This window comes from Mesorhizobium sp. WSM4819 (assembly GCF_055811215.1).
The window spans coordinates 1-56,347 of record NZ_JBVVQO010000036.1 but is presented as its reverse complement, the minus strand read 5'-3'; the positions used below and the strand labels follow the sequence as shown (position 1 = coordinate 56,347).

Here is a 56,347-nt window from a genome sequence, read left to right as displayed (position 1 = left end):
GACCACTGCTTGCGCACATTGTTCCACAGATGGGATTGCGCCGAGAGGATCGTCGTTTCGGCCGATGGCACGCCTGACAGCCGCCAGGCCCAATATTGAGGCAAGCCCAGATACCAACGAGCTTGAGCGACGCGCTCCAAATCAACCTGCTGCATCCAGTACAGCTGGCGCGCCTGGTGGGCAGCCTTCAGCATGATCGCGCTGCCGCGATCGAAGAAATCGCCCGAAAGCGGTGCGTAGCCTTCGCGAATTGCAGGCGGCAAATCCTGCTCGTAGTCAATCATCGGCAGGGCACAAGTCTCGTCGGGATCTGCGTTCACCAAGACCCCTGCGGAGCCATGTCCGGTGCCGACCAGCTTTTCCAGCGGATGGTGTCGGCACAAAGTGGCGAGCGAGCCGAACAGCCAGTCGCTAATGCCGTTGAGATCGTGCTGCCGCCAAGGTGGACCGGGCCGCACTTCGTTGTGGACAGAGAGGCTCTCCACGAGAACGCCGTCGAGCGTCATTGCGGAGAGCTTTATGTTGGTCTTGCCGACATCGAAGACGGCGATCCTTGCGCCGTCCGCCTTCTGCCCGTCACCCATCGTCTCAGATCAGACCGTATTGGCGAGCCTTGTTGCGCAGGAACGGCAAGCCATTGCCCATCACTTCGGCCTCGTCCTTGGCAACCGGCCGCCAGACCGAGAGGCCGTAGGAGACTTCCGGCGGCATGTTGATGAAGCTTTCCATGGCCAGTCCGCCCTTGAAGCCGATCGCCGCCAGCGTCGCGTAGATCTCGTCCCAGGGGCAGTTGCCGGTGCCTGGTGTGCCGCGATCACTCTCAGACAAGTGGATGTACTTCAGGTGGTCGCGGGCAGCCAGAATGCCGTTGGCGGCCCCCTTCTCCTCGATGTTCATATGGTAGGTGTCGAGATGAACAAAAATGTTGTCGGCCCCGACTTTCTCGACCATCCAGACGGCCTGCGCGCCGGTGTTGATCAAATGGTTCTCGTAGCGGTTCACCGCCTCGATTCCGAGCTCGATGCCGCGCTTCTTGGCGTGCTTGGCGGCGACGGTCAGCACGTGGGCGATATTGTCGTATTCCTTTTCGGTCGGTGGCAGGCCGGTGCGTTCGCCGATACCGCCAAAAATCACGCCGGAAAGCGCCAACGCGCCCATTTCCGCAGTCTTGTCGATCGCCACTTCGAGATGTTCGATGGCGGCATCCGGCCGCACCGAGGCCCAGGCGCGCTCCGGCAGGCCAAGCGAGCAAACGGCAGGAAGATTGTGCTTTTCGAGCAAGGCGCGTGTGTGCGCGGCATCGACCGCCGGCGCGTTCAGAAGCGCGATCTCGATAAAGTCCATCCCGTATTTGACGGAAGCCGCGATCGCCTTCTCCGCGCCGGCCCGGTCCCAGTTCATCGTCCACATCGAGGTGTGGACCCCAAAACCATGCATCTGACTCACCCTCTGTTTGTGTTCAGGAATTTGAGGCGCCCGGCAAGCCAGCGCAGGATCATCACCGTGATCATCAGGATGCCCCAGACTGCCGTCGCAAGATGCTGGCTTGCGCCCATCAGATTGAGTCCCGAGGACAGAAGCTGGAGCACGACGAGCGCAACGAAGACCGGGATCACCCGACCGAAGCCGCCGAACGGATTGACCCCGCCAAGGAAGCAGGCAAGCACGGTGATCAGCAGGTAAGACTCGCCGTGGCCGACACGCACCGAATTGAAGCGCGCCAGCATGATGATGCCGGCGACCGCGCACATCGCGCCGGACAATGTGTAGACGAGAACCTGCACCTTGCGCGTATTGATACCGGAATAGCGTGTGGCCTCGATATTGGAGCCGATCATGTAGGTGTTGAAGCCTAGCTTCATGCGCGTCAGCAAGACGTGCCAGATCAGCACGCAAGCGATGAAGATGAGCAACGGCACCGGGATGCCAATAATCGAACCGTAGCCGATCGGCGCCAGGAAGCCGGGAATGCCGGACACGTCGCCGCCGCGCGTCAGGAATTCGCCGAGACCGCGCAGGAAGATCATCATCGACAGCGAGACCAGGATCGGGTGAGCCTTGGTGTAGGCGATGACGAGCCCCATGATCAGCCCGCTCAGTGCGCCGACCGCAATGGCAAGGACCGAGCCAAGCACAAAGGCGCCGACGCCCGCGTCGACGCCTCCCTGGCTTTGCAGTACCCAAGCCAGCGTCAAGCCGGCCATGTTGGCGGTGAAGGTGATGGCCAGGTTCAGGCCGCCGGTCAGGATCGGCAGCAGCATGGCGAGTGTGAGGAGGCCGAGTTCCGGCAGCTGGAAGGCGACGGATCCAAAGGTAGCGCGGGAAAGAAAGTTCGGCGCGGCAAAACCGAACACGATCATGACAGCTACGAACGCGGCAAACGGACCTGCAAGTTCGGGGCCGAGCGCGTTGCGGACGCGTTCAATCAAAACCGTCATGAATGCACCCGTCGGCTTTTCAGGAACGGCAGCAGGCGTTCGATGCGGGTATTCGAAAGCGTGATTGCGGCAAGAATGATGGCGCCGACGATCATCTTGAACGCGAAAGGCGACACGCCCATCAAATTGAGTCCGTTCTGGGTAATCGAGACCAACAGAACGCCCAGAATGCAGCCGAGCACGCTGCCCTTGCCGCCGCCGAGCCGCGCACCGCCAAGGACCACCGCTGCCAGGACGTCGAGTTCGCGCCCATAAAGGGCATTCGGCACAACCTCCTGCGCGTAATGCGCCTGGACGAGACCGGCGATACCCGCCATCAGGCCAAGCCAGCCGAAGGCGATAAATTGCATGGCACCGATATTGATGCCGAAGCGGCGCGCGCCCTCCGGGTTGTCGCCAAATGCGTAGAGTTGGCGGCCAGTGGTGGTGCGCGTGATCAACGCCCAGGTAGCGAACACGCATATGGCCATAATGAGCACAGGCAGGGTGATCTCCGCCCAGGTCCCGTCAGCCATCTCTCGCTCGAACAGCACGACGCGGGTGGTGAGCCAGTCCGGCAGGTTGTAGATCGACACGCCGCCTGTGAAAAACATCAGCAAGCCGAAGAAAATGTTGAAAGTCGAAATCGTGGCGACGATCGAGATGATCCTGAACCCGTGGATCAGGAAGGCGTTGATACAGCCCAGCGCGACGCCCAATGCGCCAGCGATGATGAAGCCGACAATCCAATTCCCGCCGCCGATCCAGCCGAGGACGGTCGCGGTCATATATTGCACAACGGAGGCAGCAACCGCGAAGGAAATGTCAATGCCGCCGGCGATCAGCACGACCAGCAGGCCGACGGCGAAGATGATGTTGACCGAGCTGGTGTTCAGAAGGTCAAATGCGTTGCCGAGGGTGAAGAACCGGTCTGTCGCGAACGAAAGGAAGACGCAGATGACTGCGATGACGGCGAGCAAAGCCAGTTCCGTTGCGTGGGAGCGGACAAACCTACGCATAGACCGCCTCCTCCATCGCCTGGAGGGTCGTAGCGCCCGGCGTAAATTCGCCGACGATGCGCCCCTGAGCCATGTGCAGCACACGGTCCGCGTTGAAATAGACTTCAGGCACCTCGTCCGAGATCAGGATAATGGCCAGGCCGCTGTCCGCCAGCTTGGAAACGATGTCGAAAATGCCGGCGCGCGCGCCGACATCGACGCCGACCGTCGGTGCGTCGAGGATAAGCAGCTTCGGGTCGGTCGCCAGCCATTTTGCAATGGCGACACGTTGCTGATTTCCCCCTGACAGGGTCGATATCGCGTCGTCCGGCTTTCCGATCCTGACGCCGAGGTCCCTTATCCAGCGATTGACCAGAGATCGCTTGCGATCGCTCGAAATGAAACCGCCTGAAAGGATCTTGTCCAGCGAGGCGATGACCATGTTGTCGGCGATTGCCTGGGGCTGAATGAGACCGAGCGACAGCCGGTCTTCCGAAAGATAGGCGACGCCGGCGGCGATCGCGTCACGGTTGGAACCGAAGCGAACGGGTTTGCCATCCAGGGCGACAGAGCCCGATTTCGGCTTGCGCGTGCCAAACAATGTCAGCGCCAATTCGGTGCGCCCTGCCCCGAGCAACCCGGTGATGCCGAGCGTCTCGCCGCGCCGGACTGTCAAGGACACGTCGTCGAATTCGCCGGGCCGCGACAGTCCCTTGACCTCAAGCATGACCGGGCTCCTGCTCAAATCCCGATGCAGGACGGAATAGTCGAAGGTCTTGCCCGTCATCAACTCGGTGATGCGCGACTGGGTCAGGCCTTTGGTTGGATAGACGCCAACCAGGGCGCCGTCGCGCAGCACGGTGACGCGGCTGGAGATTTCAAGAACCTCCGCCAGGCGATGACTGACGAACACAACGGCGACACCCGACGCCGACAGATTGCGCACAACGTCCAGCAGATAGTCGGTTTCGGATTGGGTGAGCGACGCCGTCGGCTCGTCCATGAAGACGAGCTTTGCCTCACCGACGAGGGCGCGGGCGATTGCTACGATCTGCCGCTGTGCGATGGGAAAGTGGTGGAGTGCCAGATCGACATCGAAGGTAACACCAAGACGTTGCAAGGCGTTGATCGCGACCCGACGCATCTCGGCATAGTTCACCAGCCGCGGCCAGCGGCCGATGACGGTCTGGAACGCGATATTCTCGGCGACAGTCATCTCGGGAAACAGGGCGAGATCCTGCCAGATGACCTGAATTCCGCTGGCCTGCGCCGTAACCGGCGACATATGGGAGTAGCTCTGGCCATCATAATCGATTTCGGCGCCCGCCTCGGGCTTGTACACGCCTGTAATGACCTTGATCAGCGTGCTCTTGCCGGAGCCGTTCTCGCCGGCAAGACAATGCACCTCGCCCGGCAACACCTCAAAGCTGACATTCTTCAGCGCCTTCACGCCGCCGAACGTCATGTTGACGTTGCGGAGCGACAGCAGCGGCCGTGGTGCGGCGCCATCGAGTGCCTGATCAGCCATCGAGTCGAAACCTGGATCCAATCGCGTTTGCAATCCTGCAGCCGGGCCGGTTCGAGGCCGGGCCCGACTGCCATTAGCCCTGGGAGGCTTTACAGGCCCATCGCCGCGAGATCGTCGACAGTATCCTTGTTGATGGGGACGAGTTGATCGACGATGATGTTACGGTTTTCGAAGTCCGGCTTGACTGTCCCAAGCCCTTCGATCGTATCGCCATCCTTGATCTCTTTGCCCTTCATGAGATGGTCGGCCAGCGTGACGAAAACCTCGCCCGCCTGCTTCGGATTCCACATGAAGCCGCCGGAGATCGCGTCGCTTTTGATGAGCTTCCGGCCCTGGCCTGGCGAGAATGGTCCGAGCACGAAAATTTCGCCCACCTTCCGGCGCTCTTCGATTGCGCGGCCAGCGCCGATCGGGCCTTGGCTGCCGAAGGCGAGGAAGCCCTTCAGGCCGGGATTTGCGGAAATCAGGTCAAGCGCAGTGCTGCGGCTCTTGTCTACATCCTCGGCGACGCCATAACGTTCGCCGACGAGTTTCATGTCGGGATTATTCTTCTTCAGATACTCGATTGCCGCATCGGCCCAGGCATTGTGCAGCGGCACCGTCAACGAGCCGACGAACACCGCATACTCACCCTTGCCGCCCATCTTCTCCGCCAGGAGCTTGGCGTGAGCCTCGCCGAAGCCGGTGGCGGACGCGAGTTCGAAATCCCAGTCGGCGCCCTTCTGGCCAGGCGATTCATGTGTGATGACGATGATGCCGGCGTCCTTGGCCTTCTGCAGGACCGGTTCAAGCACTTTCGCATCATTTGGCACGACGCCGATGACCTTGACGCCCTGTGCGATCAGATCCTCGATGGCGCGAACTTGCAGTGCTGGATCAGCGCTGGTCGGGCCGACCATGAATGCGTCGATCCCGAGCTTCTCGCCGCGCTCCTTGATACCCGCCTCCATTGCGTTGAACCACGGAATGCCGCCGATCTTGACGACGACGCCGACCTTGCCGGCCTGCTGTGCCATCGCAGCGAATGATCCGCCAATCATAAGGGTCGCGGCAAGCGCCGCGATCAAGAGCTTTTTCATCTGTACTCCTCCCATAACGTTCCTAGTGGGAACACACTCGAGCCGTCGAACGACGGCGGCCGTTAGAAACCTCCCCGAAAGAGACGGGGCACTTCCCCATCGATCATCCACCGGTTTTCGCTTGCACAATCGATGGTGCAAAAACTATTGTGCATCGAGAAGCTCTCGTCAAGCGGGATATTGCTCTAAAATAGACGCGCCGGAGGCGCCAGATGGATCAGCGGGTCAAGAAGAAGGCGACGATCTATGACCTGTCCGTGCTGTCGGGCAGTTCGCCGTCGACCGTGAGTGCCGTCCTGAACGGCACTTGGCGCAAGCGCCGCATCAAGGAAAGTACGGCGCAAACAATTCTCGGCCTCGCCGAACTCCACCAATACACCACCAATCTGCAAGCGCGAGGCTTGCGACGCTCGCGATCGGGCCTGGTCGGCCTGATGCTGCCCGTCCACGACAATCGCTACTTCTCCTCCATGGCGCAGACGTTTGAGGGGCATGTGCGCAGCCGCGGCCAATGCCCGGTCGTGGTTAGTGCCAGCCGCGACCCCGAAGAGGAACGGCGGACCGCGGAGACGCTGATCTCCTATTCAATCGACCAGCTCTTCATCGTCGGCGCCACCGATCCCGATGGCGTGCACGAGGTCTGCGAACTGGCGGGGCTGAGGCATATCAACATCGACCTGCCGGGAGCGAAGGCGCATTCGGTGATCAGCGACAATTATCAGGGCGCGCGGATGCTGACGGAAGCAATCATCCGCCACTTCGACAACGACGATCCTCTGCGGCCGGACGAGCTGTTTCTGTTTGGCGGCCGCAACGACCACGCCAGCCGCGAACGCATCGCCGCTTTCCATGCGACCAAGAAGGCGCTGCTGGGCGCCGACCCTCACGATGGTGTGCAGTCCTCCGGGTATTCGCCTGATATAACTTTGCGTGCCTTCGAGGCGTTTTACCAATGCCGTGGCAAGCTGCCGCGCGCGCTGTTCATCAATTCGTCGATCAATATGGAAGGTCTGCTGCGTTTCATGGCCGGCCGGCCGGCGGAAATGTTCAGCGAACTCGTCGTCGGTTGCTACGACTATGACCCCTTCGGCTCCTTCCTGCCCTTCCCCGTAATCATGGTGCGGCAGAATGTTGAGGCGATGATCACGAAGGCGTTCGAGCTGATCGATGAACCGCCGACGGCACCGCAGACCTTCCTGATCGCGCCAGAGCTGATCCAGCCCAGGTCTGCATTGAAAGGGCCGTTGGATACGCTGAAGGATATAGCCTGAGGGTGACCCGGCGCTAGAGGGCGACACGGCCTTGAGATTTTCAGTGGTTCATCGTGCCGACCCTCACGGGAGTGTCGCCGTCCTCAGCGCGAGCCAACTGGGTGGGTGCGTAGGCGCCTGTAAAAAGGTCTACAGCAGCGAGCGTCAGAAGCGATAACGGATTGCAAGAGCGTTCGCATTGGAACCCTCTGTCATATCTCCAAACGTGCCATCGGCGCCGGATCTATGGTGGAGTTGGTAGACGAGTTCGACGTTGGGGGCTTGCCTCACTCTGAAAGAAAGCTCCGCGCCGACGAAGCCGAGGAATGACGCATCGCCATCGTGGCGGATTTCGCGTTCGCGCTCGATCTCAGTAGGGCCGGTAACGGCACTGAATCCAGCTGTCAGTGCGGGCGCAATCGCCAAATCACCAATGACGAGGCCGTGGTGGCGCAGTCGCGCTCCGGCCCAAAGTTCGCCAGTCGTATCGTCGTCCTCGCCAAATCTTATGGCCGCGCCGGCGACGCCACCAAGAACGAAGCCAGCGCCGATATCGACGAAATCGCGACCGTATGCAGCTCCGACTATATAGTTGTCGGTGTAGTCGGCACCGAAAACATTGATCGCGTCGCTGAAGGCCCCGCGCGTAAAGACGCCACCAAAGACAAAGACTTCGTTCTTGGTCGGCAAACCGTCTGCGAAAGGGTCCTGGGTCGCAAAATAGATAAAGGGAGAATCGTCATCGGCGAGACCAGAACTGACTGAAATGCCCAAGATCACCGCAGCCAGGGCCACTTGCAGTCCACGCATAGACAAGCTCCGAATCAATCCCTTTCCATGGTTGGCAATTGCAATGGGGAAAACAAGGTATGAATTGTTTTATCGCCAAAATACTGGATGCGGGTGGCTCGAACCATTCTTCAGGCTTTGCCGGGCGCGCGCAGGTGACCTTCGCCACAGGCCGTAACGGCGCAGTCTTCGGCCGCCGGCCTAACAGTAATGGCATCAGCCTATACCAATTCACGTCCGTTGCTGCGTTCGACTGACGCGATCATCTGCTGGAGTTCCATCATTGATGGGTAGGATTCCCTGTGGAAACCACGATTGAAGACCTTAGATCTCGGAACGTTTTCGTGCCGGCGCGGGTTGTCATGGAGATGCATCGAAAGCATGGGACGCGAGAAAAATGGCCATTCTTTCGGGAGAACCGGGAAGCTGTTGGGTGGCGGCAGCCACCGCTACGAACTTTCCTCCGCTCGAGGGCTCGATCCATGCCGATGCCGTTGTGGTGGGCGCCGGGATCGTCGGGCTCACGACGGCGCTTCGCCTTTGCGAGGCCGGTCGATCGGTGATCGTCGTCGAGGGCCTGCGGACAGGCGGCCAGGTGACCGGCCGCTCGACGGCCAAGATCACGACGCAGCACGCGCTGATCTATCGCCATCTCATCGACACCTTTGGGCGGGACCTGGCGCAGACCTATGCCGAAGCAAATTCCGCCGGTGCCGTGCAGATCCGGGAATGGGTTCACGACTATGCCATCGCCTGCGATCTCGAGGCCAAGGACGCCTATACCTACAGCTGCGATGCAAACCGGCGCGCGGAGATCGTGGCTGAGGCGGAGGCCGCGCGCCAGGTTGGGCTGGACGCCGATGTCCTGGAGCGCGCGCCGCTGCCTTTCGAAACGGCCGCCGCTCTGCGTTTTTCCGACCAGGCGCAGTTCAATCCGGCGATGTATCTGGTTGGCCTGGCTCAAGCGGTGACGGCCCGTGGCGGACGGATTTTCGAAAACAGCCGCGCGATCTCTATCGGCGAGGCAAGCCGCTGGCGCGTCGTTACCGACAGCGGCACCGTTCACGCCGAGCATGTGGTCGTCGCCACCAACATGACAGTGAAGAGCCCCGTCGGCATGGCGAACCGCACCCAGCCGCGCTGCCACACTGCCATGGCGTTTCGGATCGATGACCCTCTTGCTGTCGACGGCATGTTCATCGGCATCGACCATCCGACGCATTCCATCCGCACCGGCCGCGACGCCGAAGGCCCGCTGCTTGTCGCACTCGGCCCCAAGTTCGACACGGGCCAGGACGGCGATGTGGCGAAACGGTTCGTCGAGCTGGAACAATGGGCAAGGAGGAGCCTTCCCGTTGGGGACGTTGCCTGGCGCTGGTGTAACGAGGACTATGATACGGCCGATAGGGTTCCATATGCCGGCGAACCCGATCCGGACAAAGCCTCCGGTTTTCATATCGCCACGGGATTCAACGCCTGGGGCATCACCAATGGAACGGCCGCAGGCATGATGATCGCGGATTTGATCTGCGCGCGGCCGAGTCCATGGCAAAGGCTCTATGATCCGGCGCGGTCTTATCCCGAGGACTTTCACAGGAATGGCCGCAGCCAATCGATTGTCTCAAGCTTCGACGACATCGCGCCCGGCATGGGCGGTGTGATCGTCAGGGGTGACGAAAAGATCGCGGCGTGGCGAGACGCTGAAGGGGTGCTCCACCCGGTTTCGGCGACATGCACCCACAAGGGCTGCACCGTGACCTGGAACAATGCGGAAAACACCTGGGATTGTCCTTGCCATGGCTCGATTTTCGCCGCCGACGGCTCGGTCATCCACGGCCCGGCTCGAAAGCCGCTTGATCCGGCTGCGCTGTAAACGGCGGCCACCGGCACGGGCCGGTGTTACCGTGCGTAGGTTCCGACCAACTCGGTCTGCTCCAGCGCATGCTTCTGGGCTTCCTTCCAGACGAGCTGCACGCCCGCCTGTCCCGGCACACTGAGGCTCGGCACGTCGAGCGCGGCCAGCCGGAAATGATAATGATGGACGCCATGTCCCACCGGTGGCTGAGGGCCATCGTAATAGGCATTGCCGAAATCGTTGGTGCCTTGCCTGAGTGCCGACGGGCCTGGCTTGCCGTCTTGCGCCTCGGCAAGCTCGCCGGCATCAGGCGGGATATTGAACACCGCCCAGTGCCCGAAAACCCCGCTCGGCGCGTCGGGATCCTGCACGACGAGAACAAGGCTCTTGGTACCGTCCGGAATACCGGACCATTTTAGCGGTGGTGAGACGTTCTGGCCGTCGCGGGTATGCCTTTCAGGGATTTTCCCGCCCGCCGGGAACGCAGGACTGACAAGGGTGAGTGGCATTTCCATCTCCCCAAGAAACGAGACCAACTGTATCTGGCGCTATTTCACGCCGCTTGCTGAGCTGCCGCGACGCGCCTGATTACTGCCGGCAAGGATTCCCAAACCTTGATCATCTGCCCCTCTCCCACGTGGTGAGCGAGCACCTTGGATACGACCCTGAATGCATCCTTGGAATCGACCGGCCGGGTGAATTCCAACTCCGCCTTCATTTTGGCCAGGAACTCGTCGAGCGACCGCAACTTCTCGGGAGTCGTGGAGGGCTGATATTGGTCGTAATAGGCGCCGCGCACGAGGATCGGCAGCTGCGAGCCGAGGTGGTCGGCAAGATCCGGCTGCATGCGGTCTCGCAAGGCGTGGAGCACCGCTCCAAGCACATGCCATGCGACCTGCCGATCCGGTCCGATCTCGGTCATGATCTCGTCGAGCCAGATGTTTGTTGTCTGCAGCGTCTTGTCGAATACGTCGAGTCCGGTGGCGCTCATCGGAAGCCTCCTTTCAACAGGTTGAATGACTCTTGGACGAAACAGCCTTGGTCGGCTGTTGTTCCCGTCCCTAAAGGCCGCCTCTCGCGAAAGCGTGTGATCTATTCGGCCAATTTTACGCTCGCCAAGCTTAACGCGTTTCCATCGAGAGTTGGCCCGTCAAGATTTGGCCCGTCAAGATTTGGCCGTGGCCACGGCAACGAAAAGAGATTGCCCTTGCCTGCTGATGCGGAACAACATCGGCTTGTTCAGCTGGCGGGATTTCGCCCACTCCTCTTGGATGTCCGACGGCTGTGTCACATCCCGGTTGTTGGCCGAGACGATCACATCGCCAGGCTGAACGCCGTTTTCGGCGGCGAGGCTGTTTGGAGCCACTTCCTGGACGAACACGCCCGTAGTATCCGGCTGGAGTGCGAGCTGCTGGCGCGCCTCATCCGGGATTGGGCTGAGCGACAATCCAAGACGCGTGTCGGCCGTTTCCGACTTTGGAACGGCGCTGGTCTGTTGCTGCTCATCGTTGCGCTGTCCGATGGTCAGAGCTATTTCCTGTTGGCTGCCTCCGCGGTTCCGTGTCAGCGTCGTTTTTGTTCCCGGCTTTTGGCTCGCAGCCGCGAGCGTCAGATCATGGACGCTCTGGATGTCCTTGCCGTTAAAGCGTGTGATCACGTCTCCCGCCTGTATGCCTGCCTGCTCTGCCGGACTGCCGGATTCGACCGAGGCGACCAGCGCTCCCTTGCTGCCGGGTATTCCAAGCGCCTCGGCAATCGACGGGGTGATCTCCTGGAGACGCACCCCGATGAAACCGCGCTCGATCCGGCCAGTGCGGATCAACTGGTCGACGACGTTCCGGGCGGTGCGGGATGGTACCGCAAAGCCAATCCCTATGCTGCCACCTGTGGGAGATACGATGGCCGTATTGACCCCGATCACTTCGCCGCGAGCATTGAACAGCGGGCCGCCGGAATTGCCGCGATTGATTGAGGCGTCGGTCTGGAGAAAATCGTCGTAAGGACCGGCATTGATGTCGCGCGAACGGGCCGAAAGCACGCCGACGGTAACGGTCCCGCCGAGCCCGAACGGACTGCCGATAGCGATCGTCCATGCGCCGGGTTGTACTGCATCGGAGTCACCCCAGGCGGTCGTTGTCATGTTGGACCGCGGGTCGATCTTCAGCACCGCGAGGTCGGTTGCCGGATCGCGGCCGACGAGTTGCGCAGGCAACGTCTCCTTGTCGGAGAATACGACATGAATTTCGCTTGCATCGGCAACGACATGGTTGTTGGTGACGATGTACCCCTCGGGGCTGATCACAAAGCCGGAACCAAGGGCCTCTCGCACCTGCGGTTGCGCCGGTCCGAGGCCGGGACTGCCGAAAGGACTAAGAAAGTCGCCCAGCGTCGCCTGGTCCTGGATGATCTGTTTGGTCGTTATTGCGACCACGGCTGGAATTTTCTCGCGCACGATTGTCGTGAAGTCGTTCGGGATTTCCTGGGCTGCGGCCGGAGCAGAGCCGCCGGCCGAGAGCATCAGAGTTCCGGCGATCAGGCCGGCGCAAAGTCTTTGGTTCAATTCCGGAAACATGGTCTGCGACTCTCCATCGTTCAGTGATCAAGCATTGCGACCGCTCCGGCATGAGCCAGCGGATCACCAGCGGATTACGACAACCCTGTCGTTCCCGTTGGCGAGTTCGACAGCTTCGGTGCCGTCCGGTTTCCGGCTTTCGATCCGGGCACCTTCTACTGTTTCTATGCCGGCAATGTTGGCCGCAAAGGCCTCGTCAATCTCAGCGGCACAGACGAGGGTATCCGGGGGCAGATCCTTCACTTGGTTCATCAACTCGCGAAGCTTCATGGCGAACCTCCTTGGCACAGGCCCGGAATCTTTCAGCCGCACATTCCAACCATGTGCCTCCAGAAAAGTTCCCAGACGCGATTGCGGGCATGTCACAGGGACGAGATTCCGCCAATGATGCATCGGTGGTGGCATGGATCAGGGGCGCGGGCCGTGTTCACATGAATCGAGAGCTTCCTGCCTCCGACAAGGGACCCGGCCATGAGCGTTCGTCCGGCCGCCCTGAATGCAAGGCGTCGGCTCGATCAACACTGCGGCGCCGGCGATGCCACCAGCCTTTTGCCGGCCACCCGCTAACGAGAACGATCAAGACTTCTCGTCACCGTTCTGGGCTGGCCTCAATGCACAAACCTTGCCCTCAGCCAGGCCAGAAGTCTGTTCCCGGTAATCGTCCGGCGGACTCTGGCGGCAGCCCATCGCGCTTGCATCGTAGCACCCACGTGGCAGTGACAGACGATGTTGTGCAACTGCCAGTCACTTAGCTCGAAGAAGCGCTTTGCCTCACCGTAGGTATCATCTTTCAGACCCATGGCGCGCAGCACCGGATCCTCATAGGCAACGGTGATCGGCGACCCCGCGCCACGCGCTACGTCACGAGCTTCAGGACTGAGATATTCGGTGCCTGAAAGGGCTCCGAGGCAACGCCGTGGATTTTGTTCGAGAAGCTCTGCCCAACGCTCGATCCGCTGCGCCCGAGTCATGGTCGGGTATGTCGCCGAGGGCTCAACTTTCGCAACTGTCTGCAGTTGGTCGAGTGTTTGGTGTTTCATGGTCGGCTCCTTTCAACAGGTGGAAGTGCCCACGCCCTAACAGAAGATTATTGCGCTGCGACGCGCCGACAAGGCCGGAATTGGCAATGTCAGGAGTTTGCCCCTCGCCCGGTTCGGATCAGGAACCTTCCCGGGGGCCTGCTTGTTTTGGCTAGTGAAAGGAGACGGTCATGAGCACAAAACCACCACCCGTTCCGACAGAGAACCAGAGCCCAAAGGGTCCGGGCGACAAGAAGTCGGTTCCTGTCGACCAGACGCAGCACAGCCATTCCGCCCCAAATCCCGACAAACAGGGCCAGCAGGGCAACACGAAGGTCAATACGACCCATCAAGGCCATCAGCAGGACCGCTAGGTGATTTCATGTCCACGTCGAAGAAGACCCGCGCCAGTATTCGCCATGGCGGTCCTGGCGCATCGCACGAAAACGCCAAGGAGCCGCTGGTGATAGAAAAGCCGCCAGCCGATTCCGATCTGCGCAGCCGCAGCAAGATCTCAGGCGGCGGAGGCGAACGCGACAGCCACCATACTCATGACCCGGAAAAGAAGGGCGGCGGCACTCGGCCGGCAAACAAAGGAAGGTGAATTGTATTCACGTCCCCGGCGAAGCGTGCGGCGTGGAGGTGCCAAGCATCATCCGGCCGTCGACTGTGAGCACCGCAGTGGCTGTGGCCTTCTTTGGCCTACCGCCGCAACTTCGGACCGCATCACGCATTTTTGCTGCGATCGCCGTTCCTCCAGGCGGTCCGAGGCTGAGAAAGCCTGTCGCCCGCGGGCTCCCGGCCCGGCGGGCTGTCTCGTCAGCCTACCGGCTTTTCCCGCTAGACGAGCGACAGCGATGCTACTTCCGGTGGAACAGGAAGCCCCCTCTGGGAGTTCATACCGTCATCAACAGGCGCATGGACGTGCCCTTGTACGGCGCGGCAGCGCACGAATGGGAGAACCACCATGAGCCTCGGAACCATACTCATCATCATTTTGATCCTTATCTTGCTTGGCGGGTTCAGCGGCTTGGGTGGTGGACCGTTCTACGGCACCGGCTATTATGGTGGCGGCGGCCTCGGTCTCGTGCTGCTGATCGTTATTATCCTGGTCCTTCTCGGGCGCATTTAGTACACGATTAGGCGGACAATTTTGGCGATGATCCTGTGTCGGCCTGATGCCTTGCCCAGGAATGTCGCCGCGACTGCGGGCAAAGGGGGCCGCACGTGATTGTCCGGACGGAACCGAAACCGCTCGAGGGCATTATAGCCGCTCAGAAATCCACGAGAATGGCGCCATAAGTGAACTTCGTTGAACAAGCCGATGTCGGCCTCGGAGTTCCGGGCATTCCCACTGCCGATCTGATGCAGGCACTGCCGGTCGCCATCTACACCGTTGACGGGCAGGGACACATCACCTTCTTCAACGAAGCCGCAGCTGAGCTCTGGGGCCATCGTCCTGTTATCGGTCGGGACCTATGGTGCGGCTCGTGGAAGCTTCGTCATCTGGACGGTCGGGATATGGCGCATGGCGAGTGTCCGATGGCCGTGGCGCTGCGCGAAGGGCGGGATGTCTCCTGGGACCAGGCGATTGCGGAGCGGCCGGATGGCGAACTGGTCCCATTCAGGGCTCACCCACGCCTGCTTCGCGACGAAGCGGGCAATGTAGTCGGTGCCATCAACACGCTGCTCGACCTGCGCACGCAGACGCTGGGCGATGAAGCCCGCATGCGTCTTGCCGCCATTGTCGAGTCGTCGATGGACGCCATCGTCTCGAAGGACATGGATGGCATCATTACTAGCTGGAACGATGCTGCAGAACGCCTGTTCGGCTACACGCCTGCCGAGGCGATCGGCCGGCCGGTGACGATGCTCATTCCGCCTGACCGTCTCGACGAGGAAGTCTCGATCATCAGTCGCATCCGCGCCGGCGAACGCGTCCCCTCCTATGAGACCATGCGCCTGCGCAAGGACGGCACGCTCGTTTCGGTCTCGCTCACCGTCTCACCGACCCGCGACGGGATCGGGCGGGTCGTCGGCGCCTCCAAGATCGCGCGCGACATCAGTTCCCACAAGGAGAACGAACGGCGCATCCGACTGCTCATGCGCGAGGTCAACCATCGGGTGAAGAACCAGTATTCGGTCATCATCTCGATGATCCGCGAGACAAGCAAGCTGACGAGCACACCTGAGGCTTTCCTCGGGCAAGTTCGAGAGCGCATCATGGCGCTTTCGGAATCCCATGATCTCCTGGTCAATGCCGAATGGCGCGGCGCGACGGTCGGCGAGCTCATCCAGGCCCAGCTCAAGGCCTTCGCAGCGCAGTCCCGCGTGTCGATGGCCGGGCCACTGGTGGTACTGCAGCCGAACGCCGTCCAGTATCTCGGCATAGCCTTTCACGAACTCGCCACCAATTCGGCAAAACATGGAGCGCTGTCGTGCAACGGCGGACGTGTCGAGATCGATTGGCACGTGGTCCCTGCGGGCGACGGCGCTGAGACCTTTCGACTGGTCTGGCGTGAGTTGGACGGGCCAATCCTGGACGCTGTCAGGGGGCGCGGTTTCGGACTGGTCGTGCTCGAGCGAGTGGCGCCGCAGGCTCTCAGCGGCAGCGGGCGGCTGGAGTTCCACGCCCGAGGCATCACCTGGACGCTCGAGGCGCCGCTGCATTTCGTCCAGACATCACTGGCCGAAATCGCGGCCGATTGAAGGAATTTCGCCGCGCTCGTGAAGCTGAGCCCTTCCCCGCGACCGCTGTGTTCGGCCAGACCTATTGCGTTTGGTCCGGCGGGCGAAAATAAGGCGAAACAGCCCTGTCCTCCAGAACATCGACGTCGCCTCTTCCAGGCAGGGCATCGCAGCCAAGCGAGTGCCGATCGACGTTACCTGGTTCAAACACGGTCAGGCCGTCGAATTCCATGGCCGCCCCGTAGAACTGGGCGGCTTGCAACACCAAGCATTCGACGTCTTCAAGCGCAACGTTTTCTGCGAGGTTTCGCAGCCGCACAACCTCGGCCACCGCAGTGACATTGACTATCCCCTTGCACCGGGCGGCGGTCCAAACTTGCAGGTTAACGTCGTGACACAAATGGGCCGAATAACCGTCTCTCATGGAAAACCCTTCCTTTCAGGAGCGGTTTGTCCCTCAAGATCAGCATGTGCCATAGCAGCTCGAATGACAAGCGTAATCCATCAAACAACACACAAAATCAACAAGTTAGCATACCGCTCAGGCTACACGATGGACGCTTGACGGTAACTGTGAGCCTTTCACGCCGATGGCCAATGAGCCGGTCTTGACGGCTGGCGAGGCTTTTCCTACTTCTTAGATAAATGCTAACTTTGAGCGTCTGGAGGGCAGAAATGGCCGAGCTGGAAAGACCCGAACGACTGCAGATCATGCTAACGTCGGAGGAATTGGCTGCTTTGGAAAACTGGCGCTTCGAAAGGCGCATGCCAAGCCGGTCTGCGGCCGTGAGGGAGTTGCTGCGGCGCGGCCTCCACGCGGACGGATTTTTGACAGCGGCACAAGGTGCCAAGTCGCAGGATTTTGGAATTCTGCCCACTTCCGGCATTGTCGATGGAGCGTCCCGCGACCAGGGCGGCAGCAAGCTGTAAGGCTGCCCTCGCGGCGCTGGAGATGTTTCGGCGCCGGAGCCTTGCCCATTCTGTGGAACTTCAGGCAATCGTCGCGCGTTCGGTGAGGCATGTTGTGGACCAGAACAAGGCTGGTTGCATACATCACACAGGCCAGCAAGGATCGAGGCAGTGAGCTTCCTTTACCGCGCGGCAAAAATCGCCGAACAAGCTCATGCGGGGCACACGGACAAGACCGGACGGCCCTATATCGAGCATTGCCGCCGGGTCGTTGATGCCGTCGAAACGCTCGACCAGAAGGCCGTTGCCTACCTCCACGACGTTGTTGAGAAAAGCGACGATTGGGATCGCGAGCGGCTCGAGGCGGCAGGTTTCGGAACATCCATCGTATCGGCCGTCGATGCGATGACACGCAGGCCGGACGAGGACGACCTCGATTTCGTGCGCAGAGCAGCAGCCAACCCATTGGCGCTGCCGGTCAAGCGCGCCGATCTTACCGACAATTTATGGCAGGCACAGCAGATTGGCGCGTCGACATCGAAATATGAAGACGGACTGCGGATCCTCGACGAAGAATTCTCCTGATGACGAAAGGATTGTCGCCTGTGGCGCGATCGGCCGATGTGCGACCTTCATGCGAGGCTCTATTCGGGGAGGTGAGGCGTATGTCGCTTGTCCTCGGCAGGATCGGCATCGATCCGCGCCTTGCTGGGATCGAAGGCGCCATGGCGGGCGATGGCCAATGCCGGCGTGTCGGGCGTCTCGTAGGCCCACATGAAGTCGTCGGCCGCTCCGCCGACCGCGTGGACCCGCCAGTAACTGGCCGTGCCCTTCAGCGGGGAGTGGGTTGTGGTGTTGGTCTTCTCCAGAAGGTCGAAATAGATATCCTCGAATGGGATATAGAAGACCGGATCTTGCCCCTCCTCATGGAGCACTTTTGCCCGCTCTGTCGAGGCAATGATCGCGTCGGAGAACCTGACCGTCACGGTTCCATTGAACGGGGTAATCGTCAGCGCGCCGGGACGGCTGGTGGAATTTACTGCTAAGGGCTGCATGCGACTTCTCCGTTGGCTGCCGATCTCCTGGAACGTCGTATCGCCTGTCAGGTTCCAACCGCGTGAGGCTCATTGGAGCCGCGACATCGGGGGGGCCGGCGACAGATGAAAAACCTCCCGCGGGGCATTCAGATTCAAGGGAACGTTACCGCCGAAGAGTTCGTTTCCTAGATTGACACCGGAACCGGCGGCGGGGCTTCGCAAGTCAAGGGAGATCGCCATGAAGGTCGGCAACTGCATGACGAGGAATGTACAGGTCGCTAACCCCGAACAGTCGATCCGCGAAGTGGCTGAGATGATGGGCAGGCTCGACGCTGGAGTGATGCCCGTTGGCGACCACGACCGGCTGGTCGGAATGATCACCGATCGGGATATCGCGATCCGCGGCGTAGCATTGGGTAAGGGACCTGACACGAAGGTGCGTGATGTCATGAGCCCGGAGGTCAAATATTGCTTCGATGACGAAGACGTCGCGCATGTGCTTGAAAACATGGGCGACCTGCAGGTACGTCGGCTCCCGGTTCTGAACCGCGACAAGAGGCTCGTCGGCATCATCTCGCTTGGCGATCTCGCGACGAATGGCGAAGCGGCAGAAGCGGGAGAAGCTTTAAGCGACATCTCGAAGCCGGGCGGCGAGCATTCCCAGACTGCTCACTGACTAACGCCGCGACATGTCGGCGCAAGGTCAACATCACTTGTTTCGCGGTGCGTCGGCTAACGCCGGCGCCCCGCCGGAGCCTTCTGCATTGCGATGTTCTTCGGCAAAGGTTCAGGAGCATCTATGACAAGCACCGTGTCCTTCAGCGCCGAAAAAAGCGCGGCGGGGCGAAATCATCGTGCAGGCGCGGACGCATCAGATCACGCGCCGAGACGTTCACCCGGATGTCGTGTCGTGATAAGCTGTTCTTGCGACGGGACCGCGCGACACCGAGGCGGGCATCTCGCGGCCGGGCAGCCCTTAGTCGCAGACGATGAGCTTGAGCACCTGATGTTCTCGAACGATTGTAGGCGTCCTGCCAAAGCCTGTTGCGAAGGTGGGGCCTCTTGCGAAGGTCGGGCCTCTCGGAGTGGACGGATTTGGGTTGGTCGCTGAACCTCGGGACGATCGCCGGCACCACCGTGCGCGTTCACTTTACCTTCCTGCTTCTGCTCGTCTGGATCTGGCTGACGCACTATCAGATCGGCGGCACGCCAGCGGCCTGGCAAGGCGTTGCCTTCATCATTGCGGTTTTTGCCTGCGTGGTCCTGCATGAGTTCGGCCACATCGCCGCCGCACGGTATTGCGGCATCAACACGCCGGACATTACGCTTTTCCCGATCGGCGGCGTCGCCAGACTAGAACGCATGCCCGAAGAGCCGGGGCAGGAGTTCGTGATCGCGGTCGCGGGGCCGCTGGTCAATGTCGCGATCGCCGCGCTGATCTTCGTCCTGCTCGGCGGGTCGGCGGGCGTCGAACAGATGGCCGGGATCGAGGATCCGCGTATGAGTTTTCTCGCCAGGCTTGCCGGGGTCAACGTCTTCCTGGTCATCTTCAATATGATCCCAGCTTTCCCGATGGATGGTGGCCGTATCCTGCGCGCCGCACTCGCCGCCCGCCTGTCGTGGTCGCGCGCGACCCAGATCGCAGCCACGATCGGGCAAGGATTGGCCTTCGTCTTCGGTTTCGTTGGGCTGTTCTACAATCCGCTGCTGATCTTCATCGGCATCTTCGTCTATCTCGCCGCGGCAGCGGAAGCGCAGAACGCACAGATCCGGGAGGTAGCCACAAGCGTCCTTGTCGCGGATGTGATGATCACCGAGTTCGCCCGGCTAGAACGGTCGGCGACGCTCGACCAGGCAATCGAGATGCTGCTCGCGACCACGCAGCACGAATTCCCTGTCGTCGACTCCGCAGGCCATCTTGAAGGATTGGTGACACGCAACGACATGATCCGGACATTGAAGGAAAAGGGACCCGCCGCACCGGTCGCGAGCGCAATGCGGCACGATATCCCGAAAATACATTACCGCAAAAGTCTCGAGGAAAGCCTGCGGCTGATGCAGCAGGCAGATGTGCCTGCTGTAGCCGTCGTCGACAGTTCCGACCGGCTGGTCGGGCTCATGACACACGAAACCATAGGCGAGATGCTCATGATCCGCTCGGCCGTGTCGGATGCCTTCCGATTTGGTCGTTTGCGTGGGGCCAAGCCGCGATTCACACGGATCTGAGCACGAGGATTCTTTCCACTGCCGGATCGGGTGAGTGCGCTCTAAATCGTAGCGGAGCGATAAGCAGAAATCGGCCGGAACGAAGGTCGTCCCGGCCCTTTTTTCTGCGTCTCAAGCGCCCGGAACGTGAGGCAGAAGTTCAAGCGCACCGCGATAGATCATGTCGCCAGCGACGTAGAGGATCACCACCAGCCCGACATAGGCGATCCAGCGATGCTTCTGAAGCAGATTGGCAATGAGGTTTGCAGCGATGCCCATCAACGCGACGGAGAGGACAAGGCCGAAGATCAGCACGTTCGGATGTTCGCGCGCAGCACCGGCTACCGCCAGAACGTTGTCGAGTGACATGGAGACGTCGGCGATGATGATCTGCCAGGTTGCCTGCGCCAGGGTCTTGCGTGGAGCTTTGCCAGCTACGATGCCATCGTAGTCGACGTCGCTTTCCGAAAGCGCTTCGATCGCCTGTGTTTCCTGCGCATGGTTTTGCCGGAGTTCGCGCCACATCTTCCAGCAGACCCACAACAGCAAAAGACCGCCGGCGAACAGCAGCCCGACGATCTGCAGGAGCTGGGTTGTCGCGGCCGCAAAGCCGATGCGCAGAACGGCCGCTGCGATTATGCCAACGACGATTGCGTTTCTGCGCTGCTCTTTGGGTAGTCCGGCCGCGGCAAGGCCGATAACGATGGCATTGTCGCCGGCCAGCACCAGGTCGATCATGATGACCTGCATGAGAGCGGTCATTGCTTCGGGACTGAAAAAATCTGTCATACGGCACCCTTGCGTTCAGCTAGGGGTGACGCGGCTTGCGAGTATAACCGTAGAGCAACGCGGACACCGCGTATGACAAGAGAAATGCCGCTACAGCTGAAGAAAACTCAAAGCCAGGCCACCCGGATTGGAATTCCAGTCCGACATCGCAGTCCTGATGGACTGCCAGAGGGGCCCGGCCTGGTAGCACCTAGCTATTGCCCCAAGCGCAAAAACTCAAGGCTTAATTGTGATCCGCATATGCGGCATCGCTCGGCAAGCTGGTTAAGCCAGGGTCGATCGGCCACGCGGCCATTGAACGGGCCGGCAGCCGCAAGTAAGGTTGATACAGTGGGCTTCGGTCAATTTCTCCAACACCCGATCTGCGTCCGTCGATGGCGATGAAGGGAATTCCGTCTTGGCTGCTCATCGGCGACCGATCGGCCAATATCTGTTCCCAATCGGCTCCTTGGGCCTGGCCGCACTCATTCATTTCGGCGCCGCATCGATCGAGCATTCGCCGCTCTCGATCAAGATCCTTGCGTTGATCGTCGTCGCTATCTTCATCTTCGCGACAGTGTTTGTGGTTTTGCATCATGCAGAAGCCGTCGCACTGCGGCTCGATGAACCATATGGCACGCTGCTGTTGACATTTTCGGTGACGGCCATCGAAGCATCGGTCATCGTTTCGATGATGCTGCACGGCGAGAACAACCCGACGCTGGCACGCGAATCCGTGTTTTCGACGGTCATGATCGTTTGCGCTGGCGTCGTCGGGGTCTGCCTCACCCTGGGTGGGCTGAAGCATCGATATCAGGACATCAAACGACAGGGCACCAACGCCTCGCTTGCCGTCATTATGGCGCTGACAGTTCTTACGCTGATCCTTCCAAACTACACGCTTGCAACAAGCCCCGGTACGTTCTCCGCCTCGCAGCTCGCTTTCGTGAGCGTTCTTTCAATCCTCCTCTATGGTGCCTTCGTCTTTGCCCAGATGGTGCGTCATCGGGGCGATTTTATCGAAGACCTGACCTCCAGCGCGGAACATGACAAGCATGTATCTGAGGGCGAGAAAGTGACCCCCAATGTGCTCCTCTTATTTGTCGGACTGGCAGGGATCGTTCTTCTGACCGAGCAGGTGGCCGGCAGCATCGAGAATGGGCTCGAGTTTCTTCATATTACCCAGGCGGACGCCATCGTGGGCTTCTTCGTCGCTGCGCTTGTGCTTATGCCGGAGGCGGTATCGGCGGTTCGGGCAGCGCTCAATAACGAGCTTCAGCGAGGGCTGAATGTCGCCCTCGGCTCGGCCTGCGCCACAATCGGCCTGACAATCCCGGCGATCGGTGCGGCGAGCCTGCTCACCGGACGAAGCCTGACTCTTGGTCTGGGTCCGGGGGATACCGTGCTTCTCCTCCTCGCGCTTGCCATCAGCATCGTGAGCTTTGGGACGGGCCGAACAACGATGCTGACAGGGCTCGTTCATCTCGTCGTGTTTGTCGCCTATCTGTTCCTTATCTTCGTGCCGTAGGTGATCGCCCGCCGTCTTCGGCGATCGCTGCGTTCTGTCGATTTGCGGCGCACATGCCTAGCCTGCAATTACTGGACCTTCGAGCGTAGGCGATCCGTCACGAACTCCATCAACACCACGATGGCGAAGATCACGAGAATGATGGTCGAGGCATTCCTGTATTGGAAAAGATCGAACGCGACCTTCAGCTCCTGGCCGATGCCACCGGCTCCAACGAGGCCGAGAACAACTGATGAGCGCACTGCCTTTTCAAGCGCGAAGAGCGTGGTGTTTATCAGGGACGGCATGGCGTCAGGCAGTACTGCCCCGCACAGAACAGAGAATCGTCCGGCGCCGATTGCAAACAGCGCTTCCTGAGGTCTTTCGTCGGCATCCTCCATCGCCTCGGAGAAGAAGCGCCCGCAAAAGCCGATCGTATCGACGACGATGGTCATGGTGCCGGCAACCGCCCCGAGACCAACGGCTGACACGAAAAGTAGTGCCCAGACCAAATCTGGAACAGTCCTGAACAACGAGACCAGCATCCTGGAGATATGCCGGAACGGGCCGATCGGGGTTATGTCCTTGGCCGAGAGCCAGGCAAACGGCAAGCTGAGGACGACACCTATTGCTGTCCCCACGAGCGCTATCTGAAACGTTTCGACCATGCGCCAGAAAACCCTCAGGAGGAACCCTGGCTCGACATTTGGGGGTATCATGCGGCCGACGAGATGGACCATTCGGGGCACCCCGCCTGCCAGTTGTTCCGGCGAAGGTGCGACCTGCCCGGCGGAAACGATCACGAGAGCGGCCAAAGCGACGGCAAAGCTGAAAGTGACGGGCGAGATCGATGGAATCCGGCTCGGCGAAAGGCGGTCATGCATCGAAGACGTCTTTCAGATCAGCGCGGGTCACCTGCGCCGTCGGTCGGTCGAAGAAGACCTTGCCCGCCTTGAGCGCTATCAAGCGGTCGGAGTAGTCGAGAGCATGTTCCATGTCGTGCGTGGTGTAGACCAAAGTGATCGCCTGTTCCTGGGTCAGCTCGGAGAAGACGCGCATCACATCATGTCCAGCCGCCGGGTCGAGACTTGCCGCCGGTTCGTCTGCTATCAAAAGCTTCGGACGCCGGATCAACGCACGGGCAATCGCCACCCGCTGCGCCTGCCCTCCAGAAAGCGCGTCGGCGCGGGCGCCCGCCTTGCCGAGAAGCCGCACTTCGGCGAGGGCTTTCATTGCTTCCTCGCGCCAGTGTTGCTTTGCGATGGAATGGTGCCAGCCGCGCCAGCCGCCGGGCAGCCCGAGCTTGCCCTGCAAAACGTTTGTAAGAACCGATTGGCGGCTGACCAGTCCGTGGTGCTGGAAGACAAATCCGATCTGCCTGCGTATGCGCCGCAGCTGGGCGACGGACGGCGCCGAGCGGAAGCTCTCGCCGAGGGTGACGACCTCGCCACCGCTCGACGGTAGAAGACCAATGAGGCATTTGAGCAGGGTGGATTTTCCAGCACCGTTCGAGCCAATCAGGGCAACCCGTTCGCGCGATGCTATGGTGAGGCCGATACTGGAGAAAATGACCTTTCCGTTCGCATAGCTCTTCGCAAGATCGTGCGCCCGAATGATGGCTGTCATAGTGACCTCTTGGCCCAGACCGAACTGCGAAACAGACCGGCGGTTAGCCGCCGGCCTTGTCGCTGAAAGGAGCAAGTCGATGAAAAAGGAGCAAGCCTCAGTTTACGAAGTCGGTGAGGGTCTCAATTCCGATCGTGCGGTACATCGAGCGGACATAGTCGTAGTCCGAGTCCCTGACATCAGTCAGGAAGAAACCGCCCTTGAATTTCTGGTTGTCCTCGCCGGTCAAGATCGCTTTCATCAGCTCATTGCCATTCTTCGCAAAGGCATCGCGGATCTTGACGAACACGTCATCTGAAATGTCCTTGCGGGCGACAAGAATGTCGTTCGGCAGATCGCGGCCCCGTGCGATGACCGAGAAGGCAACGCCGGGGAATGCTTCCCGGACCGAGTTCAGATAGCCGAAATTCAAGCCGATAGCGGCGATGTCGCCGCGGATGAGAGCCTCAGCCGCGATGTTGCGCGATATGATTACTGGTTCGTAATCGGTGGCATATTTCAGGTTGAAATCGGCCAGCGCCTGCGCGGGGCCGAGGTGCTGGGACGTCGAGCCGACCGAGCCGAATGCGACCTTCTTGCCCTTCAAGTCTTCGACCGAGCGGATCGGTCCATTCGCCAGCACGGCGATCTGAGCGAAATAGTCGGGGCGCTGCCAGGCGACAACAATCTTCGGCTGGCTTAATTCCTTCATGACGACGTATTCTGCAGGACCGGTCAGGACAAGATCGACCTGCCCGGAATTCATCGCCTCGACGGCGGTGGTCCGCGAACTGACCGGAAACAGCTCGACATCCAGGCCGGTCGCCTCCTCAAGAGCGGTCTGGAAAGCACCGAATTCCTGCTGAAGAGCCTCCAGTCCCTCCATGTCGGTTACCGCGAATTTCACCGGCTCCGCAAACACTGGAAGAGCGGAGGCAAGCGTCAGGGCGAGTGCGGTTGCGATGCTGCGGATCATCGTTTTTTCCTTTGCTGTATAGACAGGAAACTGTTACCCGCTAATCCGTATACGCAGCAGATGACGTGCTCGTGACATTTCGCCGGCGCCACCGGCAGCCTTTGCTTTTTTTGAGGGATACAGTGAACTGGCACATCCAGGGTGGTCGCATCCTTACCGAACGGGGACTTGAAACCGCGGACCTGAGCGTCACCGGCGGGATCGTGTCAGAGCTGCGGGCGGCCCATGCCTCCACGATCGATGCCGATGGTCTGCTCGTGCTTCCGGGGATCGTCGATATTCACGGCGACGGCTTCGAGCGCCAGATCATGCCGCGGCCCGGTGTCCGCTTCGACACCGCGCTGGCGCTGAAAGATACGGACCGCCAGCTTGTCGCCAGTGGCGTAACCACGGCCTTTCACGGCGTCACGGTGTCGTGGGAGCCTGGACTTCGCTCGCTCGACGCTGCCAAACAGCTGATCGGCGCGGTCTGCGATCTCCGCGATAGCCTTGGCTGCGATACGCGTCTGCATCTGCGCTGGGAGACCTTCGCGCTTGATCAGATGGCGCAGGTCGTACGATGGCTCTCGCTTTCGCCACGGCCGATCATCGCCGTCAACGATCATACCACGGGGTCGGTGCTGAACGGCACGATTGCCCGCAAGATCGGTCAGATGGCGGAGCGGTCTGGCTTAAGCCGCGAGCAATACATGACGTTGCTCGGCCAGATTTGGTCCCGCCGCGCCGAGGTTGAGATCGCGATCGGGAAGCTGGCCGCAACTGCGCGGGCCAATGGCAATGTGCTTCTTGCCCATGACGAAGCGTCTCCCGAGGAACGCATGTATTTTCGCGCCCTCGGCGCAAAGGCCTCGGAATTTCCGCTAACGCTCGAAACGGCCAAGGCCGCGCGGCAAATGGGCGAGGATGTGATCCTCGGCGCGCCCAACGTCGTGCGCGGCGGCAGCCATAATGGAGCGCTAAATGCCACTGAGGCCGTCAGAGCCGGACTTTGCACGGTGCTGACCAGCGATTACCACTACCCTTCGCCTCTGCATGCGGCCTTCAGACTGTCTTCGCCAGACGCCGGCGGCTTCCCCTCGATCTGGAATCTGGTTTCGGCAAACCCGGCCCGGGTGGCCGGCCTCGACGATCGCGGCTCGCTTGTTGCCGGCCGCCGGGCGGATCTGATCCTGGTCGATGCTGGCGATCCAGAGCATCCGCGTGTGGTGGCCACCATGGTCCATGGACAAATTGTCTATAGCTCCGGCCTCTCCCGCACAGACCGATGGTCTGCACAGCGGTCGCCGGTGGATAAGGTTTCATGAACTTGGACACGAAAATTTCAACACCACACGAGCGCAATGGCAATCGCCTTCTGGCCTTTGACGGGCTGGTCTTTCGGCCACGCAGCGATACGCCGATCTGGCAGCAGATCTACGATCACATCTTCGATCTGATCGAGAGCGGCAGTCTTGCGCCGGGCAGCCAGCTTCCCGGAGAAACGCATCTGGCACAGAAACTCGCGGTCACCCGCATTACGCTTCGCCGGGCGCTGCAGCAGTTACAGCATGAGGGCCACCTCACCGCCCGCAAGGGCGTCGGTATCTTCGTGCGAAACCTGCCCTCGACATTCACTGTTCGCGACGGACAGCGCTTTCTCGACAATTTCGAAGCCCACGGCCAGGAAATCGGCACCAATACGCTGCTGATCGTCCGGGAACCGGCCGAAGCGGCCGTGGCGGAACGGTTGCGTCTCGCACCTGACACCACCATTATCCGGCTGTGCCGGATCAGAACGTCGGACAAGCAGGCGGTTTACGTCAATACCAAATTCTTTCCGGCGCATCTCTTCCCCGACTTCGAGCAGAGATACGATGTGCGTCAGTCGGTGACCGATGTTTTCCGCGCGCATGGCATCGACAACTACCGGCGGGCCGAGACACGCATCAGTGGCGGCTTTGCATCCCCCGATGAAGCGGAAATCCTGCGGCTGACGCCCGGAACGCCAGTATTCCGCATCAATGCTGTCAACGAGGACCGCAACGGCGTACCAATCGAATGGACCCGCGGCTGCTGGCCGCTGACATCCGTCGAATTCGTCTTCTGATTATGGCGCATGTCAACACGACCAGTTGAGGCCATTGGGTCGACCCTTAGACAGACACCACAAGCCGGTCGAGAAAAGGCCGCTGGCCGACAAGCAACTTTTCCCGGGCCATTTCGAGGCCGAACCACCCTGCGCGATCGATCTCAGGAAAAGTCTGCATGCGGCCGCTGCGCGGCGGCCATTCCATCTCGAACATGTTGCTGCGCAAGGTGCCGGCGTCGAAATCGTCTTCCACGCCGAAGGCCGTAACAAGCTTGCCGCCGGGCTGGCGCAGCGCTCCCAGCGGAAGCAGCGCTCCCGAGAGCTCCCAGCCGGTTTCCTCCACAAATTCGCGACGCGCCGCAGCTTCCGGCTGTTCGTCATCACCATACTCGCCCTTTGCAATCGACCATGCGCCGAGATCGCGGCTTTGCCAGAACGGCCCGCCAGGATGGACAAGCAGCACCTGCAGTTCACCGGTTGATCTGCGGTAAGGCAGGACGCCTGCACTTCTTTTCGCCATCGCCTCATATGCCTCCGCCATCCAGCCTATCATCGCAGGCAGGCTGAACGGGACATGTTCCGTTTGTCGAAAGACTGCCCTGCCCTGCGTCGATGCGACCGGCTACTGACGCCAGGTCAAATCTCGCTCGTTGCTTGGCCAACCCAGGGATTGACGACATTCAGCCCCGCAGCCTCGAAAGGGCTGGTGTCGCGTGTCGCGATCATGAAGCCCCGTGCAGCGGCTGTGGCGGCGATATAGCCATCAGCCTTGCCGATTGCCTTGCCGGCCGCTTTGGCGTTCGCCGCCAGTTCGGCATAGGCTTGCGAAGCGTCAAGATCGAAGGGCAACACGCGCCCCCTGAACAGCGGCAACACGCCCCGCTCCATGCGCTCGTGCAAGGTTTCGCGGCGCTTGCCGGCAGGCAGCGCTGCGATACCGAAACGCAACTCGGCTACAGTGATGGCCGATAGATAGAGCGTTTCGATAGCCTGCGCGTCGATCCACGCCACGACACCCGGGTCGGGCGCGAGCTTCCACGGCTCGGAAATCACGTTTGTGTCGACGAGGATCATTCAAACTTCATCGGCTCGGCTGGGGTCTTGTCGCGGAGTTGCTGCATTGCGCGCACGTCTTCATCCGCAAGTCCGGCCTCGCGGCCGATGGCGGCCAGGAGCGAGCCGAGCTTGACACGGCCCTCGGGCCGCGCCGCCTTCTCCAGGATGTCGCGGATTTCGGCTTCTGCGCTACGCCCGTGCATGGCTGCGCGCACCCGTAAGGCGCGGTGCACTTCGTCGGGCACGTTGCGGACTGTGATGGATGGCATTGCTTGCAAGCCCTCACGATGATTGACATGCTTGCATTCTACGCAAGTGCAACAATAGGCGCAACCCTGACCGGAAACATCTGGTCCCGATCCCATCTACTCATGCGAGTTGAACGGGAGTGGTGCGCCTGAATGGCAAATTTCCGTTGGGCTCGAGACGATCTCAAACGATGCTGGCCGCCGCAAGTCGCTCATTCGGGTCGCATTCGACTTCCATGAGCGGTGGTAGTGACGGAAATCCATCCACGCTGGCCATCAGCTCCAGATAGCGCTGAGCCGACGCGGCCCACTGAAATCGCGCCGCCCTGGCGCGACCGCGTGCGATCAAGTTGGTTCTGAGGCCTTCTTCGTGGACCAGCCGCATGAAACAATCGAACCATGCATTCTCATCGCAAGGTGATGCGTACAAGACCGCATCGCCGCCGATTTCGGGCAGGCTGGCACGGTCCGACATGACCACCGGACATCCCAGTGCCATGGCTTCGAGGGGCGGCAGCCCGAAACCCTCGACCAAGGAGGGGAACGCGAGGCATAGGCAATCGCGCAGAAGCGCGCCGAGTTCCGCGTCCGACCTTCTTCCCAGCCAAATGACGTTCGGCGATTTCTGATCGCCGCTGCTGGCGAAAACGCGGGACGTTGAAGCGCCCACAACAACAATCTGCAGCCCCGCCGCGGCAAGACGCTCGTGCATGCCGATGATCAAGCCGACATTTTTGTGCGGGATAGAACTGCCAAGCACGACGATCGTACTAGGGCCGGCCACTGCCAGTGTTTGTTGCGAGTGGCAAGGAGCCCATCGCAACGCATGTTCATGCCCATTGCCTACAATTTCGACCTTTGCCGCCGGGCACACGCCATAGCGCGCCAGTTCACCCGCAGAGTATTTCGACACCGTCGTAATCTTATGCGCGGCCCGGCCCAAGGCAGGAACCAAGGTGCGGTAAAGAAGCCGAAATGGAAACGAATAGCTCTGCGGGCACGCCCGTGTATTGACGTCGTGAATGCACAGCACCTGCCGACGAACCGTCACAGGGCCCGTATTGCAGAGGTTAAGCAGCCCGCCGCGAAGATGGGCCGGAAGCGCAGCCTGTTCCCACAAATGCCCGCCAAAGCTGCCGACAGTGCGGACACGGATCGCTGCCAGGGGCAATTTGTCAAGCGCCCCCGGCGGGACCAGCAACTCGACCGACAGATCCCGTGTCAAGGCAGCCTGGCCCGCGATCAAGGCGTCCAGCGCCGAAACAATCTCGCGTGCGTAGCGCTGAACTCCGGTGGTCGGCTGCGCGAGAAAACGGCCGTTGATTGTCCAATGTCGTGTCATCACAGGGTTTTTGGTCACCGGCGCCAAGCCTCAGTTCCACGAGTTTGGACGACCAGGACAGCAGGGTCATCCTGGCCTTTGGGACGTACCCGATCGTTTGCCTCAAAGGCTTCCCGGCAGCTCTCATCCGAATGGCGAGGCCAATCATGGGCGGTTACGCCAAATGTGTGAGGTTCTGTGTGGCGCGGTTTTGATAGACTGCGTTGGGCAGTACGGCAGATCTCAATCGTCGTGCTCGAATGGATGTCAGACAGAGTTCAGCGAATGGAGTGATGCCGCAGATGTCTGGTGCAAAACAAGCAAGTTCGCGCTGATGCAGCGGCCGACCAAACCATCGCAACCAGGTTCCGTTAGACGGGCCGTCGCCGCGACCAGACGTTTGTGGACAACCTTGGCATGCCTGCTGGGCATGACAGCTTCGTGCGCAGCGGATCTGCTCTGGGGGGTGAATGGCCATCCCTTTACCGCCTATCCCGGGATATCGATCGAACAGCAACTCGATTATGTCCGCGACCTCGGCATGAAGTCGTATCGCGTCAACATTTCCAGCCTCGACAGCGCCACCAAACTTGCCGAACTGGTCAAGGCGGGCAAGGAGCGCGGAGTCGAGATCCTGCCGGTAATCACGCCCGGCCTCGACCTGGACAATGGGACCGTCGATGACCTCTATGCGCAGGCCTACCATCTCGCGTCGACACTGGTATCCCGCTTCAAGGACGACATCCGCGTTTGGGAGCTTGGCAACGAGATGGAGAATTACGCCATCTTGATGCCCTGCGAGATTCAGGACGGCGGACTACAATACAATTGCTCCTGGGGCCCTGCCGGCGGCACCGAGACATCCCATTACTTCAGCCCGCGCTGGTCTAAGGTGAGCGCGGTGCTGCGCGGTCTGTCGGATGCAACCGTCGCGGTGGATCCGACCATAAGAAAAGCAATGGGAACGGCCGGCTGGGGTCACCGCGGAGCGTTCACCCGCATGCTGCAGGACGGCATCAGATGGGATATTTCGGTCTGGCATCTGTACGGGGGCGACCCCGAAGACGTTTTCAAGTTTCTGGCCACGTTCGGTCGCCCAATCTGGGTCACCGAGTTCAACGCGGACGGTCTCGTCCAGACGATGACGCTGCTGAGGCGATATCAGGCCTTATACGGAGTGGAGGCTGCCCACATCTACGAACTGCTCGACGAGCCGTACTGGGCGCCGAGCTTCGAAGCCTTCATGGGTCTCGTGCGCCTGAAGAAGCGCGGCGACGGTTCGTGGGCACCGAGCGGGCAAAAGCCGGCATACGAAGCCGTAAAGAAGACCATTGCGAACGGCGATGCAGGCTCGAGTTCGTCGACGATCGCGAGGGAGAGCTTGCCGCCTGCGGACCAGACGTCGGTACCCCCAGTTCCCGTCACCGACACATTTCAGCCCTGTTCGCTTGATGCGTTCGACAAGTCTGCCCTCCCAGCCAACCAGATTGCATATGCTTACTGCCTAATCTTGCATCGCATGCCGTCCCCGGCCGAACAGTGGCGCGAGGTCGTCGCGATGAAAAAGGATCCATCTCTCTCTCCGATACTGACGAAGATGTTGCTTTCGGTCGAATTCAGGACTGACAATCAGCCGGTTGGGCTTGGAAATACGCAATACGTGGCCCTCCTCTATCGGACATTGCTGGGACGGGAGCCAGACGGCCACGGGCTTTCTGATTACGTGTCGAAACTGGACAGCGGCGAGGCGAGTGGAGAACAGATCGTGGCAGAATTGATCCATTCACATGAGTTTCGCTCCAGACACACGGTTCTGTTTCCGAACGAGCCTCAATAGTTCAATGAACATCACTGGCCGCAAGATTGTCGTTGGGCTTGGACAGCGTTCGAACCATGATGCTGGCAGTTCGTCATGAGCACCATCTTTGCGCATTGTCCTGTGGTCCGAGCGGTGCCCCGGCCGCCCCTTCGCGACTACCGGAACGGGCAACGCCAATGACGAGGATCATCCGTGCGGATCTCCGGGACGGCGGATTCTGCCCATATCAAGAACATATTCGGGTTCGATACGCCCCGTCAGGACATGAATTATGGCAAGGATGTTGCCGCGCAGCCTTCCGCGGCGGTCGATGTAAGACTCTGGCCGCACGCTGCGCACAAGGTTGGCGGCGACATTGCGCGCCATGAGCGGCAGGGCGAATGTAGCGGGCATGGTTCCCTTCTTGGTCAGATAAACCGGATTGACGATCTGCGAATATCCGAACCGCTCGCCGCTCACGCGCCCGGTCTTGATGCCAAGATGGATGCCGCGGATCGTATTCACCGCGACGACGCGGCCGCATGACCTCAACTGGCTGGTGAAATCTATGTCTTCCTGCCAGCCGTAGAGAACCAGGCGCTCGTCGAAGCGCAACTTCCCAATCTTTTCCGCCCGAATGGACATGTTGCAACCATATGCGCCGAGATGATCGACGACCTCGGGCCCTGGCGGCGGCTCCTGCTCCGACTGGTGGAGAGCCAGCATGGCGTCGTGCCAATCCAACCCCGCGTTGACGGCGCCGTCCTTGACCACTCTGCCCATGACCACAGCCCAGTCGTCATGCTCTTCGAAAGCTCTCTTGACGCGCTCGAGATAGTCGTCGGCCGGCACGAAATCGTCGTCGAAGAAGGTGACGACATCGAAACGCCCGCTCGCGTGGTCGAGCGCGCTGTTGCGTTGCACGCATGACCCTTTCTTCCCGAAGACAAGGGAAACCGGGAAGCTAATCGTCTCAGGAAGCTCGACATGCGTGGCATCGGGCGCGGAAACGACGACTTCGTCAGGTGGTTGCGTCTGGCGCTGCAGATGCGATAGCAATCGGCAAAGTTGGCTGCCGCGGCCAAGGGTTGCAATGATCACGACGAGCTTCATGCGCAATCCAGCTAGAGGCGACAAGGGCGATTTCGCTGCGATGGTAAGCCTTGGGATGGGGGCAGACAGCCTGTTAAAAAGGGGGCTGCGGGGCTAATCCGGCGCTACCACCTGCCTCGATAGGTGTAGCAACCCCATCTTCGGGTCGCATGCCTCTCCTTTGGGCTTAGCGGCCGCGCAGGTTCACAGCCTTCCACGATTAGTGCCTGAATCTTCGCAGGGTGAACGCCACGCGCGGCCGGACAGGTGGCATGGCCAATTTCACTTCAATGTCGCGGGCATGGCTCTGCTCAGCGCGAGGGCAGTGCGGACCTCGGATTAACGCCAAGGGATAAGCTCATACTTCGAAGGTGCAGAGGTTCGCACTGTCTCCAGGGTGCTAGGTTGAATATGGATCACGCGACATGGTGCACTTTATGGGACAGCGAAATTACGGAAGATCTGCGCCCGTGGCTGCCAGGGCGGCCGGAACAATCGGCACCGATCCGCTTCCATTCGAGAGTTATGGCAAGAGCTCATTTCCGGCGGTTCCCGCTGAGGACTGGGGGCCCTGCGGTGGCCGCACCCGGCGCTGGACCATAAATGGGGATTTCGTCGCGCTGCCTCCAAACGGCGTTGCCCGCTATGCGCGCGAGGTAACCCTTGCGCTCGACGCTCTCCTGGACGAGGGCCATCCGTTGGCGCGGGGACTTGAACTCGATTTGGCGGTCCCGCGCCGGGAGCAATTGCCGCTGCAGGCGATTGGCATCCGGCTCGTTCCCGAATTCAACAAACCGCGCCTTCCGCAGTTCTGGGTGCAGATGCAACTGCCACGCCACGTTGAGGGCGGGTTGCTCAGCTTCTGCAATCTGGCGCCGGTGGCGCTGACGCGGCAAATCGCGTGCATCCACGACCTGCATACCAGGCTGATGCCGGAGAGCTATGGGCGCGGCTTCCGATGGGCCCACCGTTTCATTCTTCCGCTCCTTGGCCGACGGGCTGCACATATAACCACCGTCTCGCAGCTTTCGCGGCAGCATCTCATCAAGTACGGCATCGCACCGCAGGAGAAGATCACCGTCACATATAACGGCAGCGACCATGCGGAACGATGGGATGCCAATCGATCGAAGCTGCAAATCCGGCCCGACCGCCCCTATGTGCTATGCTTGGGGCGTGATCAAAAATACAAGAACGTCGAGTTACTGGTCCGGCTTGCTCCGCTGCTTGACGCGCTGGACTTGAACCTGTGGATGGCGGGCGAAATCGATGAAGCGCAGATTTCCCGGTTTGCGCAGCCGAAGCCAGACAATCTCCGGCTCCTCGGACGGATCAGCGATGATGATTTCAAGAAAGCTCTGTCGGGTGCATTGTGCTTTCTTTTTCCGTCCAGGATCGAAGGTTTCGGGTTGCCTGCCGTCGAAGCCATGAGGATCGGATGCCCGGTCGTGGCCTCGACATCACCTTGCCTCCCCGAGGTCTGCCAGGACGCAGCGCTCTATGCCGATCCAGATGATTTGGCACATTGGGTCAGAGCGGTACGCGACATCCAGCGATATCCGGATTTGCGCCAACGTCTGATCGAGGCAGGCCATAAAAGATCCCTCAGCTATTCCTGGCGCTCCATCGCTGAAATCTACCTCGAGCTGATGCTGCAGGTGGATGCAGTCGACGGCGAAAGCGAGCGGTAATGAAGGCGACAGGCGGGGCGATTATCAACGGGGCGGCTTGGGTCGCAGTCGAGACCTGGGGCCGCCAGTTGGCGCTGTTTGCCGTCTTCGTCATTCTCGCCCGCCATCTCGGCCCGGAGGCATTTGGTTTGGCGGCACTCGCCATGGTGATGCCGACCATTGTTGCCGCTCCGGTGACGCGCGGAATCCCCGAAGCACTCATCCAGCGTCCGGATGTCGAGTCCATCCATTTCGACTCAGCCTTTTGGCTCCTTGCCGTCACCGGCTCGGTGCTCAGCGCGTTCGTCTGGAGCTTTGCCGGCGCAATCGCCGCGGCGTTCAGCCAACCCGTTCTGGAGGAGCTTGTCCGCTGGACCAGCGTCGTGATTGTGCTCCAGGCGCTTGCGGCGGTTCCGACGGCGGTCCTCAAGCGCCAGCTTCATTTTCGACTATTCGCGCTGCGAACGCTCGCCGGAACAGTCGTCGGCGGAGCGATTGGAATCAGCACGGCAATCGCCGGTTACGGCATGTGGAGCCTGGTGTGGATGCAGGTCGCCAAGGCGGCTGTGGAAACCGCCGTCATTCTACTCGGAAGCGCGTGGTGGCCGCGCCTCAGATATTCCCACGCACGCTGTCGAGAGCTGTTCGGCTTCGCTGGTCCTCTCATCGGCCATTCCCTATGGAATTTCGTGAATGACGAAATACCGAAGGTCATACTCGGCACCTTCCTCGGACCCTATGCGGTAGGCGTGTACGCCCTCGCCCGCCGACCGCTGGATCTTCTGAGTGAGGCATTTCTGGGTCCGCTCACGGCGGTGACAATACCGGCGGTCGCTCGGGTGCAGGGCGAGCCGGCGAAGATCGATGCTTTCTTCAACGCGAGCATACGCGTGTCCGCGATTGCCGGCTTCCCGGCATTCCTGGGGTTTGCCGCGATCGCCCCCGTCGCGGTTCCTTTCATCTTCGGCCCGCAATGGGTGAGCGGTGTCGTCGCCGTTCAAATCCTGATGTTCCTTGGCCTGCAACGCACGATAGACAGCATCTGCGCGCTCACCATCCTCGCGCTCGGTCATTCCGGCCTGATCCTGAAACTAAACATATCGTACACCGTCCTGGCCGTGGTCTTCCTCACCGCTGCCGTGCAGATCGACCTCGAGACAACGATGGCCGCTCTTCTGGCCTGCAACGTCCTGCTCCTGCCGGTCTTTCTCTTCCTCGTACACCGCATCGCGCATATCGACGTACTGAAGCCACTCACGATATTCCCGCGGCTGGCGGTGGCGGCCCTGCTCATGTTCGCCATTGTCACCGCTTGGCTGGTTGCGGCACCGACATCCACCCCCCAAGGTCTCCTCATCGCAGGTGGGATCATCATCGGCGCCGCCGTGTATGTCGCTGCAGCCATTGTGCTTGTGCGTCCCGACCTTCTCGACGCACGCGACATGCTTCTCAGGCTGCGTCGTCCTGCATAGGGTACCAAGCTCATGAAAGTCGCGTTCGTCTCGCAGCATTTCGACATGGTCCTTCCACCCGACCAGAGCTCGGTCGGCATCTGGACATATGAAGTGTCACGCCGCTTGGGCGCGGACTGCGAGACGACCGTGATCGCGCGTCGCCCGCGCGGAAACCCCAAGCGGCTCGAGATCGATGGGGTGCGGATCGAACTCCTCACCTGCGCGCCGGCGCGTGTGTGGGGGAGAGCGTCCCGCATGTGGAGCCGCGCCTGGCCAGGCGCTCCGCTCTTTGCGCAAAGCTTCTATGCGTTCGACTTCTTCGCTCAGGCACTGCGAAACCTCCGCAGCCTGGCGCCCGACGTCGTTCATCTCCAGAACTTTCCGCATTACGCGCCCGCTATCCGGCGCGCCGTCCCAGACGCGGCGATCCTTTTGCACATGCACTGCGACTGGCTGGCGCAACTCGATCCTGACGTCATGGCGCGCGGCGTCGCTGCATGCGATCTCGTGGCCGGCTGTTCGCAGCATGTCGTTATGACTGCGCGCGAACGCTTCGAAAGCGCGCGGACGCCTTTTGCGGTCCTGCCGAACGGTGCGCCAGTGGATCGGCTCGCTGGTGTTGTGGCGCTGCGCACGCCGGCAAAGGTGCTGTTCGTCGGCCGTGTCTCTCCGGAGAAGGGAGTTCATACGCTTCTCGAGGCCTGGCCCGAAGTTGTCGCCGCTCACCCTGAGGCCCGACTTGAGATCGTCGGCCCGTCCGCGGCACTGCCGCGGGATCTCCTGATCGACCTGAGCCGGGATCCGGAGGTCTTGGACCTTTCACGGTTCTATCCCGGGGGCAGCGCTTTCAGGGGTTCCTACGAGACGGCTTTGCGCGAAATGATACCTCCGCAGTTCGCCCACACGGTCAGCTTCATCGGTATGGAACCCTATGAAAAAGTCATCGAGCGCTGTGCCGGGGCCTCGCTCCTCGTCAATCCGTCACTTAGCGAATCCTTCGGCATGAGCCTGGTGGAGGCCCTTGCGACCGGGACGCCGGTCGTCGCCACGCGTGTCGGCGGGATGACGGACATTGTGGAAGCAACTGGCGGCGGTGTGCTCGTCGAAAAAAATGATCCGGCCGCACTTTCGAACGCAATCGTCCGCCTTCTCGCCGATCCTGAGTCAAGCAATGAAGTCGGACGCCGGGGAGCCGCGCGGGTCGCCGATCTCTATGCCTGGGAAAAAATAGCCCAGTCGACCCGGGACCTGTATGACAAGGCAATCGTCACCCACCGTTCACGGCTTGCAAAACGAAAACCTTCTTTCGCTCAGCGCCGGGCCTTGAACGACGTGAACACCGAGCCCGTGTCATCTCCCCATTCCCAGTTGACGGCGAGCCCGACCCGCAAAATTTGAAGGGTAGCATCGTCGGGATAGATGTCGGTGAGACTTCGCTGCATCACCAGTTCGTCGTCGATCAGGATCGCAAACCGATTTCCGTCGAATGCAACGCGCATGCGAAAGCGTTTTCCCCAAACGACCTTGTCCGCCACATTGGTCCAGACCGCGTCATAAAGTTCCTCGAAGCCGAGCCGCTTGATGAACACCGAAATCGAAGCACCCTGGTGGACATCGTCGAGCCAGGTCGTGACACAAACGTAGTTGTCGCTGTCTTGCCAGAAGAGCAGTCCTGCCCGGCTGCGCTGATCTTGTCCTCGGCGCTCCCCAGGAGGCTCGATTGTGACCTCGAGGTCGGCGAATTCCGGTAGGTCCCATGGCAGCGAATAGAATGTTCGACCCGGGTTCGGTCTGTTCACGCTCGCGCGCACACGGGCGCTGCCCAGCCCGTCGACGTCGATGACCCCGGTGCCCAGTGTTCTCGCCCAGTGCCCGCCGCCCAGCTCCGGCGTGCGGCGATCCAGTTCGCCGGCAGTACCGTTAAAACCGTCGGCGTAGGACAGGCTTGCTCCGAGTTGGTTCCAAGGCGCCTCCAGAGGCGCCATCAACGGGATGGCAACCTCGCAAGGATGAGCCTCGAAATTGTGCCAGCGCGGCTCGCTATCGGAGCTTTTCCATATACCTATTCCTGTAGCGTTCTCAACTGAATCGGCATTGACAGACGCTTCGAAAAGGCGAACCCCGTCAAGAAAGCAGCTCACCTGACCATTCCAGTCAAGAATCTGGACCGAATGGGTAGAACACTTGCGCAAAGCGTGTTCCGTACCGGTCGCGATCGTAATCTCTTTGCCCGATTGCTTGCGCACCAGGGTCCATCCGACCGTCGACAGTTTCAGCACCCAGAAATTGTCGTTGTCCCGAAACCGAAAGACGAGACCACACATATCCGAGATGGCGCCAATTGCCAGCAGTCCGTGGATCAATCCTGAAGGGCGACCAGGATCGATGACGGATAGGTTATCGCCAGCGTCCTGCGAAAAATGCCACCGCCCCCCGATTGCAGCGATTTGCCCAGGCCAGCCTTCGACGAGTGCATCGGCAGCGTGGGCGGAGCCAAACAGCGTCGAAAATTCAGGTATCCGCCCGACTTGAACCGCTTGGACGCGTGTGTCGACCCGAAACCCGATCTGACCAAGTGCCGACTGATGAACACCCGCAAACAGCTTTTCGTCCTTGTTGAAAGGATCGATCGCGATCGGACGCATCATCGGAAAAGCGGCAAGACCGTGGGCTTTTTGGTCGGCGGCCGCATAATAGACAGCGCCCTGCTCTCGCAACGCCACAACATAATAGACATGAACGTTCATTAGGCGCCGAAACGCACTCAGGCATTGCTTTCCTACACGAGCCCACAGCTCGCCGTTTTCGCCTTCGGCGGCATGCACGACAAAGCCGCAACCCTCTTCCACGGGATTGATCGGCGCCTCACTGGGGAACCAACCGACAGCCAGGTTCTCGTCGATGTTCGATCCCCGGTAGGTTCTGGAGGTGCTAAGTGTCCACCACCAAAAACGGCGAAGGGTGAGCCTCTTTCGCGGCGCACGTATCAGGGAAACCAGACGGCCGGGCCATGGATCAATGCCGGGTCCTCGCAGCCAACGGTAGACTCGCCTGGCGAGGTCATCAGGCAATGGCGATCCCTGCGATGTGTTGTGGCCGTTGGTGATCGAAACCAACAGCACCAGACCAGCCTCTCGCTGAAAGGGACCATAGGAGATCCCTTGCCGGCCCCAACCTGGCCTGACGAGCGGCCGGAAACGAAGTGCGCCGTGATCGATCGCGATCTGGCGTTCGATGTCGCGTCCTCGCCTGACACCTCCCTTGACTGCCAAGGTGCCAATTACCGCACCGCGGGCGCGTTCATCTTGAAAATCGTCTGTGACAAGAACCTCCGGCCGGGCAACGCCGGACCCAGCCTCTTCCGCAGCTTCTACCCAGTCATGACGGTGCAACAACAAGACCCTCCTCACGTCGTCGTACGAGACTCTTCAAGGCATCGATGACGTGTCGCAGTCCCGGGCAGAAGTCGCGCACTGCCTCGCTTGTCCCGTTGATCAGGCTTGCTCTCCTTGCATGGAATCCCTGCCTGACGCCGCAAATCCAGTTCTTAAGCGCCCACCGGCTGCGCCAGGACGTGTTCGACCCGCCATTCCCCATTGGCATAGGAGGCTGGCAGCGGTTTCAATGCGTAGCCGGCAGCAGTCAGGAGTTCCGCGATCTTTCGGGCCTTGCGGTCGAGCCCGTCGCGGGTTGCATCGTCGACCTCATAAATCACCTTCGGACGATGTCGCCGCAGCGTTTCCGTCATGCCGCCCAGCACGTCGATTTCGGCGCCTTCCACGTCGATCTTGACCAGCGAGGGCGGCCTGAGGCCTCGCTGGGCGATGGCATCGTCGATGGCGACTATGCTGACTTCCAGACGGCCACTGATGTCCGGCGGTGCCCCCGCCGAGGCAAGCGCGGCGCCGCCGATGTGATGGGCGAGCAGCAGCTGGCCACGGCCGGATGTGGCGCCCACGGCTTCGGCGAACACCCGTATCGTGTCGAATCCACTGAGTCGCGCACTTTCTGCGACAGCGGCGGCGTTGCTAGGGACAGGTTCGAACGCATAGACTTGACCGCGCGGCCCGACGCGGCGCGCGGCGATGAGGCTGAAGAAACCGATATTCGCGCCGATGTCGAAAAAGGCGTCCCCAGGCGCCAGGTTTGCCGCGATCGCCTGTTGGATGGGCGGCTCGTAGGTGCCGCGAACAAAGTTCGGGTCGGCGCTCTTCGCCACGAGCTTGAGACCGGCGGCCTCGCCCTTGGCTATGACGCGCGCGTCGCCGAACACGCTGAGGAACCTTGCCGTCAATGTCACGCGCTCTTCCCCATTCTGCGACGCCTCGGGACGGGCCAGCCCGTGCCGCTCGCCGCGAAGGTGACAGATTGTGCGCCCGGGATCGAGCCCGACAACGGTTGGCCGGCTCCTACCTCCTCCGGCTGATCGCTACTCCGATTGTCGGGCCATATCTCATCTTGGGGGTACCTGCCCGGCCTCCCGGTCCGATGGAACGGTGGCATCGTTGCGCCAGACATGGATCGCCTGGGGAGCATCCCAGCCGATCGAGACGATCTCACGGTCGCCGTCGCCGTCGAGGTCGACCGTGCGGGCGCCGAGATGGCTCTCGACGCCCTCGCCAACCAACTGCTCGATGAACCGCCCGCCGCCGAGATTGCGCCAAAGCGAAAGGCGCAGGGCGCCGCGGTGCTCGCCGATGACCGGGTCCGGCCGGCCATCGTCATTCATATCGGCCACCGAAAGACTGTTGAGCGAGCCGCGCGAGGTGATTTCCTGCTGCTCCCAGTTCTGCCTGAGGTCGCCGGGATTGCGCCACCAATAGGCCTTTGCGTGGTCGGCCTGCCCGTTTTCTTCACTCACGACGATGTCGGTTCGTCCGTCGCCGTCCAGATCGGCGACCGCCACGCGGTCCGGATAGACCATGTCAGGGACATTGGCGACCTCGCGGCGCCGCCAGTCGGCAGAGCCATCTCCCGGATTGCGCCACCATGCGATCCCCTTGGCGTTGCCGGTAGTGGCCGCAAGGTCAAGCAGGCCGTCGCCGTCGATATCGGCAAAAGCGATTCCCTCGTCGGAGGCCTCTGCGCAAATGCGGGTTCGCGGCCAGGGGCCCGCCGCGTCGTCAGGGATGGCAAAGGAGAAGACCCCGGCGCCGCTCGATACCGCAAGCTCCGGCCGGCCGCCTTCGACGATCTGCGCCAGTGCATGGCCCTGGGATCCGAGTTCGTGGCTGGCGGCGGGAACATCGCCGATCGCATGTTCCTCAAACCCGCGCTCTGGCCTTTGCTGCGCCCGAAGCCACACCAGGTTCAGTGTCTCGCCCCCGCCGCGTTGAGCGATCACTTCCGCGCGTCCGTCGCCGTCGACATCGATTGCCGCGATCGCATCCACTGCCTCGCCGAGGGCGATCTGTTGCCAATCACCTTGCCAGGGGTCGGCCGGCTGACGATACCAGAACGGACCCGAGATAATGTCCGTCCGCCCGTCGCCGTCCATGTCGGAGAATGCAAGGCCAAAGGAACGGACATGCGCCTGCGTGATCTGGTGATGGCTCCAGCGGTCGAGGCGGCGGACCGGCCCGGGCAGGTCGAGACGATTGATCCAGATCCGGGCGGGCGGGTTGCCCGCCCAATTGGCGCCGTAGATGTCGAAATCTCCATCGCTGTCGACATCGGCGGCGACTCCGTTGTGCAGCCCCACCGTGTCGGTCACCTGTCGTGCCCAGCGCATTCCCCGGCCATCCACATTGAGGTGGATGGACAGGGCACGTTCCTTGGTCGTGTGCATCTGCCCGACCACGACATCGACATCGCCGTCTCCGTCCATGTCCGCCGCCTGCAACGTATGGGCGCCGGCAACAGCAGGCTGAATGACATGGCGGATCCACCGTCCCGCCGGCCCATCGACGGCCCGGAACCAGGCCACATCGGCGGTGTGCTCGGAGCTCGAGGTCAAAATGTCGGCGTTGCCGTCCTGGTCGAGATCGACGACGATCGCCTTGAAAGCAGGATTGAACGCGCCAACCTCGTGGCTTTGCCACCGGGCAGGATTGCGCGCTGTCGCGCCTGGATTCTGCGCCCAATGTCCGTGCAGGACCAGGTCGACCGCGCGGTCGCCGTTGACGTCTCCGAGGGCCATCCCCTCCTCGCCCAAATGCAAGGATGGCAAGGCCACACGAGTCCAGGCGCCGGCTGCGTCATGGAAGAAGATCATCAGCTCGCTGGGTGCCCGAACGACGATGTCGGCAAGGCCGTCGGTATCGAAATCGGCCGCCTTGATGTCTTTGCCCCAGCCGCCGACTGCGCCGATCTCATGGGGTTTCCAGCTTGGGCCGTCGGTCGGATCACGGTCCGGGCGCGGATTCTCGAACCAGACGAGATTGGCCCCGTCCGGCCCGTCGGCCGTGACGATGTCGAGATCACCATCTCCATCGACATCGACAAGCACGCCATCCGTCGTGAACTCCACGCGGGCGGTTGCGATGGTAGTGAGAAGCAGGTCGGGCCAACGCCACCACGACAGCGGGGTCTGTGGCAATCCGCCAAGGACCAGATCCAGCCGACCATCGCCGTCGATGTCGCCGACGAGCTTGACATCCCCGGAATGCTCGGCGATCTCGCGGCGATCAAATGTAAGACCCGTCCTGAGAATTTCTTCTCCACTGGCAGCAGAATCACAACCTACGATTGAGACTCCGACGGCAAGCATGGCGACGAGATGGAAACACACGTCGACTATTGACTTGATAGCGTGTGACCATCTCGTCTTTGGCCAGCGGCCGAGCGACGAATTAGCCCCCCGACAAATCCATAAGCGTCCGCCAATCATCCTGGTCTCCCGTGCTTCATCTGCGAGCATGCTCTGCCAGCACGTCACCCTTGTTGTCGATCACGTCGCCCAATGTAGGCGAGGCCGTTAGTCGCGTATGGCGCACGCAATCCCGCTGCACCCTGGCCGGTGAGGCGCCGCATAGCCGGCAGGTTGCCCGGAATGCGCAACGACGGCCGACGATACCGTCGAAGTGTCGCACGGATGGCCGCATTGACGGTGCGATGATCGAATTCGGATCCCTCGCATAGGGCACGAACACGATTGCCGGGCAGCGACGTGAGCCACCTTGGTTTTCTCATGAGCGAGACGCAAAGTCGCCCCGCCAGGAAGCCGTAAGAACGTAGTACGTTCTGATGACACGCTGATCCCAAGGGCTTCGCATCCAGCAAGATTGAGTCCGCCCCCTCTTTCCATGTAGGATCACACTGCCGGGCTGTGTTACGCTTGAGCATGGCAAGCCGGTGTTCGCATCGGCGCATGCGCGCGACTCATTGCCGGAAAGATGTGACCATTGCGTCCTCCCATCGATGAGAGGCTTATTCGCCGTGTCGTTGCCGATCAGGCCTGGAGACATGACCTAGAGCAAGCGGCTCTCAGCTACTCGTGGGGACCGTGGCTGCGGGGCGACAGGAATCGTGTCATGAAGCTGCTTGCGAATACTCCTGCGGTGGCGGATCAGCGTCGTCGAGCTGAGCAAAACACAGAGATAGCCAGTTGAGGGGTTGATCGCCGCTCCTATGGCGCGACAGCACGCGATCGTCAGCCACCAATAAGCCCTCTGGCTGGCCGCATAATTGAGGCAAACGCCAAGGATCGGAAGGGAGTTTGTCGATGTTGCTGTCGACGATGCTTCGCCCATCGCGTTGAAGCAGGTACCGGCCGAGCGATTGCGCTCACGATCCGGGGATGACACAAACTGTCGCTGGCGGCCTTAGACAATCCCTCTATTTTAGCAAAGCCTACGTCGAACGACTTAACGCAAGAAGTCTTTCAGACTCGATGACGAGGCGTTTCGTGCATGATATTTGTTCATTCGCGGCTGAACTTGCGATCCATTGTGCCGAAGGGACCATCTTCAATGACGACGTTGCAATATCTTGCCGCTGTGAACGGCAACCGGAATCTGCCGCCATGCTCTGACTTGCCAGCCGGACTGTCCCAGTGAAAGGGGTGATTGCCAGTGACAGTCATATCTATCTGCATTCCTACCTATAATCGTTCGCGTATGCTCGCGGAGCTGCTCGACAGCATAGTCGCGCAAAGGCTCCAGGATGATATCGAAGTAGTGATTAGCGATGACGCCTCACCCGACGACACGGTAGCAGTCGCCGAGAGCTACCGGAAGAAAATCAAACATTTCAAATTGATCGCTCAGCCGAGCAATCTGGGTCTGGACCGCAACTTTCTCGCCGTGACCGCAGCCGCGACCGGCGACTACATTTGGTTGATGGGAGACGATGATCGACTGGAGCCAGGAGGAGCTCGGCGTGTGCTCGATGCATTGAAGCACTGGCCTCAGATTGTCGGTTTGACGCTCGGCGTGATCGACTATGACGTGAGGATGGAACACCCTGTCGGGATTCGCGAAATGCCGCCAACACAGGTCATGATCGGAGCCAGCGAGGTGTTTAGCCGCATCGCGGATTTGCTGGGGTTCATGTCTGCACTCGTCGTGAAACGCGATTTGTGGGAGGGGCAAGCTCGCGATCCCGCTGTGCAGGCGATCGACAATTATTACGTCCAAGTCTTGATACTGGGCCGCGTGATTGCCGACAGCGGCCAATGGGGCGTTTTGAGAGAGCCGTGTGTCGGCTTTCGTACAGACAACGATCAATTCAACATGAAGCTTGGATGGCTCAATCGCCTGAAGGTCGACATCCGAGCCTATGACGAACTAGCCGACACCCTCTTCGCTGACGATCCGACCGCTCATGCAGCGATGCGCGACCGCGTGTTTGAAACACATGTCATGGCTCGAATCGTCAATGCAAAAACAGCTGCTGGTCATACTCCAGAGATCGCGCGGGCAATTGGCTTGCTAATGAAGGCCTATGGCTCAAAGCCTCGATTCTGGATGAGAGCGGTTCCCATATTAATCGCTCCCAAGTGGTCAATCCGCCAGGCCCGAACACTCTACAAACGGTTCTCACGCTTTTCAGGCACAGCCCGCGCGCGTCGGCTGGCACATCAGACCCACGGTTCGCGGCAACAGTAGAATGTTTCGGGCGGGGGAGAAAATGGATGCGGGAGAGGTCATAGGGCAACTTCGAACTGCTTGGTCCCAAGCCATGAGGAGCCAGGACGGCTTCCGGCGGGAACAGGCCGAAATTGGCAAGATCTGGCAACGGATTGGATCGCGCCGGGTGGGGATCGAAGGCAGTTTTTAGGAGAGCTTGTTGAAAGGCATTATCCTTGCTGGGGGCAGCGGAACCCGACTCTACCCGCTGACGCTGGCGGTCTCCAAGCAAATCCTGCCAATACACGACAAGCCGATGATCTACTATCCGCTGAGCGTCCTGATGCTGGCGGGAATCCGCGAGATTCTGGTCATCTCGACACCGCGCGACTTGCCGGTTTTTCAAGATTTGCTCGGCGACGGTTCGGAATTCGGGCTCGTTCTGTCTTATGCTGTGCAACCGCATCCCAACGGTCTCGCGGAAGCCTTCATCATCGGCCGCGACTTCATCGGCAATGACGCCGTGTCGATGATTCTAGGCGACAACATCTATTTCGGCGAAGGACTGTCGCAACTCTGCCGCGCGGCAGCTTCGCGCAAAAGCGGTGCATCGGTGTTCGCCTATCATGTCGAGGATCCGCAGCGCTATGGCGTGGTTTCCTTCGACAAGGTCAGTGGCGCGGCTTTGACGATCGAGGAGAAGCCACAAGTGCCGAAGTCGAATTGGGCCATCACCGGCCTCTATTTCTACGACAACGATGTCGTGAACATCGCCCCGACAATCCGACCCTCGGAGCGTGGCGAGCTAGAGATCACAGCGGTAAACAATGTCTATCTCGAACGCCGGCAGTTGCAGGTTCACCAACTCGGCCGCGGCTATGCCTGGCTCGACACCGGCACCCATGACAGCCTGCATGAAGCTTCTTCCTTCGTTCGCACGATTGAGCGCCGTCAAGGTATCAAGGTCGCCTGCCCGGAAGAAATCGCTTTCGAGCAGGGCTGGCTGACGGCGGACAAGGTTCTGCAGCGCGCCGCACGCTTGGGACAAAATGACTATTCCGCCTACTTGCGCAAGCGCGTCATCGACTTGACGGAGAATTAGGTGCTGGAGATCAGGTCACTTGGCCTCGACGGCGTGCTGGAAATCGTCCCGAAGCGCTTCGGCGACGCGCGCGGGTTCTTTGCCGAAACCTACAGTGAAGAGCGGTTCTCGGCCGCCGGCTTAGAATTGCGTTTCGTCCAGGACAACCACTCCTATTCCGCCGCCACCGGTGTTTTGAGGGGACTTCACTATCAACTTCCCCCCCGCGCCCAGGACAAGCTGCTGCGCGTTGTCCGAGGCAGAATCTTTGACGTCGCAGTCGATATTCGGCGCAGTTCGAAGACATTCGGAAAATGGGCCGCACTCGATATTTCCGCCGAAAAGGGCAATCAAATCCTGGTGCCGAAAGGCTTTGCGCACGGTTTCGTCACGCTCGTGCCGGACACCGAGGTCCTGTACAAGGTCACCGACTCCTATTCGCCGGAGCATGACCGATCGATCCGTTTCGACGATCCCGCCATCGGGATCGAATGGCCGCCGACGGCCGGCGGGTTTCAACTTTCGGATAAGGACCTTAAGGCGCCGCCGCTCGCCGCCGCCGAGGTGTTCGCATAAGGAGGGTGGCATGAATTTTCTGGTGACTGGAGGTGCCGGCTTCATCGGCTCGGCGGTTTGCCGGCATTTGTGCAGCAATCCGGCCTACCGGGTGACTAACATTGACAAGCTCACCTATGCGGGAAACCTTGCCTCGTTGCGGCCGATCGAGAATGGCCACAACTATAGATTCGAGCACGCTGACATCTGTGACGACAGGACGATTCTGGAGGTGTTGCATCGCGATGACATAGACATCGTCATGCATCTTGCTGCCGAAAGCCATGTCGACCGGTCGATTGATGGACCAGGAGCGTTCATCGAAACCAATATCGTCGGAACCTACCGAATGCTCAATTCGGCCCTAGAATATTGGCGCAGACTTCTCGAAAAGAAGAAAGGCCGGTTTCGGTTCCATCATGTTTCGACTGACGAGGTGTTCGGCGATCTACCCTTCGACAGTGGCGTCTTCACCGAACAGACACCCTACGCGCCGTCTTCTCCTTATTCCGCGTCGAAGGCTGCGTCCGATCATTTGGTTCGCGCATGGCACGACACCTACGGCTTGCCGGTCGTCCTGTCGAACTGTTCGAACAATTACGGTCCCTTCCATTTCCCCGAAAAGCTGATCCCGCTCGCTATTTTGAACGCGCTGGACGAAAAAACGTTGCAGGTCTACGGCGCTGGCATAAACGTGCGCGATTGGCTTTTCGTCGAGGACCATGCGCGCGCCTTGGCCATGGTCGCGACTCAGGGCGCAGTCGGCGAGAGCTACAATGTCGGCGGAGGCTCAGAACGCACCAATCTGGCGGTGGTCGAGGCGATCTGTGACATCCTCGACAACAGGCGGCCGCGTTCCGCCGGCCAGAGCTATCGCGATCTCATCACCTTCGTTGCCGACCGCCCAGGCCACGACCGGCGCTATGCAATTGACGCTTCGAAGATCGAGCGCGATCTCGGCTGGACGCCGCGTGAGACCTTCGACAGCGGCCTCGCCAGGACGGTCGACTGGTATCTTCAGAACGAGTGGTGGTGGGGTCCGATTCGCCGCGAGCGCTACGCCGGCGAGCGGCTGGGCGAAGCGCGGAAGGGTGCCGCGTGAGGCTTGTTGTCACCGGACGCGAGGGCCAGGTCGTTAGAAGCCTTGTGGAGCGTGCACATACTCACCCAGGCCTCGATGTCGTCGCGCTCGGTAGGCCTGAGCTCGACCTGGCGAAACCGGGGACGATCGCACCGGCGCTCACGGCCGCCCGGCCCGATCTGGTCGTGTCCGCTGCCGCTTATACCGCCGTCGACCAGGCCGAAGACGAGCCGGACCTTGCCTTTGCCGTCAACGGCGCCGGCGCCGGTCACGTCGCCGAAGCCGCGGCAAGGATCGGTACGCCGGTCATCCATCTGTCGACCGACTATGTCTTCGACGGAAGCGGCGAGGGCGCCTATACAGAAGACGATGAGCCTGCCCCGCGCAGCGTCTACGGCGCCTCGAAGCTGGCTGGCGAGCAAGCGGTCGCCAGGGCTAATAAGCGTCACTTCATCTTGCGCACGGCATGGGTCTACAGCCCGTTCGGCAGGAATTTCGTCAAGACGATGCTGAAGCTGGCGGCGGATCGCGACGAGATAGCAGTGGTGGCCGACCAGTGGGGAAATCCCACTTCCGCCCTTGATATTGCCGACGCGATTCTGCATGTGGCGGCGATGCTGCACGGCAACAAGCGCTTTAATTCCTTCGGTGTCTATCATCTGGCGGGAACCGGCGAGACCAACTGGAGCGGCTTTGCCCGTCATATCCTGGACACAAGCCAGGCGTTTGGTGGCCCCTATGCGCGGGTCCGGGATATCGCCACCGGCGACTATCCGACCCGGGCATCGCGCCCTGCCAATTCGCGGCTTTCCACGGCAAAGTTCACCGCTACATTTGACTGGGCCGCGCCGGAATGGCGGAAGTCGGTGCGCGAGATAATGCCTCGTCTGCTCAAAGAGGGTTCCCGCATCGTCGCGGCCTAGAAGACAATCAGAAATTGAAAAAATGCGTATCGCCAGTTTTACCATGCTCAGAAACGAAATTTCATTTGTTTGATGACGATGGTCGTGTAATATTTAAATCGGATGGTGATATGGTTTCTGTGGCATCAATGGAAGGTATTGGAAATACTTCAATGCGACACGTATCTAAGTCTCAGCACAGTAAAATACAGGGAGTTGCCTCTGGTTCTTTCGATCCTGTCGAAATACAGGACAGATATGTAGCGCCTCTCTTTTCGTTGCCTCGCAAACTGCCTGTTACAGCGTGGCACGGCCATATTCCCTTCCTGTTCGTGCTGTTTCGGAATTTGAGGCCGGCCCGTTATGTCGATCTTGGTGTTCATTTTGGCGCCAGTCTGATCGCCGCGGCCACCGCGGCGCAAGCCTATGATGTGAAGGCGGAGCTGTGGGGGGTCGACACCTGGGAGGGGGACAGTCACGCCGGCCGCTACGAAGGTGATAAAATATACGAGGATCTATTGTCGTTCCTAGGCCGGAGCTTTTCGGGCGTTCACCTGCTCCGATCGACATTCGATGATGCACGAGCGAATTTTAACGGCCGTCCGGTGGACATGCTGCATATCGACGGGCTGCATACTTATGAAGCCGTCAGGCACGACTACGAAAATTGGCTGCCGGCTATGAGTGATCGAGGGGTCATTCTATTTCATGACATTAGCGTGCGCGAACGGGATTTTGGCGTTTGGCGTCTCTGGGAAGAGCTGAAGCCCAAATTTCCTTCGTTGGAGTTTACGCATTCGCATGGCCTGGGCGTACTGTTTGTCGGCGCTGAAAGCTTGGGCCATCCTCATCTCAAGCGGCTTGTCGAGGATCATTCCCTGTTCGATGCCTATAGGGCCACTGTTTCACAGATTGCGGAGTTGCTGCCTCTTCGCTCAGCCTATTTGAATTCGGAGCCATCAATTGAGCCGAACACCCTTGTCACGGACGATATGGACCCATCCGCCGGAGGGGAAGTAAGGGAGATCAGGAAGCAGTTGACTGATGCTCAGTGGGCGCTGCAGCATTACAAGAACCAGTTGCAGACGATCAGGCAACATTATGAAGCTTCGAGGAGTTGGAAAGTTACAGCGCCTCTCCGGTACATCAAGAGATTGATGGGGAAATAGGTGCCTGGATGCGAATTGGATTCGTCGGCCCGTATACATATTTGAGATTCATTTTCCCGAGAAGTGGAAAAGCAAGAGTAACGTTCTTTGCTTGGATGTTGACGAATGGGATTATTCATTTCTGACTAGGATGATTAATTTTAGGCCTGACATGAATATTTTTTACAGACCAGAACTGTATCCAAAAAATACTTAAGGTCGATCAGCGGTATCGAAGAGTAGCCTTTTTGACAGAGCCAATTCAATTCTCCGGGAAGGAAGAAAGGCTGGAAAGCCAGCTTCGTATCCAAGTGTATTCACGAATGGATTGGGATAGCTACCACTATTGCGTCTACTATGACGAGACGAAGCGGGATTCTATCAAAAACAAGGGCTGGCCTATTGATGCATACCATCCCTTGCCCATTGATACATCTGTTTTTCGTCCGAGCGCCAGTCGTCGACCTATAGACGTAGCTTTCATAGGTAAGCCCACGCCGCACCGGGTTGCGGAGTTGGATTTTCTCCGGTCAACCGACTTGAAGTTTGTCTGGGTGGCGCATGGGCTATCGGGTGGCGCCTTGGCGGAGCGGGTTTGCCCGTCATATCCTGGTCACAAGCCAGGCGCTTGGTGGCCCCCACACTGCGGTTAAGGACATATCCACCAGCGACTATCCGACAAAGGCGCAGCGTCCGGCCAATTCTCGCCTTTCCACGGCGAAATTCACGTCCGTGTTCGGACGGACAGCGCCGGACTGGCGGATGTCGATGAAGGAGGTGGTACGTCGTCTCTTGACCGAAAAACGCCGCGGGCGTTGACCGTATGCCTTGCAGGGCCGATGAAGCAGTGCCGGACAGCATTCAAGGCAAACCGGTGGCCCAAATTGAGGTCTAAACTGAAGTTTGGATAGTGAAAGTCCGGAAAGTGGTGGATTTGCGCGGACGCTGGCCAATCTGAGCAAGTTGCCTGCCGCTGTGGTATCCCAAGGGTAATCGGCTTGACGAATTCATTTCATCGGTCAGTCGAGATCTGACTGGATGGTCTGTCTTGGATGGCACGGCGGTGCATCCAAAATGGGCCGCAAGCAATATAGCAGACGGATCGAAGCCGCAGCGCAGCCTTGGGTCGAACCCCGAAGAGGTCATGGCCACCGCAGCCGCGTTCCTGCCGAGATGCTTCAGGCCGGCCGCTTACGTTCGTGCGTTAAGCTCGTATCGCGTGAACATCTCGTGGTCGCTCAGCAGCCGATTCAGCAAATCGCCCCCACCTACATCCGCCAGGATCGGCCAGTCGTCGAGACCCGCCGGCCGCTCCATCTGTGACCGGTGCGCGGCCAGGGCATGCCGTTTCACGTCAACGACGTCGCCGACATACGCGTTCGAATTGAACAGCGTGAGGCCACGCAAACCCGCAAAAGTCCGGATTGTTTGCCGCAATGCGACGCGACTGAGGCCAGGCACTCGATCGGGCAGGCGAACCCACGGCCACTGATACCAGTACCAGATGGGATATTCGAACACGGTCACGCGCCGGCCATACAGCTGAAGCGCGCCTCGCGCGCCAAGATTGGTGGCAACATGGTCCGCGGGCGGCTCTTTTGCATGGGTGACGAACACGCTCTGCGGTTGCCAAACGACAAGCAACTCAGCGATCGCCTTTGCGATCTTGCCTATATGATGCTTTGCCATCCCGTCGGGAACACGCAGGAATCTAACCCGATCGGCCGACCCCCCCAACCGGCAAACCGCCTCGATCGCTTCGTCTTCGCGGGCGATCCGCAGTGCCTCCCTGTCAACCCTATTTGCATGGGATGCCGAACCGTCGGTAACGAAAATAAACCGGACATCGGCGCCGGAGCTAAACTTCTTGCTGGCGACCCCTCCACATCCCAGCGTTTCATCGTCGGGATGGGGTGCGATGATGACCGCCGACGCCTGCCAGTCCGCTACCTCGAATGGATGAGACCGGTTACACATCGCTCTATCGAGCATAGCGCCAATCGTATGCCTGACGTCATGCATCGATGCTTCCGATCATCCCTTCTTCGGTGTGGTTCAACCCGACCTGCGCATGGTAGCAAAAACACTGTAGGCGATTGGGGTGAGAAAACAATGAAGGTAGGAATTCTTGCTGGCGGACTGGGAACGCGGCTGGCGGAAGAAACCGAGATTCGGCCGAAACCAATGGTCGAGATCGGATCAAAGCCGATCCTTTGGCATATCATGATGCATTATTATACCTATGGACACCGCGAGTTCGCCGTCGCGTTGGGATACAAGGGCGAATACATCAAACGCTGGTTCAGCGACTATGTCGCATTCGATGGCAGCTTGACTGTCAATGCTGCATCGGGAAGCGTCAAGCGCCACTCGAACTCGCTGCCTGACTGGTCCGTCGATCTTGTGGAGACGGGGCTGAACACGCTGACGGGCGGCCGCATAAAACGCCTGATCGACTGGATGGGCGACGAGACATTCATGCTCACCTGGGGCGATGGGGTTTCGGACGTCAACCTTGATAGGCTGATCGCCTTCCACAAATCGCATGGCAAGCTTGCAACGATGACGGCGGTGCGTCCGCCAGCACGCTACGGGCACATCGAATTCGACGGCCATCGCGTTGTCGACTTCACCGAAAAGCCACAGGCCTCGGAGGGTTGGATCAATGGCGCCTTCTTCGTGCTTGAGCCGGGCATAAAGGACTATATCGACGGCGACGATGTCATGTTCGAACACGCGCCAATGCAGCGGCTCGCAGCCGACGGCGAACTGATGGCATATCGCCACGAATCCTTCTGGCAATGCATGGACACCATCCGCGAAAAGCATCTCCTTCAGAAATTGTGGGACAGCGGGCAAGCGCCCTGGAAAACATGGGAATTGATCGATGAAAGTTCTGGTTACAGGCCACCTCGGCTACATCGGTTCCGTCCTGACTCCGATGCTGCTTGAACGCGGCCATGACGTCACCGGCCTAGACAGCGACATCTTCCGATCATGCACTTTCGTAGGAACGTTGGCCGACGTGCCGACGGTCGAGAAAGACATCCGCGACATCGAAACCGATGACGTCGCCGGCTTCGACGCGATCATCCATCTCGCCGGACTGTCAAACGATCCGCTGGGGGACTACCGACCCCTGCTTACCGAGGAAATCAACTGCGGCGCTTCGGTCAGGCTTGCGCAACTCGCCAAGGCCGCCGGCGTCCAGCGGTTCCTGTATGCCTCCTCCTGCAGCAATTACGGCGCGGCCGGCGACAGCTTTCTAACTGAAGATGCTCCCTTCAACCCGGTCACGCCTTACGGCGCCTCGAAGGCAAATGTCGAGCGAGCGGTCGCCCCGATGGCGGATCGATCGTTCAGCCCGACATTCCTGCGTGCGTCCACCGCCTACGGCCTGTCGCCTCGTATCCGCTTCGATCTCGTGGTCAACAACCTGACCGCCTGGGCCTACACGACCGGCCTGGTCTACCTCAAGAGCGACGGCTCGCCATGGCGTCCGATCGTCCATGTGGAGGACATTGCGCGGGCCTATATCGCCGTGCTCGAAGCCGAGCGAGAGCTGGTCCACAACGAGGCATTCAATGTCGGCTTGACCACGGAAAACTATCAGGTTCGGGATATCGCGGAGTTGGTGCAAACGATCGTTCCCGACAGCCGGGTGAAGTTCGCGCCCGACGCCGGGCCAGACAAACGGTGCTATCGCGTCGACTGCAACTATATTGGTCGCCGCCTGCACGGGTTTAAGCCGCAATGGACAGCGCGGCGCGGTATCGAACAGCTCTACCACACATTTCGTGCCACAGGCCTTGCACTTGGGGATTTCGAGGGCGAGCGATTCAAGCGCATCGCCCATGTGCAGAAGCTGATCCAGGATGGCGAACTGGATACCGATCTGCGCCGCACACCGCAGTTAGCGGTAGCAGTTTGAGCAAACACAGCCGGGAGCCATGGCCATGATGATTGCTGGTGCAGCCTCTGTTACCGAGCAGGTTTGCCGCTCCTGCGGCGGAAGTCACATCGACACTTTCCTGAAGCTCGGCACGACGCCGCTTGCCGATCGGCTTCCATCGAGCATCGACGATGGCGAGGAGGAACCTGTCTTTCCGCTCAGTGTCGCCTTCTGTGGCGATTGCAGCTTGGTGCAGATCACGGAAACAGTGAACCCCAGGATTCTGTTTGCCGACGCCTATCCCTACTACTCCTCGTTCTCGCAAGCGCTGCTGAGGCACTCCCGAGATAATGCGCGTGACTTGGTCGGGCGTCGTAACCTGGACGCCAGCAGCTTTGTGGTCGAGTTGGCGAGTAACGACGGCTATCTCCTGAAGAATTATGTCGAGGCGGGGATACCGGTACTCGGCATCGACCCTGCCGAAGGACCTGCCGCCGCTGCGGAGAAAATAGGCGTGCCGACACACCTGGCTTTTTTCTCCCGCGAACTGGCGGAGAAGCTTCGCCAACAGGGGAAGCGAGCCGACGTCATTCACGCAAACAACGTTCTCGCCCACGTGGCCGACACCAATGGTTTTGTTGCAGGCATTGCGCGGTTGCTAAAGGACGACGGCGTTGCGGTGATCGAGGCGCCATATGTCGAACCAATGATCGATCATTGCGAATTCGACACGATCTACCACGAGCACCTCTGCTATTTTTCCGTGACAGCATTGGACAAGCTGTTTCGACGCCATGGCCTTTATCTCAACGAGATAAAGCACTTGTCGATTCATGGCGGTTCACTTCGCCTCTATGTCGAATTGCGGGAAAATGTCGGAGCGAGCGTCACCGACCAGATCGCGCATGAAAGAGCACGAGGGATCGACGCCATCGATTACTATCTCGATTTTTCCGCGACGGTCGACAGATTGAAAGTCGAGCTCTCCGCGTTGCTGCACCGGCTGAAAGCCAGCGGCGCCTCGATTGCTGCCTATGGAGCAGCGGCCAAAGGCGCGACCTTGATCAATACGGTTGGCATCGGACGCGACCTCATCGACTTCGTCGTAGACCGCAACATTCACAAACAGGGCAAGCACATGCCCGGCAAGAAAATTCCGATCCGCTCCACCGAAGCGCTGCTGGAGGCGCAGCCAGACTATGTTCTGGTGCTGGCCTGGAACTTCCTCGATGAAATCATCGAACAGCAGGCCGAATATCGAGCCAGGGGCGGAAAATTCATCGTTCCCGTGCCGACCCCGCGGATCGTGTGACCGTGCAAGCCCGAAGCGCTGCCCGCGAGACCCGTGAACTGGTGGCGATCCGCCTTCGCGGCGATTGTCCGGTCTGTCGGCGCAACGATCTGCTGCACTCGGTATCGTTCGAAGCCATTCCGTTTTCGTGCAATTCCCTGCACCCCGACGCAGACTCGGCCACTGCTGCGCCGACTGGCCAATTCGTCCTCGCGTTTTGCCGCAGTTGTGAGCATTTCTTCAACGCGGCGTTCGAAGATGGTCGGATCGGCTACACGCAGAATTACGAGAACTCCCTGCATTTCTCGCCGCGCTTCGTCGCCTTTGTCGAGGATTTAGCGGGTCGCCTGTCCACTGCCTACGCACTTGACGGAAAATTGGCCGTCGATATCGGTTGCGGCAAGGGTGATTTCCTCAAACGGCTTTGCTCAACCAGCGGCGCCAGGGGCGTTGGTTTCGACAGGAGCTTCGAAGACAATCGGGGCGACGACATCGTCGGCGTTGAGTTCATCAATGACTGGTTCAGCGATGCCTATCCGGACGTCAAGCCTGACTTCGTTTCCTGCCGTCACGTCCTGGAACACATAGCCAGCCCGATCGCCTTTTTGCAGGGGCTTCGCTCCCATCCCGGCGTTGAGCCAAGCACCGTATTTTACGTCGAGGTGCCTAATGCCCTTTATACATTGCGTGACATGGGAATCTGGGATCTGATTTATGAGCACGTTTCCTATTTCACGCCTCACTCGCTGCGGGTGGCGATGGAGACGGCCGGATTCGAGGTGCTTGACCAGGGCGCGTCGTTCGGTGACCAGTACCTCTTCATTGAAGCAAAGCCTGGCGAACCCCGGGTAGTGACCCCGTTCTCAAAATCTGAAAAGATCGACGAGCTGGTCGACCGGTTCGACCGAATCTACCGCGACAAGGTCGCCTGGTGGCGCGATTACTTGTCAAACAGGGATCCGGAGCAAACCGTCGTCTGGGGTGCGGGATCGAAGGGCATTACATTCGTCAACATCGTTCCCGAAGGGGCGCGGATCGGGGCGCTGGTCGACGTCAACCCGCATAAGCAGGGGCGCTTTGCTCCTGGCACCGGGACACCGGTTGTCGGTCCCGAGAGCCTGCGCGGCAAGCCCCTGCAGTCTATCGTCGTGATGAATCCGCTCTATCGAGACGAAGTTGCCCAAGCCGCACATAAGCTCGGTCTCTCAGCGGAGATCATTGTGGCATGATCGGACGAACCGAGCTGCGCGGCTCAAGGCCTGGCTTTTCGACCCAACGACGCCCGACGCAAGAACTGGGTCCATTTGAGCGGCGTCTTGAACAGCGCTGACTGAAAGAAATCAAGTTTATATTGTCGATGAAATCATATTTCGTCACGATCTCAGGGCAACCCGGCAGAAATAGTCGGCCGTGAACTATCCGCAAACCGTTGATCTGGCATGCTGATTAGGGCGGAGGTCGGCTTTGGAATTGCAGGATT

General features: G+C 60.1%; 56 protein-coding genes and 1 pseudogene (1 of these 57 cut by a window edge). 29 read left to right on the top strand and 28 right to left on the bottom strand.

Annotated elements, in window-relative coordinates; translation table 11 throughout:
• From AC0L18_RS25895 to AC0L18_RS25870, 6 genes are all read right to left on the bottom strand, one after another.
• Positions 1–584, bottom strand: the 5' portion of a protein-coding gene (locus AC0L18_RS25895) for an FGGY family carbohydrate kinase (protein ID WP_473494759.1). 880 nt of this gene lie to the left of the window's left edge; the window shows 584 of its 1,464 coding nt (coding positions 1–584); its start codon is at positions 582–584; the stop codon falls past the left edge of the window.
• Between the two features lie 4 nt (positions 585–588).
• Positions 589–1,437, bottom strand: coding sequence for a sugar phosphate isomerase/epimerase family protein (locus AC0L18_RS25890; protein ID WP_023799537.1), 849 nt, complete (start codon positions 1,435–1,437; stop codon positions 589–591).
• Between the two features lie 5 nt (positions 1,438–1,442).
• Positions 1,443–2,438 carry an ABC transporter permease gene (locus tag AC0L18_RS25885; protein WP_473494758.1) on the bottom strand — a complete coding sequence of 332 codons (996 nt, stop codon included), beginning with the start codon at positions 2,436–2,438 and terminating at the stop codon, positions 1,443–1,445.
• Positions 2,435–3,436, bottom strand: a complete 1,002-nt coding sequence (locus tag AC0L18_RS25880) for an ABC transporter permease (protein ID WP_473494756.1) — start codon at positions 3,434–3,436, stop codon at positions 2,435–2,437. The genes AC0L18_RS25885 and AC0L18_RS25880 overlap by 4 nt, the downstream gene beginning before the upstream one ends.
• Positions 3,429–4,943, bottom strand: coding sequence for a sugar ABC transporter ATP-binding protein (locus AC0L18_RS25875; RefSeq protein ID WP_473494754.1), 1,515 nt, complete (start codon positions 4,941–4,943; stop codon positions 3,429–3,431). The genes AC0L18_RS25880 and AC0L18_RS25875 overlap by 8 nt, the downstream gene beginning before the upstream one ends.
• 89 nt (positions 4,944–5,032) lie before the next feature.
• Entirely contained in the window at positions 5,033–6,022 is a 990-nt protein-coding gene (locus tag AC0L18_RS25870; protein ID WP_027153559.1) for an autoinducer 2 ABC transporter substrate-binding protein, read from the bottom strand.
• A gap of 212 nt (positions 6,023–6,234) precedes the next feature.
• Here AC0L18_RS25870 and AC0L18_RS25865 point away from each other — a divergent pair, with 212 nt between their 5' ends.
• On the top strand, positions 6,235–7,293 hold the full coding sequence (locus AC0L18_RS25865) for a LacI family DNA-binding transcriptional regulator (RefSeq protein WP_473494752.1): 1,059 nt from the start codon (positions 6,235–6,237) through the stop codon (positions 7,291–7,293).
• A 144-nt stretch (positions 7,294–7,437) separates the two neighbouring features.
• Here AC0L18_RS25865 and AC0L18_RS25860 read toward each other — a convergent pair whose 3' ends face one another.
• Entirely contained in the window at positions 7,438–8,082 is a 645-nt protein-coding gene (locus AC0L18_RS25860) for a hypothetical protein (RefSeq protein WP_473494751.1), read from the bottom strand.
• Positions 8,083–8,141: 59 nt separating this feature from the next.
• On the opposite strand from AC0L18_RS25860, the gene AC0L18_RS25855 reads away from it, so the two are divergent.
• Positions 8,142–8,318, top strand: coding sequence for a hypothetical protein (locus AC0L18_RS25855; protein ID WP_473494750.1), 177 nt, complete (start codon positions 8,142–8,144; stop codon positions 8,316–8,318).
• A 140-nt stretch (positions 8,319–8,458) separates the two neighbouring features.
• Complete coding sequence (locus AC0L18_RS25850; protein WP_473494749.1) at positions 8,459–9,934, top strand: FAD-dependent oxidoreductase; 1,476 nt, start codon at positions 8,459–8,461, stop codon at positions 9,932–9,934.
• Positions 9,935–9,960: 26 nt separating this feature from the next.
• Here the strand turns inward: AC0L18_RS25850 and AC0L18_RS25845 are convergent, their stop codons facing one another.
• The 5 genes from AC0L18_RS25845 to AC0L18_RS25825 form a co-directional block, all read right to left on the bottom strand.
• Positions 9,961–10,425: a YbhB/YbcL family Raf kinase inhibitor-like protein gene (locus tag AC0L18_RS25845; protein ID WP_473494748.1), complete on the bottom strand. Its 465-nt coding sequence runs from the start codon at positions 10,423–10,425 to the stop codon at positions 9,961–9,963.
• A 44-nt stretch (positions 10,426–10,469) separates the two neighbouring features.
• Complete coding sequence (locus tag AC0L18_RS25840) at positions 10,470–10,907, bottom strand: DUF2267 domain-containing protein (RefSeq protein ID WP_473494747.1); 438 nt, start codon at positions 10,905–10,907, stop codon at positions 10,470–10,472.
• Between the two features lie 174 nt (positions 10,908–11,081).
• Entirely contained in the window at positions 11,082–12,434 is a 1,353-nt protein-coding gene (locus tag AC0L18_RS25835) for a Do family serine endopeptidase (protein ID WP_473494746.1), read from the bottom strand.
• A 117-nt stretch (positions 12,435–12,551) separates the two neighbouring features.
• Positions 12,552–12,758: a sugar phosphorylase gene (locus AC0L18_RS25830; protein ID WP_473494745.1), complete on the bottom strand. Its 207-nt coding sequence runs from the start codon at positions 12,756–12,758 to the stop codon at positions 12,552–12,554.
• Between the two features lie 338 nt (positions 12,759–13,096).
• The gene (locus AC0L18_RS25825; protein ID WP_023799551.1) at positions 13,097–13,528 is read right to left on the bottom strand and encodes a hypothetical protein; all 432 of its coding nucleotides are present in this window, start codon (positions 13,526–13,528) and stop codon (positions 13,097–13,099) included.
• A gap of 170 nt (positions 13,529–13,698) precedes the next feature.
• Here AC0L18_RS25825 and AC0L18_RS25820 point away from each other — a divergent pair, with 170 nt between their 5' ends.
• From AC0L18_RS25820 to AC0L18_RS25805, 4 genes are all read left to right on the top strand, one after another.
• Positions 13,699–13,881, top strand: coding sequence for a hypothetical protein (locus AC0L18_RS25820; RefSeq protein WP_091590065.1), 183 nt, complete (start codon positions 13,699–13,701; stop codon positions 13,879–13,881).
• 8 nt (positions 13,882–13,889) lie between these two features.
• The gene (locus tag AC0L18_RS25815; protein ID WP_023799552.1) at positions 13,890–14,111 is read left to right on the top strand and encodes a hypothetical protein; all 222 of its coding nucleotides are present in this window, start codon (positions 13,890–13,892) and stop codon (positions 14,109–14,111) included.
• A 363-nt stretch (positions 14,112–14,474) separates the two neighbouring features.
• Positions 14,475–14,639 (top strand): DUF3309 family protein, encoded by a 165-nt coding sequence (locus AC0L18_RS25810; RefSeq protein ID WP_023799553.1) that lies wholly within the window; start codon positions 14,475–14,477, stop codon positions 14,637–14,639.
• A 170-nt stretch (positions 14,640–14,809) separates the two neighbouring features.
• Positions 14,810–16,216, top strand: coding sequence for a PAS domain S-box protein (locus AC0L18_RS25805; protein ID WP_473494744.1), 1,407 nt, complete (start codon positions 14,810–14,812; stop codon positions 16,214–16,216).
• 61 nt (positions 16,217–16,277) lie between these two features.
• On the opposite strand, the gene AC0L18_RS25800 is transcribed toward AC0L18_RS25805, so the two are convergent.
• On the bottom strand, positions 16,278–16,619 hold the full coding sequence (locus AC0L18_RS25800) for a hypothetical protein (RefSeq protein WP_473494743.1): 342 nt from the start codon (positions 16,617–16,619) through the stop codon (positions 16,278–16,280).
• 251 nt (positions 16,620–16,870) lie between these two features.
• On the opposite strand from AC0L18_RS25800, the gene AC0L18_RS25795 reads away from it, so the two are divergent.
• Positions 16,871–17,125 carry a hypothetical protein gene (locus tag AC0L18_RS25795; protein ID WP_473494742.1) on the top strand — a complete coding sequence of 85 codons (255 nt, stop codon included), beginning with the start codon at positions 16,871–16,873 and terminating at the stop codon, positions 17,123–17,125.
• Positions 17,126–17,275: 150 nt separating this feature from the next.
• The gene (locus tag AC0L18_RS25790; RefSeq protein ID WP_473494741.1) at positions 17,276–17,689 is read left to right on the top strand and encodes an HD domain-containing protein; all 414 of its coding nucleotides are present in this window, start codon (positions 17,276–17,278) and stop codon (positions 17,687–17,689) included.
• 59 nt (positions 17,690–17,748) lie between these two features.
• Here AC0L18_RS25790 and AC0L18_RS25785 read toward each other — a convergent pair whose 3' ends face one another.
• On the bottom strand, positions 17,749–18,159 hold the full coding sequence (locus tag AC0L18_RS25785; RefSeq protein WP_473494740.1) for a DUF427 domain-containing protein: 411 nt from the start codon (positions 18,157–18,159) through the stop codon (positions 17,749–17,751).
• Positions 18,160–18,379: 220 nt separating this feature from the next.
• Here AC0L18_RS25785 and AC0L18_RS25780 point away from each other — a divergent pair, with 220 nt between their 5' ends.
• Together AC0L18_RS25780 and AC0L18_RS25775 are read left to right on the top strand one after the other, a co-directional pair.
• Complete coding sequence (locus tag AC0L18_RS25780) at positions 18,380–18,817, top strand: CBS domain-containing protein (protein WP_473494739.1); 438 nt, start codon at positions 18,380–18,382, stop codon at positions 18,815–18,817.
• Positions 18,818–19,236: 419 nt separating this feature from the next.
• Positions 19,237–20,367: a site-2 protease family protein gene (locus tag AC0L18_RS25775; RefSeq protein WP_473494738.1), complete on the top strand. Its 1,131-nt coding sequence runs from the start codon at positions 19,237–19,239 to the stop codon at positions 20,365–20,367.
• Between the two features lie 111 nt (positions 20,368–20,478).
• On the opposite strand, the gene AC0L18_RS25770 is transcribed toward AC0L18_RS25775, so the two are convergent.
• Complete coding sequence (locus AC0L18_RS25770; protein WP_473494737.1) at positions 20,479–21,135, bottom strand: TerC family protein; 657 nt, start codon at positions 21,133–21,135, stop codon at positions 20,479–20,481.
• Between the two features lie 397 nt (positions 21,136–21,532).
• Here AC0L18_RS25770 and AC0L18_RS25765 point away from each other — a divergent pair, with 397 nt between their 5' ends.
• The gene (locus tag AC0L18_RS25765; RefSeq protein ID WP_473494736.1) at positions 21,533–22,642 is read left to right on the top strand and encodes a calcium:cation antiporter; all 1,110 of its coding nucleotides are present in this window, start codon (positions 21,533–21,535) and stop codon (positions 22,640–22,642) included.
• Positions 22,643–22,710: 68 nt separating this feature from the next.
• Here the strand turns inward: AC0L18_RS25765 and phnE are convergent, their stop codons facing one another.
• From phnE to AC0L18_RS25750, 3 genes are all read right to left on the bottom strand, one after another.
• Positions 22,711–23,505, bottom strand: a complete 795-nt coding sequence (gene phnE, locus AC0L18_RS25760; protein WP_473494735.1) for a phosphonate ABC transporter, permease protein PhnE — start codon at positions 23,503–23,505, stop codon at positions 22,711–22,713.
• Complete coding sequence (locus tag AC0L18_RS25755) at positions 23,498–24,247, bottom strand: phosphonate ABC transporter ATP-binding protein (protein ID WP_473494734.1); 750 nt, start codon at positions 24,245–24,247, stop codon at positions 23,498–23,500. Before AC0L18_RS25755 ends, phnE begins: the two co-directional genes overlap by 8 nt.
• Before the next feature lie 97 nt (positions 24,248–24,344).
• Positions 24,345–25,202 carry a PhnD/SsuA/transferrin family substrate-binding protein gene (locus tag AC0L18_RS25750; protein ID WP_091590049.1) on the bottom strand — a complete coding sequence of 286 codons (858 nt, stop codon included), beginning with the start codon at positions 25,200–25,202 and terminating at the stop codon, positions 24,345–24,347.
• Between the two features lie 122 nt (positions 25,203–25,324).
• Here AC0L18_RS25750 and AC0L18_RS25745 point away from each other — a divergent pair, with 122 nt between their 5' ends.
• Together AC0L18_RS25745 and phnF are read left to right on the top strand one after the other, a co-directional pair.
• Complete coding sequence (locus AC0L18_RS25745; RefSeq protein WP_473494733.1) at positions 25,325–26,506, top strand: alpha-D-ribose 1-methylphosphonate 5-triphosphate diphosphatase; 1,182 nt, start codon at positions 25,325–25,327, stop codon at positions 26,504–26,506.
• Complete coding sequence (phnF, locus tag AC0L18_RS25740; protein ID WP_473494732.1) at positions 26,503–27,288, top strand: phosphonate metabolism transcriptional regulator PhnF; 786 nt, start codon at positions 26,503–26,505, stop codon at positions 27,286–27,288. The genes AC0L18_RS25745 and phnF overlap by 4 nt, the downstream gene beginning before the upstream one ends.
• A gap of 46 nt (positions 27,289–27,334) precedes the next feature.
• Here phnF and AC0L18_RS25735 read toward each other — a convergent pair whose 3' ends face one another.
• From AC0L18_RS25735 to AC0L18_RS25720, 4 genes are all read right to left on the bottom strand, one after another.
• Positions 27,335–27,790, bottom strand: a complete 456-nt coding sequence (locus AC0L18_RS25735) for an NUDIX hydrolase (RefSeq protein ID WP_473494777.1) — start codon at positions 27,788–27,790, stop codon at positions 27,335–27,337.
• A gap of 116 nt (positions 27,791–27,906) precedes the next feature.
• Positions 27,907–28,344, bottom strand: coding sequence for a PIN domain-containing protein (locus tag AC0L18_RS25730; RefSeq protein WP_473494731.1), 438 nt, complete (start codon positions 28,342–28,344; stop codon positions 27,907–27,909).
• Positions 28,341–28,595 carry a FitA-like ribbon-helix-helix domain-containing protein gene (locus tag AC0L18_RS25725; RefSeq protein ID WP_473494730.1) on the bottom strand — a complete coding sequence of 85 codons (255 nt, stop codon included), beginning with the start codon at positions 28,593–28,595 and terminating at the stop codon, positions 28,341–28,343. The genes AC0L18_RS25730 and AC0L18_RS25725 overlap by 4 nt, the downstream gene beginning before the upstream one ends.
• Positions 28,596–28,758: 163 nt before the next feature.
• Entirely contained in the window at positions 28,759–29,916 is a 1,158-nt protein-coding gene (locus AC0L18_RS25720; protein ID WP_473494776.1) for a glycosyltransferase family 4 protein, read from the bottom strand.
• A gap of 409 nt (positions 29,917–30,325) precedes the next feature.
• On the opposite strand from AC0L18_RS25720, the gene AC0L18_RS25715 reads away from it, so the two are divergent.
• On the top strand, positions 30,326–31,732 hold the full coding sequence (locus tag AC0L18_RS25715; RefSeq protein ID WP_473494775.1) for a DUF4214 domain-containing protein: 1,407 nt from the start codon (positions 30,326–30,328) through the stop codon (positions 31,730–31,732).
• 168 nt (positions 31,733–31,900) lie between these two features.
• On the opposite strand, the gene AC0L18_RS25710 is transcribed toward AC0L18_RS25715, so the two are convergent.
• Positions 31,901–32,806, bottom strand: coding sequence for a glycosyltransferase family 2 protein (locus AC0L18_RS25710; protein WP_473494729.1), 906 nt, complete (start codon positions 32,804–32,806; stop codon positions 31,901–31,903).
• A gap of 404 nt (positions 32,807–33,210) precedes the next feature.
• On the opposite strand from AC0L18_RS25710, the gene AC0L18_RS25705 reads away from it, so the two are divergent.
• From AC0L18_RS25705 to AC0L18_RS25695, 3 genes are read left to right on the top strand one after another with little or no spacing between them, the layout of a single operon-like run.
• Complete coding sequence (locus AC0L18_RS25705; RefSeq protein WP_473494728.1) at positions 33,211–34,476, top strand: glycosyltransferase family 4 protein; 1,266 nt, start codon at positions 33,211–33,213, stop codon at positions 34,474–34,476.
• A complete protein-coding gene (locus AC0L18_RS25700; protein ID WP_473494727.1) occupies positions 34,476–35,927 on the top strand; it encodes a lipopolysaccharide biosynthesis protein in 1,452 nt (483 codons plus the stop codon). Before AC0L18_RS25705 ends, AC0L18_RS25700 begins: the two co-directional genes overlap by 1 nt.
• 12 nt (positions 35,928–35,939) lie before the next feature.
• Complete coding sequence (locus tag AC0L18_RS25695; protein ID WP_473494726.1) at positions 35,940–37,307, top strand: glycosyltransferase family 4 protein; 1,368 nt, start codon at positions 35,940–35,942, stop codon at positions 37,305–37,307.
• On the opposite strand, the gene AC0L18_RS25690 is transcribed toward AC0L18_RS25695, so the two are convergent.
• The 4 genes and pseudogenes from AC0L18_RS25690 to AC0L18_RS25675 form a co-directional block, all read right to left on the bottom strand.
• The gene (locus AC0L18_RS25690) at positions 37,220–39,304 is read right to left on the bottom strand and encodes an oxidoreductase (protein ID WP_473494725.1); all 2,085 of its coding nucleotides are present in this window, start codon (positions 39,302–39,304) and stop codon (positions 37,220–37,222) included. The genes AC0L18_RS25695 and AC0L18_RS25690 overlap by 88 nt on opposite strands.
• A gap of 152 nt (positions 39,305–39,456) precedes the next feature.
• Positions 39,457–40,182 carry an FkbM family methyltransferase gene (locus tag AC0L18_RS25685; protein ID WP_473494724.1) on the bottom strand — a complete coding sequence of 242 codons (726 nt, stop codon included), beginning with the start codon at positions 40,180–40,182 and terminating at the stop codon, positions 39,457–39,459.
• 180 nt (positions 40,183–40,362) lie between these two features.
• Entirely contained in the window at positions 40,363–42,048 is a 1,686-nt protein-coding gene (locus tag AC0L18_RS25680; protein WP_473494774.1) for an FG-GAP repeat domain-containing protein, read from the bottom strand.
• 15 nt (positions 42,049–42,063) lie between these two features.
• Positions 42,064–42,618 (bottom strand): annotated as a pseudogene (locus AC0L18_RS25675) (FG-GAP-like repeat-containing protein); the annotation flags it as partial.
• 1,303 nt (positions 42,619–43,921) lie between these two features.
• Between AC0L18_RS25675 and AC0L18_RS25670 the strand changes: the two are divergent.
• The 7 genes from AC0L18_RS25670 to AC0L18_RS25640 all read left to right on the top strand — a co-directional run bounded on the left by AC0L18_RS25670 (position 43,922) and on the right by AC0L18_RS25640 (position 50,503).
• A complete protein-coding gene (locus tag AC0L18_RS25670; protein ID WP_473494723.1) occupies positions 43,922–44,956 on the top strand; it encodes a glycosyltransferase family 2 protein in 1,035 nt (344 codons plus the stop codon).
• A gap of 181 nt (positions 44,957–45,137) precedes the next feature.
• Entirely contained in the window at positions 45,138–46,019 is an 882-nt protein-coding gene (gene rfbA / locus AC0L18_RS25665) for a glucose-1-phosphate thymidylyltransferase RfbA (protein ID WP_473494722.1), read from the top strand.
• Complete coding sequence (rfbC, locus tag AC0L18_RS25660) at positions 46,020–46,574, top strand: dTDP-4-dehydrorhamnose 3,5-epimerase (RefSeq protein WP_473494721.1); 555 nt, start codon at positions 46,020–46,022, stop codon at positions 46,572–46,574.
• Between the two features lie 10 nt (positions 46,575–46,584).
• A complete protein-coding gene (gene rfbB / locus AC0L18_RS25655) occupies positions 46,585–47,655 on the top strand; it encodes a dTDP-glucose 4,6-dehydratase (RefSeq protein ID WP_473494720.1) in 1,071 nt (356 codons plus the stop codon).
• Positions 47,652–48,557: a dTDP-4-dehydrorhamnose reductase gene (gene rfbD, locus AC0L18_RS25650; protein ID WP_473494719.1), complete on the top strand. Its 906-nt coding sequence runs from the start codon at positions 47,652–47,654 to the stop codon at positions 48,555–48,557. Before rfbB ends, rfbD begins: the two co-directional genes overlap by 4 nt.
• Entirely contained in the window at positions 48,488–49,705 is a 1,218-nt protein-coding gene (locus AC0L18_RS25645) for a class I SAM-dependent methyltransferase (RefSeq protein WP_473494718.1), read from the top strand. The genes rfbD and AC0L18_RS25645 overlap by 70 nt, the downstream gene beginning before the upstream one ends.
• Before the next feature lie 540 nt (positions 49,706–50,245).
• The gene (locus AC0L18_RS25640) at positions 50,246–50,503 is read left to right on the top strand and encodes a sugar nucleotide-binding protein (RefSeq protein ID WP_473494717.1); all 258 of its coding nucleotides are present in this window, start codon (positions 50,246–50,248) and stop codon (positions 50,501–50,503) included.
• Positions 50,504–50,875: 372 nt separating this feature from the next.
• On the opposite strand, the gene AC0L18_RS25635 is transcribed toward AC0L18_RS25640, so the two are convergent.
• Positions 50,876–51,706 (bottom strand): PIG-L deacetylase family protein, encoded by an 831-nt coding sequence (locus AC0L18_RS25635; RefSeq protein WP_473494716.1) that lies wholly within the window; start codon positions 51,704–51,706, stop codon positions 50,876–50,878.
• Between the two features lie 90 nt (positions 51,707–51,796).
• Here AC0L18_RS25635 and rfbF point away from each other — a divergent pair, with 90 nt between their 5' ends.
• The 4 genes from rfbF to AC0L18_RS25615 are packed head-to-tail and all read left to right on the top strand — an operon-like array spanning position 51,797 to position 56,096.
• A complete protein-coding gene (gene rfbF / locus AC0L18_RS25630) occupies positions 51,797–52,636 on the top strand; it encodes a glucose-1-phosphate cytidylyltransferase (protein WP_473494773.1) in 840 nt (279 codons plus the stop codon).
• Positions 52,572–53,615, top strand: a complete 1,044-nt coding sequence (locus AC0L18_RS25625; RefSeq protein WP_292545846.1) for an NAD-dependent epimerase/dehydratase family protein — start codon at positions 52,572–52,574, stop codon at positions 53,613–53,615. The genes rfbF and AC0L18_RS25625 overlap by 65 nt, the downstream gene beginning before the upstream one ends.
• 25 nt (positions 53,616–53,640) lie before the next feature.
• A complete protein-coding gene (locus tag AC0L18_RS25620) occupies positions 53,641–54,888 on the top strand; it encodes a class I SAM-dependent methyltransferase (protein WP_473494715.1) in 1,248 nt (415 codons plus the stop codon).
• Positions 54,885–56,096, top strand: coding sequence for a class I SAM-dependent methyltransferase (locus tag AC0L18_RS25615; protein WP_473494714.1), 1,212 nt, complete (start codon positions 54,885–54,887; stop codon positions 56,094–56,096). Before AC0L18_RS25620 ends, AC0L18_RS25615 begins: the two co-directional genes overlap by 4 nt.
• Positions 56,097–56,347 lie beyond the last annotated feature (251 nt).

Bases quoted from the DNA above. Each gene is read 5' to 3' on its own strand.
- AC0L18_RS25815 (WP_023799552.1), top strand. From the start codon at position 13,890: ATGTCCACGTCGAAGAAGACCCGCGCCAGTATTCGCCATGGCGGTCCT.
- AC0L18_RS25870 (WP_027153559.1), bottom strand. From the start codon at position 6,022: ATGAAAAAGCTCTTGATCGCGGCGCTTGCCGCGACCCTTATGATTGGC.
- AC0L18_RS25625 (WP_292545846.1), top strand. From the start codon at position 52,572: ATGAAAGTTCTGGTTACAGGCCACCTCGGCTACATCGGTTCCGTCCTG.
- AC0L18_RS25865 (WP_473494752.1), top strand. From the start codon at position 6,235: ATGGATCAGCGGGTCAAGAAGAAGGCGACGATCTATGACCTGTCCGTG.
- phnE (WP_473494735.1), bottom strand. From the start codon at position 23,505: ATGCATGACCGCCTTTCGCCGAGCCGGATTCCATCGATCTCGCCCGTC.
- AC0L18_RS25855 (WP_473494750.1), top strand. From the start codon at position 8,142: ATGAATTGTTTTATCGCCAAAATACTGGATGCGGGTGGCTCGAACCAT.
- AC0L18_RS25680 (WP_473494774.1), bottom strand. From the start codon at position 42,048: ATGGCCCTCGGAGACGTCAACGGCGACCGCGCGGTCGACCTGGTCCTG.
- AC0L18_RS25730 (WP_473494731.1), bottom strand. From the start codon at position 28,344: ATGATCCTCGTCGACACAAACGTGATTTCCGAGCCGTGGAAGCTCGCG.
- AC0L18_RS25750 (WP_091590049.1), bottom strand. From the start codon at position 25,202: ATGATCCGCAGCATCGCAACCGCACTCGCCCTGACGCTTGCCTCCGCT.
- AC0L18_RS25845 (WP_473494748.1), bottom strand. From the start codon at position 10,425: ATGCCACTCACCCTTGTCAGTCCTGCGTTCCCGGCGGGCGGGAAAATC.
- AC0L18_RS25850 (WP_473494749.1), top strand. From the start codon at position 8,459: ATGGCCATTCTTTCGGGAGAACCGGGAAGCTGTTGGGTGGCGGCAGCC.
- phnF (WP_473494732.1), top strand. From the start codon at position 26,503: ATGAACTTGGACACGAAAATTTCAACACCACACGAGCGCAATGGCAAT.
- AC0L18_RS25785 (WP_473494740.1), bottom strand. From the start codon at position 18,159: ATGCAGCCCTTAGCAGTAAATTCCACCAGCCGTCCCGGCGCGCTGACG.
- AC0L18_RS25890 (WP_023799537.1), bottom strand. From the start codon at position 1,437: ATGCATGGTTTTGGGGTCCACACCTCGATGTGGACGATGAACTGGGAC.
- AC0L18_RS25830 (WP_473494745.1), bottom strand. From the start codon at position 12,758: ATGAAGCTTCGCGAGTTGATGAACCAAGTGAAGGATCTGCCCCCGGAT.
- AC0L18_RS25860 (WP_473494751.1), bottom strand. From the start codon at position 8,082: ATGCGTGGACTGCAAGTGGCCCTGGCTGCGGTGATCTTGGGCATTTCA.
- AC0L18_RS25825 (WP_023799551.1), bottom strand. From the start codon at position 13,528: ATGAAACACCAAACACTCGACCAACTGCAGACAGTTGCGAAAGTTGAG.
- AC0L18_RS25810 (WP_023799553.1), top strand. From the start codon at position 14,475: ATGAGCCTCGGAACCATACTCATCATCATTTTGATCCTTATCTTGCTT.
- AC0L18_RS25640 (WP_473494717.1), top strand. From the start codon at position 50,246: ATGGGCTATCGGGTGGCGCCTTGGCGGAGCGGGTTTGCCCGTCATATC.
- AC0L18_RS25715 (WP_473494775.1), top strand. From the start codon at position 30,326: ATGACAGCTTCGTGCGCAGCGGATCTGCTCTGGGGGGTGAATGGCCAT.
- AC0L18_RS25820 (WP_091590065.1), top strand. From the start codon at position 13,699: ATGAGCACAAAACCACCACCCGTTCCGACAGAGAACCAGAGCCCAAAG.
- AC0L18_RS25800 (WP_473494743.1), bottom strand. From the start codon at position 16,619: ATGAGAGACGGTTATTCGGCCCATTTGTGTCACGACGTTAACCTGCAA.
- AC0L18_RS25755 (WP_473494734.1), bottom strand. From the start codon at position 24,247: ATGACAGCCATCATTCGGGCGCACGATCTTGCGAAGAGCTATGCGAAC.
- AC0L18_RS25695 (WP_473494726.1), top strand. From the start codon at position 35,940: ATGAAAGTCGCGTTCGTCTCGCAGCATTTCGACATGGTCCTTCCACCC.
- AC0L18_RS25720 (WP_473494776.1), bottom strand. From the start codon at position 29,916: ATGACACGACATTGGACAATCAACGGCCGTTTTCTCGCGCAGCCGACC.
- rfbB (WP_473494720.1), top strand. From the start codon at position 46,585: ATGAATTTTCTGGTGACTGGAGGTGCCGGCTTCATCGGCTCGGCGGTT.
- AC0L18_RS25700 (WP_473494727.1), top strand. From the start codon at position 34,476: ATGAAGGCGACAGGCGGGGCGATTATCAACGGGGCGGCTTGGGTCGCA.
- AC0L18_RS25620 (WP_473494715.1), top strand. From the start codon at position 53,641: ATGATGATTGCTGGTGCAGCCTCTGTTACCGAGCAGGTTTGCCGCTCC.
- AC0L18_RS25795 (WP_473494742.1), top strand. From the start codon at position 16,871: ATGGCCGAGCTGGAAAGACCCGAACGACTGCAGATCATGCTAACGTCG.
- AC0L18_RS25725 (WP_473494730.1), bottom strand. From the start codon at position 28,595: ATGCCATCCATCACAGTCCGCAACGTGCCCGACGAAGTGCACCGCGCC.
- AC0L18_RS25780 (WP_473494739.1), top strand. From the start codon at position 18,380: ATGAAGGTCGGCAACTGCATGACGAGGAATGTACAGGTCGCTAACCCC.
- AC0L18_RS25645 (WP_473494718.1), top strand. From the start codon at position 48,488: ATGGCGGAAGTCGGTGCGCGAGATAATGCCTCGTCTGCTCAAAGAGGG.
- AC0L18_RS25885 (WP_473494758.1), bottom strand. From the start codon at position 2,438: ATGACGGTTTTGATTGAACGCGTCCGCAACGCGCTCGGCCCCGAACTT.
- AC0L18_RS25875 (WP_473494754.1), bottom strand. From the start codon at position 4,943: ATGGCTGATCAGGCACTCGATGGCGCCGCACCACGGCCGCTGCTGTCG.
- AC0L18_RS25710 (WP_473494729.1), bottom strand. From the start codon at position 32,806: ATGAAGCTCGTCGTGATCATTGCAACCCTTGGCCGCGGCAGCCAACTT.
- AC0L18_RS25705 (WP_473494728.1), top strand. From the start codon at position 33,211: ATGGTGCACTTTATGGGACAGCGAAATTACGGAAGATCTGCGCCCGTG.
- AC0L18_RS25840 (WP_473494747.1), bottom strand. From the start codon at position 10,907: ATGAGCGCCACCGGACTCGACGTATTCGACAAGACGCTGCAGACAACA.
- AC0L18_RS25835 (WP_473494746.1), bottom strand. From the start codon at position 12,434: ATGCTCTCGGCCGGCGGCTCTGCTCCGGCCGCAGCCCAGGAAATCCCG.
- AC0L18_RS25635 (WP_473494716.1), bottom strand. From the start codon at position 51,706: ATGCATGACGTCAGGCATACGATTGGCGCTATGCTCGATAGAGCGATG.
- rfbF (WP_473494773.1), top strand. From the start codon at position 51,797: ATGAAGGTAGGAATTCTTGCTGGCGGACTGGGAACGCGGCTGGCGGAA.
- AC0L18_RS25880 (WP_473494756.1), bottom strand. From the start codon at position 3,436: ATGCGTAGGTTTGTCCGCTCCCACGCAACGGAACTGGCTTTGCTCGCC.
- AC0L18_RS25770 (WP_473494737.1), bottom strand. From the start codon at position 21,135: ATGACAGATTTTTTCAGTCCCGAAGCAATGACCGCTCTCATGCAGGTC.
- AC0L18_RS25735 (WP_473494777.1), bottom strand. From the start codon at position 27,790: ATGGCGAAAAGAAGTGCAGGCGTCCTGCCTTACCGCAGATCAACCGGT.